This is a genomic window from Janibacter sp. CoH_79_TC_3, assembly GCF_058197955.1.
In genome coordinates this window covers 1-57,671 of sequence record NZ_JBXWIV010000008.1, presented here as the reverse complement: position 1 = coordinate 57,671, position 57,671 = coordinate 1, and the positions used below count along the sequence as shown (strand labels likewise).

Genomic DNA, 57,671 nt, shown 5'->3' with positions numbered 1-57,671 from the left:
CAAAGTAGGTGTCAGCCTGACTTGCTCAAAGTTGGGATCTTTTTCCCATTCGATAGTATCTTTGGCATGAATAGTACGATTATCAAAATCAACATAATCATCGATATTAGCAGTCGATTCGCCTTTAAGATATGTCAGCTGTAGACCGCGAAAGATATAGGCATTTCCCGTCACCACTAAGCCTAAGCTAATAATAATGAGTAGCGCTACAATAGGTAAAACGATCCATTTAAACAGGGTTTTTAACACAACCATTATAAAATCCTTTTTTATGGCTTGATGGCTTGATGGCTTGATGGCTTGATGGCTACTATAGTCTGATTAGTAGAAAGTCTCTTATATAACTACGATATTAGAAGTCTAAAGCTAAAAATATAACAGAGTATCTAGAGGCTACAATGCTATATTTATGTTCAGCTTTAAAACCATAGTATGAGGTTTTTAAAGTAAGTGCTAAGTACTGTATCAAAAAATAGCCAGCTTTAAGGGATGAGAATAACATGAAAAAATTAACCTTAGCCACGATAAGTATTGTAGGCATTTCCCTATTATCTACTCATACAAATGCGGCAAGTTTTGATTGTAATAAAGCCTCTACCTGGGTAGAAAAAACTATTTGTAAAAGTCCTGAGCTATCCAAGCTTGATGAAGCGATGGCAAAAAAATATAGAAAAGGTCTCACTAACGCAGCTAATGACAAAGACAGCAAGATCTATAAAAAAAATGCAATCATAGATCAGAAATTATGGTTAAATTTTCAACGGAATACTTGTAAGGATACCAAGTGCCTTATCCGTGAGTATGAAGAACATATCGGAGAAAAGACATATTCTGACTGGACCGATGAGTTAAGCTCTTCTGACTTGCCAGATAAAAATGCGTTTGGAGAATTTTCTAAAAACTTCCAAATTTCAGTCTATAACGTAGATGGTAAGCGCAAAAATACTTTGCAAGATGCAACGAATACTTTATCGATAAATAAGGTTGGTAATAAACCTTATCTTTCAATCATTGAAAGCATTTTTATTTTCAATAATGCGCATACCTGTGAGATTGAAACGAGCAAGGCAACATGGTCACAGAATCACTGGGTTATAAACGAGAGTCAGCAAGATAAAAACCTTGCGCTGCACTTGTATCCTGCATCTTATCAAGATAAGAATCAGTTACTATTAAGAGATATGGATAACAAATATAGAGAGTTACATTGTGGTATGCGAGGCTATTTTGACGGTATCGTCTTAGATCGAGAGTAGTAAATATTAATATCTTCATTGTCTCTTAGAAAATTAAGGCTAAACGTAACTCATTATTGGACATCAAAATTATAGATTTAATGGGTCACGCTTGAGCTAAAACATCTTATGCTTGCTAGAGATTTTGGCTAATTATTTATACTAAAAAAATGCTGCTATAAGATTTATTTAGTGAGGTACTTACACAGAGTTTCAATATCTACATTATCTAAAAATTCTACAATAATCATAAAAGAGTATGGCTATGAATAAGAAAAATGAATTTTATAAATGTATTGTCTGTGGTCAAAACTATACCGTAAAAAGCCTCACACCCATAGGAACAGTAAGGAAAACTATTACCGAAGAAATTTTACATGATTTTCCCGAATGCTTGCCTAAAGATTATATTTGCCAAACCGATTTAAGCAAATATCGAACGAAGTATGTCAAATCATCGCTAAGTTCTGAAAAAGGCGAGGTGACAGATCTTGAATCTGAATTGATTAAAAGTATGCAACAGCATGAACTTATTACCAAAAATGTTGATACGACCCTCGAGAAAGAATGGACATTTGGTGAACGATTGGCAGATAAAATTGCAACGTTTGGGGGTAGTTGGACCTTCCTCATTTGTTTTGCCATTTTTCTAGCCATTTGGATTATCGTCAATACCGTGGTGATGGTTGCTCGTCCTGCTGATCCCTACCCGTTTATTCTATTAAATTTAATACTGTCCTGTATCGCTGCTATTCAAGCACCTGTGATTATGATGAGTCAAAATAGACAGGAAACCAAAGACCGGTTGCGCTCAGAAAATGATTATCAAATTAACTTAAAAGCCGAGCTTGAAATCCAACACTTGCATGAAAAACTGGATCACCTTTTAATGCATCAATGGGATAGGTTAGCTGAAATACAAGAGATACAACTCGATTTATTATCTGAGATGAGTAAGAAGCATTAGCTCGATTATGAGTAAGTATAGGCTTGGTTTGGATGTTTGATGAACTCAAAATATAAAACTAGAGAATACTGGAATAAAGCTAAACTCTAAAAATCCATAGCCTACAAAGTAAAAAAAGCAGCAAGATAATCTACCTTGCTGCTCTCATAACTTTTGACCTAAATCTTAAATACTTGCTGCAACCTCTGCACCATCTCTTATAGCGCGTTTAGCATCCAGCTCAGCTGCAAGTTTTGCACCACCGATAAGATGGTATTGGGCGTCTGGCGCATCACCGACATTTGGCATTAGTTCGACCACCGACTCTTGACCGGCACAGACCACAACACTATCGACACGTAGCAACTGGCTTTGACCCTGATTATTAGTAATCCAAATACCTTCGTTGGTGATTTTATCGTACTGTGCACCTGATACTTGGATAACGCCATGCGATCTGACATGGGCGCGATGTACCCAACCTGAGGTTTTATTCAGACCACTGCCCAAGCGACCTTTGGTACGCTGCATCAGATAAACTTGACGGATAGGTTTAATCGCTTCAGGCTTAATTAAACCGCCCTCAGTTTCGTAGTCAGTAGCAGAAGTTACGCCCCACTCTTCACGCCACTCTTCGATAGACTGGGCTTTTGGACGGTAGCTTGGGTCTTTTAATAGCTCAGGACCTAGCTCATCAAGCGGCTGACCATGTTTGGCGGTCAAATATTCACTGACATCAAAACCAATACCACCCGCACCGATGACGGCGACCGTATCACCAACAGACTTTTCACCAGAGAGTAATTCAGCATAGCTCATCACTTGTGGCAAATCAGCACCTTCTAATTTACCTGCTAGGCTTCTAGGGACAACACCAGTCGCAACAATGACATGGTGGAATTTGGCTTTTTCTAGCATGGCTTTATCAACTTTGGTATTGAGTTTAATCTCAACACCTAGATGCTCAAGCTCATTGATATAGTAGCGAATGGTCTCAAAGAATTCTTCTTTACCAGGGATAACTTTGGCGTAATTAAACTGTCCACCCAAGATGTCTTTGGCTTCAAATAAGGTGACGTCATGACCACGTAGCGCGGCGACATGAGCGGCTGACATACCAGCGACACCACCACCGATTACGGCAACTTTCTGTGGTTTTTTGGTTTTCTTATAGACCAATTCTGTCTCGTAGCAAGCTTGTGGATTGACTAAACACGTCGAGCGTTTATTTTCAAAAGTATGATCGAGGCAGGCTTGGTTGCAGGCGATACAGGTATTGATGCGGTCGGCTTGACCATTTTTGGCTTTATTGACCCAATGGGCATCAGCTAAAAACGGACGTGCCATTTGAATCATATCTGCCTGACCACTGGCGACAATTTCTTCTGCTGTTTCTGGCATGTTGATACGGTTGGCTGCCATCATTGGGATACTGATGTGCTTTTTAATTTCAGCGGTAAAATCCACAAAGGCCGCACGCGGTACGCTCGTTACAATCGTCGGCACACGTGCTTCATGCCAGCCAATACCGGTATTCATGATGGTCACGCCCGCTTCTTCTAGCGCTTTAGCGACAGTGATGACTTCATCCATGACGTTGCCATCTTTGACCAAGTCAATCACTGATAAGCGAAATAAAATAATAAAATCTTCACCGGCGGCCTCACGTACGGCTTTGACCACATCGACTGCCAACTTCATACGATTTTGAATATCACCACCATATTCATCAGTACGCTTATTCACATGACGTGATAAAAACTGATTAAGCAAATAGCCTTCAGAGCCCATGATCTCTACACCGTCATAACCAGCTTGCTTGGCAAGTTTGGCTGAACGAGCATAGTCTTTTACCGTTTGCTCAATATTTTTGATGCTCATCTTACGCGGTTTGAAAGGCGAGATTGGCGATTTAATCGGGCTTGATGACACGACAAATGGATGATAACCATAGCGACCACTGTGCAAGATTTGCATGATAATTTTGCTGTCATACTTATGCGCGGCGCGGGTGACACGCTGATGGTTAATGACGTCAGCACGCGTATTCATGGTACCACCAGCAGGGAGCAACCAGCCTTCACGATTGGGCGAGATACCACCGGTAATCATCATCGCTACGCCACCCTTGGCACGTTCGGCGAAATACGCCGCCAGTTTACCGTAGTTATAAAAACGGTCTTCAAGCCCCGTATGCATCGAACCCATCACCATACGATTTTTAAGCGTGGTAAAGCCCAAATCTAACGGCTCAAATAAATGCGGGTAGTGTTCATTGGTGTTGGCAGTTTCAATGGTATTGGCAGTGCGGCTGGCGGACATATCATTTTCCTTATGAATGGTTTGCTGGGATTGCTTCGTTAGTATAGTTATGATGCAGGATTTAACGTTATGCTATCCTAACACACCGCTATTATTATCAGCTATGCAGACAAGCGACTGATGAGTGAACACTAATTAATAGCAGCGCTGAACGATTCTGTCTAATAGTAAGTTTTTTGCAGATAGTTAAATAAACCCCACAAAACCTGTCCAAATTTTGCCTGCGACTGTCTATAATAATCAGACCCCGATACAGTTGATTGGCGACAGCAGAGCACCATTACTGCGTCATCTACTATAAAAACATATGATAAAGGACTATCCAAATGACAGACTTCCATACCGGTCTTGGCAAAAATGCAGCCAACTATCAACCACTGACCCCTATCGATTTTATTATCCGTAGTGCACAGGTTTATCCCAACAAGACCGCGATCATCTATGATGATTTAGAACTCAATAATCTCACTCAAACGTGGCAACAGACTTATGATCGCTGTCGTCAATTGGCTGATGGTCTGCGTAAATTGGGTATTGATAAAAATGACACGGTGGCGGTGATGATGCCGAACACGCCAGCGATGGTCGAATGTGCCTTTGGGGTGCCTATGTCAGGCGGGGTACTTTGCACCCTTAATACTCGTCTTGATATCAACGCCCTAACCTTTTGTCTGCAACACTCAGAAGCCAAAGTATTAATCTTAGATAGCGAGTTTGCTGAGCATGCCGAGATTATCGATGAAGCCTTTCCCAATCTCATCGTGATTCATGCGACCGATGCAGCGCTTGATATCGAGCGTTTTGGCAGTATGAGTTATGAAGAATTAATCGCCAGCTCAGACAGTTTGGATAATTGGGAAAAGCCACTCGATGAATGGGATGCTATCGCCCTCAATTATACCTCTGGCACTACTGGCAAACCCAAAGGTGTGGTTTATCATCATCGCGGTGCGACGCTCAATGCCGTCTCCAATATTTTAGATTGGGATATGCCCAAGCACCCGATGTATTTATGGACGCTGCCTTTGTTCCATTGTAATGGTTGGTGTTTCCCATGGACGATTGCAGAGCGCGCGGGTGTCAACGTCTGCTTGCGTAAAATTGACGCTGATTTAATTTTGCAGCTGATAGCCAAATATAAAGTCAGCCATTATTGTTCAGCGCCTGTGGTGCACAATATGATTGCTAGCGGCAAACCGGAATATAAAAAAGCGATTAATCATGAAGTCAAAGGTTGGGTCGCTGGTGCGCCGCCATCTGAAACCATGCTTGCCGCCATGGAAGCAATGGGCTTTCATATCTCGCACGTTTATGGTTTGACCGAAGTCTATGGGCCGGTCACCGTCTGCGCTGAGCAAGAAGAGTGGGATGAGCTTGATGTTGCTGCGCGCGCGCAGAAAAAATCACGTCAAGGCGTGACCTCGCATTTGATGACTGGGTTTGAGGTATTTAAACAAGGTACCACTGAGCCAGTTGCTGCTGATGGCGAAGAAATGGGCGAGCTGGCTCTGCGCGGTAATATGGTGATGAAAGGCTATCTAAAAAGTCGCAAAGCTACTGAAGAGGCCTTTGCCGACGGCTGGTTCCGCACCGGTGATTTGGGCGTTAAATATCCTGATGGATATATCAAAATCATGGACAGGCTCAAAGATATCATCATCTCAGGTGGTGAAAACATCTCTAGTATCGAAGTCGAAAATGTCTTATATAAAATGCCTGAAATCCAAAGCTGTGCTGTAGTCGCTGCGCCGCATGATAAATGGGGCGAAGTGCCTGTCGCCTTTATCGAGATTCATGCTGGCAGCACCTTACAGCGCGATAACGTGATGGAGCATTGTAAGCAGCATTTAGCTGGCTTTAAAGTGCCAAAATATATTATCTTTGCTGAAATCCCAAAAACAAGCACCGGTAAAGTGCAGAAGTTTGAGCTGCGTCAGGCAGCTAAATCATTGGCGCACGAAACGCCAAAAGTAACGGCTAGCGCTAAATAATCCTCTAAAAGTTTGAATTATGATTTATAAAAAAGGGTCAGGCTAATTTAATTAGAATGACCCTTTTTAATTCAGCACTCACTTATTTTTGAACCTGCTATTAATCAATCTATCAACCAAGCCCATATTAATTAAGCTTAGGCTCAAGCCATTGATAGACCAGCATACCAATTATCATCGCTGGGATAAAGATATAGGCCTGCCATTGTCCCGTACCTAGCAGCACGATACCCGGTCCTGGGCAAATACCCACCAAGCCCCAGCCGATACCAAATAGCATCGCGCCGATTAGCAGTTTTTTATTGATGGTGGTTTTGGTTGGTATCTCAATTAAGGTACCAATCCAGCTAGTCTTTTGCCGCTTAGCCAATTGCACGCCAACTATCGCCATTACCAGACCGCCGCCCATTACTAGTGCCAGAGAAATATCCCACGCACCAAAGACATCCAAAAAGCCCTGTACTTTAGCAGGGTCGGTCATCCCTGATATCAGTAGTCCAAAGCCGAATAATAATCCTGCCAGTAATCCAATTATATTTTTTAGCATTGTCGTTTCTCGCTGTCTTTATTTTTTCATAATAGTACTAAAATCTGTCTTCGCAACCTGCTGCCCGGGACGCTATTTAAATCAAGCCCAAGACATGGCGACCAAGATAAACCGTCACAATACCAAACAACATAAAGGTCACCGTCGCCGCCATCGAGCGTGGTGACAGGCGCGCATTACCACAGATACCATGCCCGCTAGTACAGCCTGAACCTAGACGCGTGCCAAAACCAACAAGCAACCCTGCGCCGATCAATAGCGGTATAGAGGTGCTGACTTCTATCACTGGTAACGGATTGACCAAACGATATAATAATGGCGAAATAACAAGACCGGCGATAAATAATACCTGCCAAATCTCGACGCGCTTGGGTTTTAAGAGACTTGAAAAAATACCACTGATACCTGCAATACGACCAATGCCCAATAGCAGGATAACGGTCGCTACCCCTAGCATCAGCCCGCCTACCAAGGAGATCGGCGTAAATGCCTGCCAGTCTATTTGTATACTCATAATGTTTACCTAAGCCAATTTTTATCAAGAACAGGTTTAAAATTCGTTTTATATAAATACATTATATAATAAAATATAATAAATAGGTAAAAAAATACTGAACCCATTAAAAATAGGCTCAGTATTCTTTGTACGCTACAAATATCTTATACGATAAAGATACTATTTAGCCAACACTTCATCAAGCGCTTTTTCAAAACGTTGTACCGCACCGTCTACATCAGTCAATTTATCTAAACCAAATAAACCCAAGCGGAAAGTTTTAAAGTTATCAGGCTCGCCTACTTTTAAAGGTACACCAGCAGCGATTTGCATGCCAGCTTCAGCAAAAGCGCTACCTTTATGCATGTCATCGCGGTCGGTGTAAGCAACCACGACGCCCGGCGCTTCAAAACCTTTTGCTGCAACGCTTTCAATACCTTTGGCTGCTAGTACTTCACGAATACGCGTGCCAAGCTCCCACTGTGCCGCGCATAATGTTTCAAAACCAACTTCTTTGGCCTCGTTAACGGTATCGCGGAACTGACGTAAGCTATCGGTTGGCATAGTCGCATGGTAGGCATGACCGCCACTTTCATAAGCGCGCATGATGTTTAACCACTGTTTTAAATCTAGGCTAAAGCTATCAGACTCGGTGCTGTCTACTTTTTGCACGGCAGCGTCGCTCAGCATAACCAGACCTGCGCCCGGTGTGCTGCTCCAGCCTTTTTGCGGCGCGCTGATAAGCACATCAATGCCCAAATCTTTCATATCGAGCCAGACGCAACCTGATGCGATACAGTCAATGATTAATAAGCCGCCAACACTATGAACGGCCTTGGCCAATGCTTTGATATAATCTTCTGATAAAATAATACCAGATGAGGTTTCAACGTGCGGGGCAAAAACGATGGCTGGTTTTTCAGCTTTGATCTTGGCAACCGCTTCATCGATAGCGACTGGAGAAAACGGCTTTGGCGTATCACCCTCTCCACGATTGGCAGTCAATACTGTAGAGGATTTGGCAATCTTGCCTTTTTCTAAAATTTGCGTCCAACGATAACTAAACCAACCGTTACGGATAATCAGGCAGTCTTCGTCATTAGCCAATTGGCGCGCCACTGCTTCCATTCCATAAGTACCAGAACCAGGAACGATAGCAACTGCATCAGCGTTATAGACGGATTTTAGGTCGCTAGATAAGTCTTTCATCACTTGCTGAAAGACTGTTGACATGTGGTTTAGGGCGCGGTCAGTATAGACCACTGAATATTCTAATAAGCCGTTTGGATCAATATCTTGACGTAATGCAGTCATAGGACGCTCCTAGTATAATAAGAGAAATTTGGTTACGAGGTTTTAGTTTTTAGGCAGGATTGAGATTTTGCCACGTAACTTACGTTTTTACTCTACCGATTATAGGGGGTAATTTAGCAAAAAACCAACCCATGTTTAGCAAATGGTTTAGCGACCTCGATGCGCCTCTTGTAATCCCGACACCACAAAATCCAGCAATTCATTGTCACCTTCACGTGCCGCTTTACGCATTAGCTTCGATGGTGCGTGGGTCAGCGTCTGGGTCAAACGTCGTGACAGCTCAGTAATAATATCTTCAGGGCTGGCCTTATCTTGTTGCAGCTTAGCAATGGATTCATGCAGCAGCTTATCCACTTGGTCATGGGTGCGCGCGCGATACTGCTGAATATCTTTGCCGACTTGGCGCACTTGAAAGCGCCGATCCATCTCAACGACCAATTGACTGACGAGCAGCTCCGCATCGACCGCCGCTTGCCTACGCTGCTCAATATTACCAGCAATCACGTGTTGCAAGTCATCGACAGAATACAGATAAACATCATCGATACGGCTAATAGTCGAGTCGATATCGCGCGGCACTGCCAAGTCAATCATCAGCATCGGTTGATAGCGACGGCTTTTGAGCGCGCGCAAAGTCATGGTTTTATCAATCAGCACATCCATGCTACCACTACAGCTACTGACAATATCAGCTTCTGCCAATACTTGCGGCAACTCTTGCAGGGCTCTCACCTCTACAATACGGTCAGGTCGACGCAGCTCAGCGGCCAACGCTTCAGCGCGCTCAGGATTGCGGTTACAAATAATAACTCGCCCGACCCCAAGCCCGGCAATATGCGTTGCCACTAAGCGATTCATCTCACCTGCGGCGACGACTAATAAGGTACGACTTGGCAAATCGTCAAATATCTGCGTGACCAATTTAGCAGCGGCATAGCTAAGCGATACCGCTTGAGCACCCACTTGGGTCTCGTTACGCACGCGTTTGGCAGCGGCAAATACCTGATCGACAATCCAGCCGAGCTGATTACTAAGGGCTTTTTGATCCTGCGCCAAATGCACAGAACGCTTGATTTGACCGAGTATCTGCGGCTCACCCAATATCATTGAGTCAAGACCAGCGGCAACTCTGAGCCAATGGGTCAAAGCATGAGTATCACGGTGCACATAAAGATAAGGGTCAATCTCGTCCAAAGACAACTGCTTAAAATCAGCTAACCATGTTTTGATTTTTAAAATATGAGCACTGATGACCGCCGAAGCAGTTTGCGCACCGATTGCAATATTGCTGGCAATAGTATCAGTAGCTTGTGGCTCTGCTAAATGCTTACCTGATTCTGGCGTTAATAAAATTTGCGGAACCAACGCATAAATCTCAGTACGGTTACAAGTAGAGACAATCACGCTACCATCGGTAAAGCGCTCTAGCTGTTTAAGGGCGATAGTAACATCGTCACCGACAAGCGCCAAGCGCTCTCGTAGAGCGACTGGTGCGGTTTTGTGATTGACCCCAATGACCACTAATCTCATTATTGATAGACCATAAATATAACGTTTACCTGCCAGCCAAACGCTCTTGGAAGGTTAAAAAACCCTATTCAAGCAGCAGTTTTAGAAAACAGTTTTTCACAGACAACGCTTGCTAAACTGTCTTTGAAAAAATGTCTTTAACCAATCATGCGCACGATAGGCCACAATAGACATAGTACAAACACTTAAAAAGCGTTTATTATATCATTATTGCCAGCTTTATTTAACAGGCAACGCTTGGCGATGTTATTTGTCTGTATCTGGGCGTAGCGACGATAAATCAACTGCTATGAAGGCTTTTAAAGTAAACGCTGTTAAATAGATAAATTTAAAAAACGCTAGTCGCATTTACCTTGTCTATTAGCAATGATGATTAGCAATGACTGGCGGTGATGATTAGCAATGGCAGGTTATTCAATAATTGAGTGATTAAAGCCAACTTACGATAAATTTAGCAGTTACTTAATCCGCTAAATATTGCTAATATCTGAGTAACACTGACGCTATTGTTTATCCCCTCAATCTACTCTTATAATGCTAGTCACGGGTTTTCTTCGTAGCTGTTTTTAGAATAATAACAATAAGATCACCTTGTTATGCTGCAAACGATTTGACGGGTAAATAATAGGTAAACACTGCTAGCTATGATTTTTTTTGGCTCATCCTTTAGATTGCAACCTATGCATCATGATCAGTCTTGCCTGCGCGCTTTATTGCACGCTATTATTGAGCGGCTATACCAGCGCCATCAGCTAACTTTATCGTTGGCCGTTTGCTTATGCCTAGGATTACCTGCCCACGCTAAATATGTCAGCCCCTCATTACATATCAGCTCTTATAATATCTCTTCCGTCGTCGCCAATGATGCCAATACTAATAATGTAAATATTAATGATGCTAGCAGCGAAAACTCTATTGCTACGCCTGCTCATAAAACGCTTGCTAAGCAATCATTATCTCAAGAGCCATCTATTCAGCAACCATCAACTCATCAGCCCCAAACAACTGAAAATATTGCTGATGATGTGAGCAATCTAGCACCGACAACCAGCGGGCAAGCGACGCTTGATGAGCCAAGTTTGTATGCGCTTTTAGATGCCGAATTTGCCGCGGATCGTGATGATACCGAGCGCGCGGTGACCATCTATAAGCAGCAGTCTTTTAAGCAAGATGCGACGGTGGTATTTGAGCGAGCGCTAAGTTTATCTTTACGCAATGAGAGCGTTGAGGATTCTCTGCGCTTTGCCAAAACGTGGCAAGACCAAAACCCCGACCACGTGCCTGCTTGGTTTTATGTGGCGCATTTAGCATTGCGCGCTCATGATTATGAGTTGGCAGGCGAAAGCCTTAATCGTATTTTAAGTTACGACCCGCGTGCCGATCTTAGCGAAATCCTGATAGGCATTTATCCCAATACTGATGAAGATAAACGCGAACTGCTCGCTGCCTTGCAACCTATTGATAGTGAGCAGAACGCTTCGCTATCGGTATTAAAAGCTGGTTTGCTATATCAGTTTAATGAGCCTGAAATTGCCATTGTCCATATCGATCGTGCCTTAGCGCGTCAGCCCGATTACGTACCCTTTATCACTTTAAAAGCCGATATATTACGCAAGACTGAGCCGTCAGAGGCAGTCATCAATTATGTCAGCCAAGCTCGCCTACGTAACCCTGATAGCAAAAGCTTATACTTATATGAGATTCGCTACTTACTTGATTTGCGGCAAAGCGAGCAGGCTTGGCAGCTGTTACTTGACTCCCATGAGCGCTTCGCTGATGACGACGAAATTACCTTACTAGCCGCACTGGTCAGCTTAGACGTTGAAGAGTATGCCACTGCCGACCAGTTGCTTAATATGCTGGCTAAAAATCCCTCTTATCTTGATCAAGCTTATTATTATTTGGGTATCAGTGCCGAGCGCCAGCAGCGCTTTGAGCAAGCAAAATACTATCTCAATGGCGTCATGCAAGAGGACTTGGTATTAGAAGCGCGCCGAAAAGTGGTGTCGTTTGAGCTGCTGAATGATGACGTCGAGGCTGCCATCGCTACCCTAGAAAAGCTGCGTAAAGACTTTAGTATCTTCGCCCCTGACAGTTTTGTCATGCAAGCAGATATCTTGTGGCAGCAAAATGAGTCCGATGAAGCGCTAAGGTTATTAACACGCGCCAGTCGTAAATATCCTAATAATGAGATACTGCTGTTTGCCCGCGCTCAACTGCTTGATGATAAAGAAGACTATATCGTTAAGCGCACCTTATTGAACCATTTGCAAACGCTTGACCCAACCAACCTCTCCTATCAGCTTAGCTACGCGCAGTTATTGCTAGCCAATGAGCGCAGCTCTGAGCAAGGTTTGGCGCTAGCAACTTCTATTATCCAAATCCGCTATGATGACCCGCGCTATGACAATGATCTGCATCTGCAAGCATTGAATATACTGGCAGCGGATGCCTTAGCAGCTGAGAACTACCAGCAAGTCATCGACTATCTACAAACGCCATATGACGTTTTCCCGACCCTACGTTCAGGTACGCTGCTACTACGCGCTTATCAAGGTTTGGGTAATAATGAAAAAGTCGAAGCATTACTGGCAGACTTACAACAGCGCTTCTCATTTGGACAGCGCAATATCAACGACCGTATACAGCTTTATTAATGCGCTTTTTGCTTAAAGCTTATTTAATACTGACAATAAAAAACGGCTAGAAATAAAAAATGCTTGCCATAAAAACTACAACTTAGTTATAAGAAATGAACAGCTGCGCATCAGCGAGTAACAAATAACGCTTAAGCTAATCTCTTTTCGAAACAGTTTTTTTGAAATATCTAATTATCGAAACTTTTAAATATATAAGCTTCTGAACATCAAAACATTGATTTTGTAAATTTGTCACTTTTGAGGAACAACCATGTCAACATCAAAAAAACACCAGCCAACTAAACTGGCGCTATTTACCGCTTTAACCACCGCACTCGTTATTACTTCTGGCTGCCAATCATTAAAAACCGCCAATGCTACCAACCAGCCTATCGGCACAGTACAAGGTCAGAATGCTGAACAGCCTAAGAAGCTTGAGAACTTTAATATCACGGGCAAAATCGGGGTCACAACGCCTGGTAAGGACAATACAGGAAACCAAGGCGGTAGTGCTTTCTATGCATGGGGGCAACAAGATGACCGCTTTGCCATCGAATTGATTGGCGCGCTCGGCATTGGCAAAACCAATATCGAATATAATGGTCAATCAGCGACTTTAATCAGCGAAAAGACTGGCACTTTAACCGCTACTGACCCTGAAACCTTGCTCAAAAAAGCCACAGGCTGGCAAGCGCCGATTTCACAAATGCCGTATTGGATATCGGGTCGCCCAGCGCCTTCGGACAGCGCGCCACAGCTTGATGCTCAAAACCGTTTGATTAGCGCAGTGAATGGTGAATGGCAAGCCAGCTTTACTTATAAAGGTAATGATAAGCTGCCAAATAAAATCAGCGCGGTGCAATCACAAGGCAATAAAGTAGTGATGACCATCGATCATCAAAAATAATAACAATACGTAGAAAGCAAAACACATTGTTATCTTTACGAACAATTCATAAAGACGCATATTTATGACTGAACACACCATGCCAACATCGGTTATCACCCGCTTATCACCTGCAAAAATCAATTTATTTCTGCATATTACCGGTAAGCGCGCTGATGGTTATCATAATTTGCAGACTGTTTTTCGTCTGCTCGATTGGGGTGATTATCTACATTTTTCGATAGCAGATAAATTAATATCTACTATTGATAACCCAGTAAATAACAGTCGAGTAGATATTAATAGCCTGTGTGGTCAGCTAATCACGTTGAATGGTGCCGATACCATAACCAGCAGTATAGAAGATAATTTAATTTTTAAAGCAGCACTCGCTTTATTGGGAGCTGCTATAGACTCAAATAAGCTGCCTGCCCAACTACCGCTGATGCAAGTGACTTTAGATAAGCACTTGCCAATGGGCGCAGGATTAGGCGGTGGTTCATCCAATGCCGCAACGACATTGATGACACTTAATGAGATTTGGCAGCTTAATTTTACTCAAAGCGAGCTGATAAAAATTGGCGCAAGCATTGGCGCCGATGTGCCAATATTTATCTTTGGTCAAGATGCCATTGCCATGGGTATTGGCGAAGAGTTAACCGCCATTGATTTACCCGAGCAGCAATATTTATTATTGACGCCGAACGCCCACGTTAACACTGCTAAGCTGTTTGCGCATCCGCAACTACAACGAGATATCACCGTTTTATCGATTGAAACCATTCAAAACCAGACCAATGATTATGTGCAATATTTAAACACGCCTTATCAAAACGTGTTTAGCCCTGTAGTCACCAGCCTTGCTCCTACCGTCGATGAAGCGCTACGATATTTGCAAGGATTAGAGTCACAAGCATTGGGCACAGCACGGATGACCGGCTCTGGTAGTGCCGTATTCTTGCCATTGGATTCAAGTGTTACGATTGATAAAGCGCTGTTGTCAAAGTGGATTGCGGATGCGCCTTGTGCAGGATATATGGTTGGGAATTTGTAAGTTTAGATGGAATTGATAACGCAACTTTTTTAGCCTAAAGGTTATTCATAATGAAAATAATTTTTTTTACGCTATCAACAAGTATTTTGGCACTTTCAATAGCCGTGACAGGCTGCACCAACAATTCTGATACTCAAAACGTCACGTTACCTAAGCCAAAAGTATCTATCGATAATAGGGCTAGTGATGTCAGCATTAATGTCTCTGAAAATAAGCCATATGCTAAGTTTTTTACCTATCCATATGAGCATGGTGCGGAAATAGAACCAGCTATGGGCGGTACTTTAGTTATGAAAGATGGATGTTTGCTTATCCAAAACGGTGATAGGCTTAACGTTCCTGTTTTTCCTCATGGTATAACCACTTGGAATGAAGAGACACAGACTCTGACAGCCAATGGCGTTGATATACCTTTGAACACTGAGCTATTTACTAATGGACCTTTAGACGGCGGAAAATACGATCCCAACTACGATTACGATTTTGAGCAACAAGCAGACCCTAAATGTTTGGAAAATAGATATATCCAATTTTTGGGTTCACAGTTCATGGATGTCAAAGATTTGCCAAATAATTAGCCTATACAAGCTAAAAATTCAACCAAACACTGCCTATAGCGTGTAAATAAAATTATTATAAAGACAGTGTATAAATTTTCATTAACTCAACATCCGTTTTATTTTCAACCTATTTAGAATAAAAGACATTAAAAGCCTCAAATGACTTGCAAAAGCTGAATATTTATTTATAATAGGTCGCCTCAATAGGGGTATAGCCAAGTTGGTAAGGCATCAGGTTTTGATCCTGACATCCGTTGGTTCGAGTCCAGCTACCCCTGCCATTTTTAAGCGCAAAGCGTTTGATATGTATAATAAGCGATTTAAGATAGCTGCTTATTGACATTGACAACGTTATCTCAGTTTCGGTATAGTTCGCAATGAACACCGTTAGGGAAAAGTTATGTTGTAGACGGTTTATCTGTTTATAAGATAACGAACAGGTCGTGACGCTATTCTAAGCGTAATTTTATTAAAAGTTGCTATTAGATATCGACGTACACAGCCTAGACATTACAGGGGTATAGCCAAGTTGGTAAGGCATCAGGTTTTGATCCTGACATCCGTTGGTTCGAGTCCAGCTACCCCTGCCATTTTTTACTGTAATAGTAGTCATCAATAGTTTTCCATACTCTTTTCTGAATTTGAGCAGTTTGACACTGCTTAGCGGTCGCTGCTTGAGTCAATCAATAGGACTTCTGTCATGCCTTATTTGGCGATTTTTACGGGTAATGCCCACCCAGAATTAGCAAAAACCGTAGCCGACCATCTCCATATACCTCTTGGTAAAGCTGACATCACGCGTTTTTCTGATGGCGAAATTGCCGTAGAAATCAAAGAACACGTGCGCGGTAAAGACGTGTTTATCATGCAGCCGACTTGTGCACCAACCAATGACAACTTGATGGAAATCATGATGATGGCTGACGCCTTGCGTCGCTCTAGTGCTGGCCGTATCACAGCAGTCATGCCGTATTTTGGTTATGCCCGTCAAGACCGTCGTCCGCGCTCAGCTCGTGTGCCTATTTCTGCTAAAGTCGTCGCTGATATGTTAAACATCGTCAGTATCGATCGCGTGATGACCGTTGATTTGCACTCAGACCAGATTCAGGGCTTCTTTGATATCCCAGTCGATAACATCTACGGTACTCCTGTATTATTGAACGACCTTAAAAAACAAGATTATGACAACATCATGGTGGTTTCACCTGACGTTGGCGGTGTGGTACGTGCGCGCGCGATGGCGAAGCAATTGGGCGATACTGATATGGCGATTATTGATAAACGCCGTGCCCGTGCCAATGAGTCACAAGTGATGCACATTATTGGTGATGTTCGTGACCGTGATTGCGTCATCGTTGATGATATGGTCGATACCGCTGGTACGTTATGTAAAGCCGCTGAAGCACTAAAAGCAAACGGCGCACGCCGTGTATTGGCTTATATTACCCACCCTGTTCTATCGGGTAATGCGCTAAAAAACATCAGCGAGTCGGCACTCGATGAGATTGTGGTCACCGATACCATTCCACTATCTGACGCTGCTAAAGCCTGTAGCAAAATTCGTCAAGTAAGTATCGCACCGATGCTGGCTGAAAGCTTACGCCGTATCAATAACGAAGAATCTATCAGCGCAATGTTTGATGCTTAGGTAACGCTTAAGATTTTTTGCTACTAAAAAATCTGTTAAAAAAACGCCAAGTTTTATGACTTGGCGTTTTTTTTAATCACTTTTCGTGGTTTATTGTATATTCACTTTAAATAGCTATTTCACGTAGGTCTTTATTATTGTTAAAGAATCACGTATAATGCGCGCCTGTATTCATCATTAGCTAAGCTCTATTATTTTTATAGTTAGCGACATGATTGATACTTTCTAAAGTATTGATTATCCAGTGATAGACTGGTCGCAAGTCTATTATTGCTGGTAGATACTTCACATACTCTCTATAGGATTATATCCATGGCTATTGATCATTTTGCAATCAATGCGGTTGACCGCTCTGCTGAACAACAAGGTAAAGGTGCGAGCCGCCGCCTACGTAAGCAGAATCTAGTTCCTGCTATCATTTATGGTGGTGGTGAAGAACCAACCACTATCTCAATCAAAATCAACGAGCTAGTAAAGTCGCTTGAATATGAAGCCTTCTTTTCACAAATCTTGACCATCACGACCGATAAAGGCGATGAGCATCAAGTTGTTATCAAAGCCTTGCAACGCCATCCTGCTAAAGGTTTCCCAATGCATGCTGACTTCCAGCGTATTGTGAAAGGTCAGAAAATCAACATGAACATTCCTTTGCATTTCGCTGGTGCTGAAAATGCTCCAGGTACGAAAGCGGGTGGCATTCTATCTACAGTAGTAACTGATGTTGAAATCGTTTGCCTACCATCACAATTACCTGAATACCTAGAAGTTGACGTATCAGGCATGGAAATCGGTGATCTATTCCGTCTATCAGACATCAAACTGCCTGAAGGCGTTATCATCTTTGATCTTGACATGGAAGATGCTCACGACCGTACTATCGTTAACATGCAGCCACCAACGGTTGAAGAAGTTGACGCAGACGCTGAAGTTGATGCGGCTGACGTACCTGCGACTGCACAAAGTGCTGAAGCTGAAGACAAAGACGCTGAATAATAAGCCCGCGTTACATAGAGACTGCGATCTAGTGTCTGCTATGTGATAACAGGTTTGTTTAGTCAAAAAACAGCAGGTGATAAATATCTCCTGCTGTTTTTGTAAGTAAGGTTTGAAAAGTAGGCTAACTAGTATGTCAGACAAATATTACAGAACCGTCTTATATTATAGAGTTGTCTTACTTTTCAAACCTTATCACTCATTTATTAAATTTAAGCAGGGTGTTTTTATGGCCATAAAGCTTATTGTCGGTCTTGGCAATCCTGGTCAGCAGTATATGTTTACGCGTCATAATGCAGGGTTTTGGTTCGTCCATCATTTGGCGCAGCAGTTTAATATTGCCCTCGCCCCTGACAAAAAATTCCATGGGGTGACGGGACGCGGACAAATCTATGGTCATGATGTGCGTCTGCTCATGCCACTGACCTTTATGAATAAATCGGGTCAATCGGTGGTGCCGATGGTCAATTTTTATGGCATTAAAAATGACGAGTTACTGATTGCCCATGATGAGCTCGATATCCCAGCTGGCAGCATCAAGCTCAAAACCAATGGCGGACACGGCGGTCATAACGGTCTGCGTGATATCACGCCGCATATCGGCAACGACTTTCATCGTCTGCGTATCGGTATTGGTCATCCGGGTCACAAGTCTAAAGTCAGCGGTCATGTATTGTCTAAAGCGGCGCCCGATGAACAAATTGCCATTGATAGCGCCTTAAGCGCCTCTTTTGAAGCTTTGCCATTGCTATTAGATGGCGATATTGAAAAAGCGCGCTCGCAGATTAATGGCTTTAAATTACCGGAATAATCTGCCGTTAATTACATATTTCTAAGTCATTTGAATGGCTAAAGCGTAAATTTAACCGTGACTTTTAGACCAATAACTTTTATTCTACCTACCTGTCCCCATTAAGCTTTTGATTTAACTCATTTATATCAGTTACACTAAGGAAGCAACCTATGCTACTTAATATGCTTAAATGCAAATTACATCGCGCCCGTGTTACCCATGCTGAGCTGCACTACGAAGGCTCATGCGGTATTGACGGTGACTTACTAGACCTTGCTGGTCTGCGTGAAAACGAATCTATCGATATCTACAACGTCACCAATGGCAAACGCTTTCGCACCTATGCGATTCGCGCTGAAGCGGGCTCTGGCATTATCTCATTAAACGGTGCTGCCGCGCATATGGCGGACTTAGGCGATATCGTCATCATCTGTGCTTATGCGCATTTTGATGAAGTGGAAGCCGCAACTTATCAGCCAAAACTGGTTTATTGCAACGAAGACAATACCGTGAAAGACACGGCCAATATCATTCCGGTACAAGTGGCTTAATAAGTTTTACCATTAAAGCTTTTGCTAAGTTTGATGCATTTTTCTTTTTAAGTAATAAACATTGAGCTAATTGGTTTGTATATTTGAATAAAAAAGCTGAATCTATTTAAGATTCAGCTTTTTTTATAGCGATAAATGCGTTTAAAACCTCTTTCCTTTAAACTTATAGTCTTTTGAGCCTTGAACTTATTAACTTTAAAGCTGTTTTGTTCACCTATAAGGAAGCTTGTTGATGTGGTTGGCAGTCATTGCAGTGCTGATTGGACTGGCTATTTTAGTCTGGAGTGCCGATATCTTTATCGATGGGGCGACGACCTTAGCGAATAGTCTAGGCGTGCCAAGCTTCCTCATTGGCGTCGTTATTTTAGGACTGGGCACGTCAGCGCCAGAAATGGTGGTATCGGTACTGGCAGCATTAGAAGGCAGCCCTGAGCTGGCGCTTGGCAACGCCTATGGCTCAAATATCATGAACATCGCCCTAGTTTTAGGTACCACAGCACTTATTAGCCCTATTATTATCCACAAAAGCATCGTTAAGCGCAACTTACCACTATTACTAGTCATTACCCTACTGGCAGCGTGGCAGCTGCGTGATGGGCAACTGAGCCAATCAGACGGCATAATATTATTGCTAGGGTTGGGCGCAGTATTGATTTTTCAAATTGTGATGAGTTTGCGCAGTAGTAGGCAAGAAGACAAGAAAATAGCCAGCAAAAATAATGAGCACAATGAGGAGCACAGTGAGAACAAGGATAGACAATCAGCAGGAATTTTTCGTGGCTTAGCAAGCTTAATAATAGGTATGTCGATATTGATATTAAGCTCACGTGCCGTCGTTTGGGGCGCGGTTGAATTGGCAACGTTTTGGGGATTGAGTAAGCTTATTATCGGCTTAACCGTTGTCGCGGTTGGTACCTCACTACCTGAATTGGTTGCCAGTCTATCCGCAGCGCGTAAAGGCGAACATGATATGGCGCTTGGCAATATTATTGGTTCTAATATTTTTAATACGCTCGGCGTTGTAGGGTTGGCAGCACTCATTGCGCCTATTAGCGCTGACCCGATTATTTTGTCACGCGATGTGTTAGTGATGGGACTGCTGACGCTATTGTTGGTGGTGCTTTGTGTGTTTGCTTATATCAAAAAACGCTCGTTTGGACGTACCTCTGGCGCGATATTATTACTGTTTTTTATCGGTTATAGCATTTTACTGACGCAAACTTTTAACCTGTAGTTTGAGATTAGTGTTATCTGTGCTGTTACCTTGCTATTTACCTTTTTTATTCACCCTTTTTACGGTTTCTAATCACCCGCCACAGCCCTTCATTTTCTGTTTTAGGCATCTTTAAGGTGATAGTATTTGATAGCATGTCTTGCACCGCCAAACCACGACGATTAAATAAACAAAAGGCATAGTTAAAGACAAAACCCAAAAAGGCACTAGTCAATAAGATAGCCCGTGAGCCGCCGATGACACTACCAATAAAGCCAAATATCAGCGGCATCAGGCTCGCCGCTAAAATACGTTTAAACGACTGCCCCCACGTTAGCAGGTGACCACTATTATTGACCGTTTTTAAGCGCCATGTTTGCATGCCCAATGTTTGCCCACCGCGGCGCCAAAACATCCCATAGAAGCCCACTAGCGTCAGGATAAAAGACGGGGTCATAATAAAGTTTTGATACCATGTCGGCAGCGATCTGGCTTCTTGTGACTGCGTGCCCGTCTGCATCGTCAATAGCGTGCCAATCACCGTCAGTACCGTACCAACCAAAAACAGTAAGGCCAGAATCAACATGCCATCATAAAGAATAGCCGCCATGCGTGTACCAGGTTTGGCAATCACCGTTTCTTCGACAGCGGAGGCTTGAGGCGCTGAGTTTTTGCGTGGCGATTTTGCTTTAGTAGCAGCTTTTGGTGACGATTTTGACATGATACCAGCCCATAACAAGCGAAAAATAGAGCGCTCATTGTACCGTAATTCAAGCGCTTAGCGTACAGTCTGATAAGACAAGATTTCTGATGTAAAAAACTGTTGATTGAAAGTTAGAAGGAAGAAAAAAATTGAGATAGAGGCTCATTAAAATAGAAACTCTACAAAAATGACAGACATAAAGAAATCGCCAAATTGTCATAAGACAGGCGATTAATTTAGTTTTAGCTTAATGGTTATATGAACAAATAAGCCAGTATGCAAATGGTGCGCTTGGAGAGATTCGAACTCCCGACCCCTTAGTTCGTAGCCAAGTGCTCTATCCAACTGAGCTACAAGCGCGTACTTTGCACATTATCTACTGCGTTGTTAAAAACAATTGCAGCAAATTAGGTTGGTTATTATATAGATAATCTCGCTTGTGTCAACTTATTTCTCAGTTAAATTCAAATTACTTTTGAATGATAAACTAAAAAATTATTAACGCCAATTTCTGCGTTATTACTCTTATAACAACTGAATAAATGGCGGTGAAGGAGGGATTCGAACCCTCGATACGCTTACACGTATGGTTCCTTAGCAGGGAACTGGTTTCAGCCACTCACCCACTTCACCGAACGATTTAAGACACTTATCGAAATATTTTTATAAAAAACACTTCTTTAAACACAGTATCGATGCTAATGATACGTCTTATGCCGTGGGCGGTATTATAGCAAAGCCAAAACGAATTGCAAGCGTTGTCTACAGATTTAACGCAGCTTTTGCCATAATTATCGATTTAAATGGCTTTATTATTTTTTAAGGCTAAAAATCACCTGATTTAGCTATGAAAATCCAGATTAGTTTTCGGTTTTACTACTAGTGAGTTTTTATCAGTAATTGACCAAAATCTAATGACTATGGCTTTTTGGGCAATCGATAGCTATAGTATTTATGATTCATTATAGAATAAATAAAAGGAAGGGTTATGCGACCAGTGGTACTGTGTTTTTCAGGATTGGATCCGTCGGGCGGTGCTGGATTACAAGCAGATATCGAGGCTGTCGGTCAAGCAGGCGCTTATGCCGCAATCGCTTGTACGGCGATTACCATACAAAACTCGCAGCAGGTATTCGGTTTTGAGGCTTGTGCAGCAGCACTGGTAGAAGCGCAGGCGACCACAGTGCTCGATGATTTACCTGTTGCGGTAATTAAGTCAGGTATGCTTGGCACCACTGACAATATCGCGATGCTGACGCGTCTATTTGCTGAGCAAATTATCGCCGCTGACACGCCATTTGTACTCGACCCGGTATTGGTTGCCAATAGTGGTGGCAGCTTAGGCGATGAGCAAACACTGGTGACGGCGTTTAGAGAACTGCTTCCCTATGCGACTTTAATCACCCCAAATACGCATGAGCTGCGTGCTTTAAGCGGAGAGCAAGATTTGCATATCGGTGCGCGAAAATTATGCACCCAAGGTACTCATGCGGTACTGGTCAAAACCTCACACGATTTTGATAGCGGTGATATTAAGCAGTATTTATATATCAAAGGTGAGATGGTACATAAAAGTGTCTTACCACGCTTAGCCGGTGAATTTCATGGCTCTGGCTGCTCATTAGCGAGCTTTATTGCTGGACGCTTGGCAATGGGTGACGCGCTTATTGAGGCGGTAAAGGCTGCAGATAGTTGGATTACCCAAACGCTGCGTGCCGCTGATGCGCCGCACCCTGATAATGCCAATGCCCAATTGATACCCAATCGTTTTGTAGAATTTTAGAATAATCTATAGATGGTAAATAAAAAAAGGCGCTCTATATTTTATAAAGCGCCTTTTTATTCAGTGTTCGATTTTATACTAACTTTTACTTAATACTTTTTACTTAATGAATTTAACTTAGCCCAACATCGGCATAAAGCTTGATGCCAATCCACCGATAAATATCTCAAGCAGATAAAAGGCAAAAAAGGCAACCATTGGTGATAAATCAATCATACCTAAGTTTGGCGTGATTCGACGGAATGGTGCCAAGATCGGCTCCGCTAAATTAACAATGATACCAATGATCGGATGCTGAGACTGGGTAAACACCACAATCCAGCTCACAATGATAGAGCCGATAACCAGATAGCGGCACATACGCAAAAAGTCTAATACCAAGCTGACAGTACCAGTAAAAAATAGTGGTACAGGCGCAATGCCTTTATGGGTTAACGCCGCCTTACCAGAGATATCAATCAAGCGGATTAAAAACATCAAGACAATGGCAGCAATACTAATACGGCCTTGACCAACAGTTGGGAAAATACGCCCAAACACATCGACGATATGGGTGGCTTTATAAGCAGGGGCAATCATAGGACTGCTGGCATCCATCCCCGCAAACTGTAGCATAAAGCGGATAAACACCAACATCATGGCGAAGGTGGTGACCAAATCAAAAATTTGCAATAACAGGTTGTTCATGAAGTGCTACTCAATGTGACATTATTAACGGGATTTAGGATGACGAATGTCATTATCAGGCATTTTTATGACTTTACATTTTTTATGATTATTAATAGGGCATCTCATAAATCATGACATACCCTATCAGTAAAGCACTAACCATTAAAGGCTATTTACTCATCTCTTCACTTAACGCTTGGCTACGATCATAACAGGCCTGCATTGCTTCAACAATTTGACGACTGATGTCATTGGCTTGCATGGACTCAATGGCCGCTTGGGTCGTACCGTTTGGTGAAGTGACTTTACGACGTAGCTCGCTTGGTGCGTCTTCACTACCTAGCGCCATTTTTGCCGCGCCCAGCATGGTTTGCATCGCCAGTGCTGACGCTTGTTCTTTATCCAATCCTAACGCGACTGCCCCATCGACCATCGCTTCGATAAAGTAAAACATATAAGCTGGCGCTGAGCCTGATACGGCGGTGACCGCATGCATGTGCTCTTCATTGTCGACCCACATGACCAGACCTGATGCTTCCATCACTGCGGTTGCTAATTGCTTTTGTTCAACAGAAATATCATCCGTACCGTACAGACCTGTTGCGCCCATTTGAATCATCGCTGGGGTATTTGGCATCGCACGGACGATGTTGCTATATCCGCCGAGCATATTTGATAACAGCGCAGTCGATAATCCTGCTGCCACTGAAATCACCAGCTGCTTGTCTAAAACATCAGCAAAACCATTGACCACTGCTTTCATGACTTGTGGTTTGACTGCCAATACCACGATGTCAGCACCGATAACTGTCGCTTTTGCATCGGCAGTTGGATCAACCGTATTTAATCCTTTCGCAGCCAATTGCTCGCGCGCTTCATTGCTTGGATCAGCCACTGTAATCAGACTCGGTTTGACACCGCAGCTGACTAGCCCGCTAATCAAGGCCTGCGCCATATTGCCGCCACCGATAAAGCTGATTTTTTTATTATCTAATACTGACATACGTGTCTCCTATTCAAAAAATGCAAAGGCATTCAAACTAACATAATGATAGGTAAAATGACACTCAGTTTACCATACTGCTACTGGCGTCGTTTGATAAATTCAAAGGCTCAATAATGGACTTACCGTTTAAATAATCATCACTATATAACGCAGCATATTTATCATTTAACACGTTTGACGCAAAATTAAATGGCTTTCAATAAGTGCGGCAAGCTCTTTTACATCTACATTAATACTCGACTGTTCAACAGCCAACACCCAGCTTTCAAAAGGCGATAATAATAAAATAGGCAATTCTATACGGCGCTCATTGTCTAAATGCTCATTTTCAATGTTTCTTTCATTTATAGAAGCCACACTAACTACCACCAAACTCTCACGCATCCATAAGGGAATACCCAAAGTTTGATACAGCTTTTTGCCCGCTTGTGGACGAGACGCCAGTGGAGTTTGCACACGCTGATTGCGTTCTAATGGCGCAAAGGTAACCTTCAACTTATCTTCATAGCTTTCTAATAGCCGAATTATTTCATTTTGTGTAATCTGTAATTGCCAAATAAATTTATTATCATTACGTAAGGTCATGGAAACGGACTTACTGTCAGTTGTATGAATAACAGTAAGATTAGACTCAGTATGACTAGATAAGGTCTGCGTCTGCTCGGTAAAGGTTAACTCTAACCATTTGAGCCAGTCACTGCTGAGACGATAAAGCTGCTGACGGTAGCGGCGAACAGTATACGACTGCTTGCGACCTTTCCAAAATAGCACCGTTTGGTGATCATTATCATCACGTTGGCTTAGGCGTAAGACATCATCAACGAGCTGCTTTGCAGGCGGCAATGGCTCATCTTGACCGAGCCAATGGTGCAATAATTGTCGCTGACGATAGGATGGTAAGGTTTGTAGTTTATCTATATTTAGTACGCGCTGTGCATATTGAAGTTGTAACGGTGCAACCTCTATCTGTTGCAAATCATCGACTGCTTGGGCATTGATTATTAATTGCGCATCACTTAACAACTGCGTACTACGGGCAATGTTATCAATAACGTTTGGGTTATAAGTTGCTAATATCGGCATGATGTCTCGACGTAAGCCACTACGCACATTATCGCCAGCCTCATTGGTTGGGTCATCGATATAGGGTAGCTTTATAAGCTGTGCATAGGCGCTGATATCGGCGCGTTTCACCGTTAGCCAAGGTCGCCATAACGCTATGCGATGTGCGCCTTGCATCTGTACACGCCACGGCTGCATACCTGATAGACCATTTACCCCAGCGCCTTGAATCAAGCGCATTAATACGGTTTCCGCTTGGTCATCGGCATGATGCGCTAGGAGTAATACATCATCTTGATTAAGTTGCGCACGCATCACATCATAACGTGCTTGGCGTGCGGCTTGTTCATCATGACCGTCCACTTGGGCGCGTAAAATCCGACAAGCTATATTTTGCACCTTTGCCCAATCGGCAACATGCACCGCCCAAGCGCCACTATCCGCTTGTAGACCATGGTTAACATGCAACAATTGCGGTAAAAATGTCAATTTACCTTGCTGATAGAGCTGCACACACAGCGCTGCCAGTGCTAACGAATCACGCCCACCACTACAGGCCAGCCAAACTCGCCGTCCATGCAGTTGCTCGCCATACTCAGCTAAACTGCTTAATAATGCTTCTGCCAGAGCATTATCGATAGGCAGAGTAGCTATCGGTTTAATAGGATATGGGAGGATTGCACTATTCGTCATTATTAACCTTATTAATCTTTAACTTATTAACAGCCGAACCACTTTAACGCCAATGCAGATTTGCTAGGATAAATGAAGCCGTACAAAAAAACGCGCCATAAAATGACACGTTTTTATTTTAACATTAAGCGTAAATCGATATCGTTAAAAGCTAAGTTTAAGCACCCTAGCAATATAAAATCTTAGCAAGGCAACATCACTTCTGAGTTAAAGGATTTTAATTTCTCATAACGCAGCTCGCAACGCTCATGCGCATCCATGTCTTTAAGCTCATCTAATTGCTCAACGATTAATGCTTTTAGCGCTATCATCACTGGCTGCGGCTGGATATGTGCGCCCTCGCCTTCGTCGATAACCGCATCAATTAAGCCCATTTGATAGAGATTAATCGCATTCAACTTCAAGGCCTCACTGGCATCTTGGGCTTTTTCAGCAGTTTTCCATAAAATAGACGCACAGCCTTCAGGAGAGATAACCGAGTAAATACTGTTTTGTAGCATATTTACCTTATCGCCAACACCAATTGCCAACGCGCCACCTGAACCACCTTCACCGATAATGGTAACGATGATAGGGACTTTTAGGCTAGAAAACACAGCGATGCTTTCAGCGATGGCTTGCGCTTGTCCGCGCTCTTCAGCACCGATACCGGGATAAGCGCCTTGGGTATCGACAAAGGTCATCACCGGAATGTTAAAACGCTCAGCCATTTTCACCAAACGAATGACCTTACGATAGCCTTCGGGGTTTGCCATACCAAAATTGTGGGCGATACGTTCGCGCGTACTACGACCACGATGTTGGCCAATCACCATCACAGGCTGGCCGTCTAGGCGCGCAAGACCGCCAAGGATAGCCTTGTCATCCGCATAAGCACGGTCACCATGCAACTCATCAAATTCAGTAAACAGCTGATTCACATAGTCCATAAATAATGGACGTTTGGCATGCCGTGCAAGCTGAACGCTATCCCAGACGGTACTCATAGACGCTTCCCTTTCGTAATTCTACATAATGTGGTGATGTTTAATAATGACACTGTTAGTTGGTACTGTTATCGGCTTTTGGATAACCGACAATCAAAGTACAGTTGTAAACTCAATAGAAGCTATAGTAGCACATCTTAAATAGCATGACATTACTGACAACGGCGCTTTTGTTACGTTAATCTGTAGCGCAATTATTACAATAGTAACGAGCCAGTGTTAAGAGTCAGTATTAGCGTTCAGTGCTTGTGCTTCAACCACGCTCAGTTTCACACCCCATTTAGCAAACTGCTCAATCTCAGTATGCAAATCTGATAATAAGAAAGCATAGTGCTCACTACTTTCTCCAACCGTAATTTGCCAGCGATTATCCTCCAGCACTTTTAGCGCTAGCTTTGGTAATTCATGATCGCTGCGACTGTGGTGCGCCAGTACCGCTAAGCGTAGCAGCAAACACAAATAAACGAGCTGTTCACCACCGATGGTACAAGTCTGCTCTAACATATCAGCCTTGAGCTTACGGCGATGATTCAGCATCAATTGCGCCATACGCTTTTGATCCACTTGCGAAAATCCTGGAATATCAGAGTATTCAATCAAGTAAGCACTGTGCTTATGATAGCTGCTATGAGCAATCGCTAAGCCTATTTCGTGTAAGGACGCCGCCCGTCTGAGCAAATCACCATCTTCACTATTGAGGCTAAGCTGACTTTTTACCTGCTCAAATAGATTAAGACTGGTTTTAACCACTTGTTTGGCTTGTTTTTTATCGCCTGAATAACGCTTAATCAGCGCCAAGACACTGCGGTCACGCACGTCTTCGCTAGCAAAGCGGCCGAGCATGTCGTACATGACGCCTTCGCGTAGCGCGCCATCTGAATAAACCATGGTCTCGATGGCCAATACTTTCATGATCGCACGTAATACTGCCACACCTGCGGGAAAGACCGCTTTACGATGCTCTTTCACGCCTTCTAAATCAATGTCATCGACGTTGCCAATTTTTAGCAATAACTTCTCTAACTTTTTAACGCCTTTATAAGTAATGCGCTCTTGCTCATCCGCCCAGCCTTTTGAGACAAGGACGTTGCGCACCGCTTTAATCGTGCCACTCGAGCCAACGACACTACTCCAGCCTACTTTTTGGTAACGTCCATTAATCGCTAACACCTCTTTACGCGCGCTCGAGATGGCATTATTAAAGGCTTCTTTGGTAATCAATCCATCCGAAAAATACTTTTGAGTAAAGGCCACACAGCCCATCTGCAAGCTCTCGGTCAATAGTGGATCGAATTCTTGACCAATAATAAACTCTGTCGAACCGCCACCAATATCAATGACCAAACGCTTATCACTACTGGCATTGGTATGTGAGACGCCCAAATAAATCAAACGCGCCTCTTCTCGTCCGGCGATAATCTCAATGGGTTTGGGCAAAATTTTATTGGCACGGGTGATGAAGTCATTGGCGTTTTTGGCTTGGCGCAAGGCGTTGGTCGCGACGACGCGAATACGCTCAGGCGGCACCGAATCTAAACGCGCAACAAATCGGCTTAAGCATTCTAAACCGCGCTTTTCAGCAGCAGCGCCCAAGATATTATTCTCATCGAGTCCGGCAGCGAGCTGCACCTTTTCAGACATAGACACTACTTTTCGCACCTCACCATGATCGAGGCGAGCAATCGCTAAATGAAAGCTGTTGGAGCCAATATCAATGGCTGCCATCATCTCATCATCAGCAAGTGGTGGGTTTTTCAGGTAATCTTTAGGCATAAGAGAGATCGTTACCGTGTCAGATAAAAAAGATATTCAAAAGCGCCAAGGCTTTTAAAATAGAGGATACATGCAATGAAACTGAAGGTTTTTATATAACTAAGGGCTTTTATATAAAGTTTAGATATATTAGAACTGTCATTATGATGAGGATTATAGCAAGTTTTGCTATTAAAATATTTATGCAAAACGCTGGTGAGTCAGAGACTTGCACCGCTACCTATAGATTAAGCGAGAAACAAATATGCTTTAATCCTGAAAACTAGCAGCCAAAATCTCGGGCGCACTTTAACATAGCCTATTTTAACAATAACGGCTTGCTACAACTGCAATCCTCTATATTATAATAAAGAACAAGCACTTACTCATGGCGATAAATGCTCTATCTATACCATTCGATATATATAATAAGCACTAGCTTTCACCATTTAAGCCCATCACGGAATGATGATGCTCAATCAATCACACCCTGCAAGGAAGCAAAAGTTATGAAGCAGACAACCGCCCAAGCCGCAAAAACAAAATTGTCTACTGACACTGAAAAAACTAATCATGGCAATCTTATTCACGTAAAACGTTTAGTTAAGCTAAAATTTTACGATTTTTATTTAAATGAGCATCAAAACATGGCTTGCCGCCGCTTGCATTTTGCCGGTAGTAGCTTTGGTCTTTTGGGATTGGCAAAATCTGTTAAAAATCGCTCGGCAAAGCCACTACTGAAAGGTATTGCAGCAGGATATGCCTGCGCGTGGGTTGGACATTTTTTCTTTGAGAAGAACAAACCGGCCTCTTTTAAATTCCCTCTACAGAGCTTTGTCAGTGACTTTCGCATGTATAGCGATGTGCTACGCGGCAGACTCAGCTTAAAAGACCGTAAGTTTGATAAAATTTAATAAGCATCATTTAATAGATTCAATTTAATAAAAATAAAAAAGCCAGCATGATGAATCATGTTGGCTTTTTATCTTTACTATTAAGATTCAAATACTCTTAACGTATTTAAATAGTGCTTAAACAGTTTTGAAACAGTTTTGAAACTAAGCTTTTACCATTTCAGCAAAAATCTCATCAGCGGCTTTAATAGACGCTTCAATGTCTGCATGACTATGCTTGATGGACATAAAGCCCGCTTCATAAGCAGACGGCGCAAGGTAGATACCGCGATCTAGCATGCCATGGAAGAAGGTATTAAATACGTCCATATCGCACTCGGTGACGTCATCGAAATTCTGCGGTACGTTTGTTGCCTTGTCTTTAACAAAGAACATGCCAAACATACCGCCCAATTTATTGGTACGCATATTAATGCCATGTTTGTCTGCAGCAGCTTGGAAGCCATCAACGAGCTGATCTACTTTCGCTGACAATTCAGCATAAAAACCATCGACGGTTAAGTCTTCAAACATCGCGATACCAGCACGCATCGCCAATGGGTTCCCTGATAACGTACCCGCTTGATAGACGCCGCCAAGTGGCGCGATACATGACATCACTTCTTTTTTACCACCAAAAGCACCAACCGGTAAACCGGCGCCGATGATTTTACCAAAGCAGGTTAAATCAGGGTCAATGCCAAAATGCGCTTGGGCGCCGCCAAGTCCGACGCGAAAACCGGTCATCACTTCGTCAAAAATCAATACTGCGCCATTGGCGGTACATTCTGCGCGCAAAGTATCGTGGAATTCTTGGGTCGGAATGACCATATTCATATTGCCAGCGATTGGTTCAACAATCACGCAAGCAATCTCACTACCCCATTTCTCAAAGCAATCTTTAATCGCTTGTGGGTCATTATAAGGAATGGTAATCGTATGCTTAGCAAAATCTGCTGGCACGCCTTTTGACGTTGGTTCACCAATATCGAGCATGCCCGAGCCCGCTTTTACCAATAAGCTGTCTGAATGACCATGGTAGCAACCTTCAAATTTGACGATTTTATCACGCTCAGTAAAGCCGCGTGCTAAGCGAATCGCGCTCATGGTCGCTTCTGTACCAGAGCTGGTCATACGAATCATCTCAACGCTCGGGACAATTTCGCAAATTTTATCGGCAACCGTGGTTTCAAATGGTGTTGGCGTACCAAAGCTCAAACCATCATCCGCGGCTTTTTTAACGGCATCAATGACTTTTGGATGCGCATGACCCAAAATCATGGGACCCCAAGAGCCGACATAATCGATATAAGCGTTGTCTTCGGTGTCATAGATTTTGCTACCGTTAGCACGGTGCATAAAGATAGGCGTGCCACCGACACCGGCAAAGGCGCGAACCGGTGAGTTTACGCCGCCAGGAATATGCTTACGTGCTTGCGCAAAAAGTTGTTCATTTTTAGTACTCATAATTATTCTCTACTTATTCATTCGGTCTTATTTTATTAACAATACATTAGGCTTTTTTAACCACCGACGATTTCAGCTTCATTGGTCCATAACCATCGAGTTTACAGTCGATATCATGACCATCAGACGCATCGGGCAGTAGGCGGATACCTTTCGCTCTGGTGCCGACTTTGATAATGGTTGATGAGCCTTTGACCTTTAAGTCTTTAATCACGGTGACGGTATCACCATCTTGCAGCTCATTACCGACCGCATCACGGATGACCGCATCTTGCTCTTCAGCTTGCGCCGCATCAGTGTCAGCCGCGGTCCATTCATGAGCACACATGGGACATACCAGTAACGAACCATCTTCGTACGTATATTCAGCATCGCATTTTGGGCAATTGGGTAAGCTCATAATTTCCTCGTCAGCCGTGATAAATTGGGTGTATTCTACAGCTAACATTGTACCGTAACTCGCCAGCTTTAACCAATCGCTTAGATTGTAAACGCCGTACGGTGATTAATGGATACATTCGTTTATCTCTTAAAACAGGCGTTTTTTATCACATGGTTTTTTATGGTACTCTGCTTTAACCAAGTTTGATTTGATAGCCATTTGCCTTTAGATGGTAAAAAACCTCAAACACCATTTCTCAAACATTATTTTAACAACTACTTTAATAACTCAGTATTAACCCTAATATCTGAGGCTATAGCGACTGATAAATAGGACAACAATAATGACTCAATCAACACTGCCACAATTTGCTCAACTAACCATTCAAGGTGAAGACGCGGAAAAATTCTTACAAGGGCAATTGACCTCTGATGTCACCAAGCTCGGACTTAGCTATCAAGCAACGGCGCTTAGCAATTTAAAAGGTCGCATCGATTTTGGACTTTGGATAAAAAAACAAGACGAAAAACACTATGATGTGGTTATCAGTGCCGATTGCGTTGAGGCTTTCCAAGCCCATTTAAAAAAGTTTGGCGCCTTTTCAAAATTTGATACCAGTGCGCCAGCGCCGATTTATCCTTGCGTACTCGATGAGTTGCCGACCTTTAGCCATAAAGAGGAACATAATACGCCAGCAGATACTCAAGCATGGATGCAAGCGAGTCTAGTAGCGGGTAACTACTGGATAGCGGCAGCTACGCAAGGACTGTTTCAGCCACAAGAGCTACGGCTGCATCAGCGCGGCGGTATGGATTACGATAAAGGCTGCTACCTTGGTCAAGAAGTCATTGCCCGTATTTACTTTAAAGCGGCGCCAAAAGCTTTTTTACATTATGTTAGCGGCACAGGCGACGTACCAGCAGCAGGTGACAAGCTCGATAAAATCCAAGTGGTCAATGCGATTGCAGATGAGAGTGGTTTTAAGGCATTGGTCGTCGCCCGTCCAGAACATATAGCGGATAGCGAGCTTACGATATTAGACTTACCGCCAGCACTGCAAGCGGATGTTGCCCGCCAAAAATAACGTGAAGTAATCAATAACACGAAGCATCAAGCATCAAGTACCAAGCATCTTTTAGAGCACTTTTACTAAGAACCCAGCAGAGCAATTTATGAGTCATATTGCGGTACTCGGAGCGGGTGTGGTGGGCGTGACCACCGCATGGTATCTTCGCCAAGCAGGCTACGATGTAACCGTCATTGAACGTGAGTCAGCTGCGGGTATGCAAACTTCATTTGCTAATGGTGGGCAGATATCTGTCTCGCATGCGACGCCTTGGGCAAATCCTGCTGCCCCAATGAAAGCCCTTAAATGGCTGTTTCGCGAGGATGCGCCGCTGCTATATCGCTTGCGTGCTGATAAGGCGCAGCTTAAGTGGGCGATGCAGTTTTTAAAAGAATGCCGCGCAGAACGAGCCGATGCCAATTTGGTACAAATGGTACGCTTAGGCTTGTATTCACGAGACGCACTACAACAGCTGCGTGCTGATATTGGTATTGATTATGAGCAGCAAACGCGCGGCATCATGCATTTCTATACTAACCAAGCTGAGTTTGATGCCGCCATTGCACCAACCAAGCGCATGCAAGAGTTAGGCTGTGAGCGCCATATCATTGATATCAATAATGCCGTCAGCCTCGAGCCCGCGCTCTACCCTATTGCGCATAAACTCAAAGGTGCGACTTATACCAGCCGTGATGAATCAGGTAATGCCCATTTATTTACTCAACGCTTAGCTCAGCGCTGCGTCGAAGCTGGCGTGCAGTTCTTATATGATACCGAGATTTTGGCGTTAAATGCAGACACCAACTCTACTAGCCCGCATATCCATAGTATTACTATTCGACCCAAGGGTGAAAACGCGCAGACTTTTAGTGCGGACAGCCATATGCTAGCGCTCGGTAGCTATAGCGTAGCGCTGATGAAGCCACTGAATATGCATCTGCCTATTTTTCCCGCTAAAGGCTACTCGGCTACTTATCAAATCAATCCCCACGTGCCGCATCTGGCACCCTTCGTCAGTCTCATTGATGATGAGTTCAAATTGGTAACATCACGCCTTGGTGACAAATTACGGGTTGCTGGAACGGCAGAATTTAACGGCTATAATTTGGATTTAAATACCATACGCTGTGAAGCCATCACTCGCCGTGTGCAGCAGCTATTTCCCAAAGGCATTATTGCTAATTCTGTCCAATATTGGACAGGGCTGCGACCGATGACCCCCTCTAATGTGCCGTTAATAGGACGCGCGCATACAGGTCAAGTCCGTCATGGTAGTCAAAATACAGACGCCACATTTGATAATTTATGGCTCAATACGGGTCATGGTACGCTTGGCTGGACGCATGCTTGTGGTTCGGCAAAGGCGATCAGTTTATTAATACAGGGTGAGACACCGCCAGTCGATTTTGATTTTGTTGGTGTAGAAATGCCAAAAAAGGCGCTGATATAAGCGCCTTTCTTATTTGTAAAAAAATTTTATGCTAAAACTATTTTATGCAGCGCTCCCTGATTCAATATCAGAATTAACATCAGAGTCAGCCATCTCCAAGTCAGTCGTCTCCAAATCAATCACTTCTGGCTTAATCGCTTGCAATTGTACTGGTACGCCATTGACTGCCGCATTACCACTGAGCTGATCGATTAAGGTATCGTCCGTCAAATCATTGACACTGACACCCGCATGCGCTTGAGCAATCTTTTGTTTTACCCCTTTACGGCCGTGTCCCCAGCCATGTGGAATACTTACCACTCTTGGCATCAGCTCGTTCGTGACTTCTGCAACTATCATTACACTACCAACGCGCGAGGTAACTTTTACATTTTGACCATCTTCGATACCGTATTCTTTGGCAGTTTCAGGATGCAGCATAAGCGTGCAGCGCGGTTTGCCTTTTACCAACCGATAGCTATTATGCAGCCACGAGTTATTACTACGTACATGACGACGACCGATTAATAAAATCTGCTTGCTATCATAGTCCTGCATCATTGCCTGTACGCGCTCTAAATCTGCTTGATAAAAATCAACGTTAAGATGAATCTGCTTGTCTTTATGCTTTAAAGCATGTGGCAACATCTTTTTGAGAGGTCCTAAATCGATACCATGCGGATTTTTCTTAAGTTTATTAAGCGTCATACCTGCATAAGGTCCGCGTCTTAACCCTTGATCAAGCATAAACTTCGGGCCCAATGTCCTGACCAATCGGCGCTCAATTTTGGTCGCAAGTGGAGCTTTTTTATCCAGACGTTTTGCCAACTCTAAGTAGATTTGCCAATCATGTTTTGCATTTTTTTTCTTAGCAAACAATGCTTTTGAATATTTAGCGACATTATGCACGGCAAAGTTATTAAAGGTAACATCATGATGGTCACGCTCTAGAGGCGATACGGGTGGCAAAATGATATGAGCATGACGACTGGTTTCTGTAACGAAATAATCAATCGCGACCATAAAGTCCAAGTTGGCAAAGGCTTTATCCAACTTTTCACCATTCGGCGTGCTTAGGACAGGATTGCCAGCCACCGTCATAAAGCCTTTTAGTTGACCCTCACCTTCTACCAACATTTCATCACCCATCGCTACCACTGGATAATCGCCGTTAAAATCAGGCAAGTTACTTACTCGGCTATGACGTTTGCCTAAATAACCTGGGCCAGAGTTATTGACCACATCAACCGCAGGATTGGGGAACATTAGGCCGCCCACTTCATCTAAACGTCCGGTGACAATATTAATCACCATAATGAGATACTGACTTAATAGGCCAAACTCTTGCACCGATACGCCCATGCGCCCGTAACAGACGGCGCTTTTAGCTTCGCAAAATTCTTTGACCAGTTGTTTAATCTCATCTTCATTAATGCCAGTAATATCAGCAACTGACTCTGCGCTATAGTCTTTAGCAAAATCTGCTAAGCGCGCAAGCTCTGGCGTCAGTGCTGCGGCTCTATTATTAGCCTGTGCTTTGTCCGCGTAACCTTGTGCATAGATTTCATTGAGCATGGCGAGCAAAAATAAAACATCCGTTGCTGGACGAATAAAATGATGCTCGCTCGCAATGTCTGCCGTTTCGGTACGCCTTGGATCAATCACTACTACTTTGCCATCACGGGCTTTGATATCTTTTAGCTTTTGGCGCATATTTGGTGCGGTCATAATACTGCCATTAGACGCCAATGGATTACCACCAATGATGAGCATATATTGGGTACGATTGACGTCAGGCACAGGGATGCGCAGCATATGCCCGAAAAGATGCATGCTAACGATGTGATGGGGCAACTGGTCAATGGAAGTCGCAGAAAAGCGACTGCGCGTCTTGATACTGGTTAATAGATGCTTAATGGTTAACATGCCGCCTAGATTATGGACATTAGGATTGCCTAGATAAATACCGAAGGCGTTTTGACCGTACTTTTTCTGTACCGACTGAACACCCGCTGCTACCTTATCCAAAGCATCAGCCCAGCTAATCTCTTTCCAACCGTTAGCGGTTCTCTCAACGGGATGACGCAGGCGATCGCTGTCTTCATGCAAGTCTTGCAAAGCAGTCGCTTTTGGGCAAATATAACCTTTAGAAAATGGATCGTTTTTATCGCCTTTGATCGATAACACCTTCTTACCATCATGCTTGATGACAATACCGCACATCGCTTCACATAAGTTACAGGTTCTAAAATGTGTTTGTGCATCCGTTTCAATTTGTTCACTACTCATGGTCGCGCTCCCTGTTGTTTTTTACTATCGCTTTTACTATATAAATTCCGTTTTATAAGTTTAATATGGTTACTAAATTTGCTCATCTTAAAACTATTGAGCATTAGTTAAAGCTAAGCATTACTAAAAATTGATAAGCTAAATAACTAGCCATCTACTCTATGCCTGTCTTTGGTGAAAAAACCACTAAAAAGTCCATCAAAGTTTTTGCATAATATCTCAATTGCCTGCTGCCGTGAATAACGCTGTTGATGACAACCTAATATCAGCTCATGTACTTGGGCGGAAGCGATATCGACACAAAGATGAACGTCAGATTCTTCAAAACCACACTCGGCTGACTGCAACCCCTGCATAAATATCTTGGTCCACTCCTCTCGTATTTCTGTGATCAAGCTTCCCAAACCTTGACGTTCTATTTTTGAATCAAAACGCAGACTGTCTTCGATTAAACGTTGAAATAAGGCGATATTCTGAAATGCCGCATCAAAAATCATGGTCAAGCAGTGTTGGCAGCGCTTATTGAACTCTTCTTTAGATAGCGTTGGATAGTCTTTAAGCATATCTACCCACGCCATACGCATCGGCGATAAATAGTTGTCTTTAAGCTGCTCGCTCATCACCTGCTGCAACGTATCTAAACTGTCAAAGTGATTATAAAAACTTGGCTGGGCAATATTTGCCCCTTTCGCGATTTTATTCATACTCATGCTACAGCTGCCTTCTAAGCTATACAACTGCAAGGCACTTTTTAGCAATTTATGACGGGTTTTTGCTTTTGCCTGCTCACGCTTCGATTCTGTTTTCGTATCATTTATTACTGTATTAAATGAATTCATTGTCAATTTGCCCTAGCTTGGTCAAACCTATAAAACCACCGTTAATTCAACTATAAGGCTATAGTCATTTAAACAGTAAGTCTATATTTAAATACTCAAAGGATGGATTATTCATGGCCAATCTTTACGGATCATACTGAAAAAATGCCTAATCTCTTACACAACTATGCTGCTCCTAACATAGAGGCAGTTTTTATCATAATTGAGTAACACTACAAACATTGCCCCTACAGACAAGTATCGCAGAACTTCCTATATTGATAGTACAAGTTAGCCACTGGCTAGTTGTAAAGTACTGAAAAGTAGCACTGAACAAGCAATAAGAATCATAAATAATAACTTGCATATTAAAGCGTCGTATAAACAGTTGATGTAGTTTCTAATCACAGGGTTATAGAGGCGCAATAACGAGAATAAGGAATATCACAATGAACGAACATACCCTAAAAGGTGAGTGGAAACAGCTGAAAGGCTCAGTAAAGCAAAAATGGGCTGATCTTACTGATGATGACTTACTACATATCGAAGGTAGCCGTGACAAGCTAGTTGGTAAAGTCCAAGAGCGTTATGGTCATAGTAAAGATGACGCTGAGCGCGAAGTTGATGCGTGGCGTACCGAAAACAAATACTAATTCATAAAATTTCTTATAAAATATTGTCATAAGATAAGTACACATTTTTATCATTTATTTAGTAAATAAAAACCGCATCGATTGTAATGCGGTTTTTTTGTTTGCCTTTTTCATGCTTCACTAATAATTACCGATTTACCTTGACGATCATCGTAATCAATATGTAGAAAGGTTGGGCCGGGAGAAATACCATTGATAGCTATTACGATAAATAGATGCTGGGGAATACAGGCAGAGGAATATCTAATACCCAGACACAATAAAACCGCATAACAATTAATTATTATGCGGTTTTATTGTCAACTATCCTTGTTGCCCATCACCACTCTAATCACTGCATCCTTGCAGGTTATTGAGTATATTGTGATAGCTGGGCATCCTGCCCATTCTTTCTGACTACTACTGGCATTATCTGCCTGCAGCACGGGTAATGTGTCCTTATTCCAATTGCTATTATCATCCTGATGCTAGCGATTGAACTATTATCCTTAATACGGTCAACTCAATCCTTGAGTCACATTCCCTTATGCCGTGTGTGTATAGTGTCAAATTATGAGGCACCTGTTAAGTCGCGTAAGCGTCATTGCGTGTAAGCATATGCTTACATAGTCTCTTGTTAAAACAGCCATGATTAAATAAGTCATTGATAAAGCTATTATTATTGAAAATGAATGAATTATAAAGCACTGTACTATTTATTTAAACGCAAAAAGAGTTAGCGATGTTTAATAAGCTTAGCAACAGCTTAGTCACCTAAAGCGCCAAATGCTTACGCAAATATTTGCAAAATTTACAACTTCTTAACACCAAAGACATGTATTAATGATTTTTAAGTCTTACTATGTGTATGTAAGAAAATATTTCAAGATTAAAAAACAAATATCGATTATTAATAATCATCACTTAATAATCCTTTATAAAATATTTAACCTTTTATACCAATCACTATTAAAAATTCAAATCTCATCAACAACAGTCCTTTACTCAGATACGCTATACCAAAGGAGATTTTATCGTGAAAATTCTACCTGCTTTCTCATTGAAGACAGCAATATCCGCTGGTCTGGCGCTAACTATGTTAGGGACAGTTGCCGGTTGTGCCGTTGTTGGTCCAGCTTACGAAGACTACCCAATATATGGTGGTAACAGCGATTATGGTAATGCTGACTATAAGCGTGTGAGTCAAACTTTACGCAATAACCTGAGCCGCCAAGGCTATCAAGTCATGGAAATTCGCTCTGACAACTATCGTGGCAATCGAGCACTCACCGCTATTGCTAGAAAGAACAATCAAACTTATGAGCTCAAATATACCTATCCTGATTTAAGACTCATTAGCTCAAACAAAACAGCCTCTTCTAATATTTGGCAAGATGACAGATACGATAAAGACCGTTACGACAAAGACGATTATAAAAAAGATAAGTACAAGAATAATGGCAAATATAAAAACGATAAGCGTTATAAAAATAATACTGAAGGCAGCATTAAGAGAGAATCCCGTTATCCAGCGATTAAGCAAGGTGCGGTCAACAAGGTAAGATCAATGGGTTACCAAGTTAAAGATATCGAGCTCGAGGAGAAGAACGGGCGCGGCGTGTTTGAGATTGAAGCCAAACGTGGTTCGCAACAATATGAGATTTTACTTGGCTATCCAAACTTGAATGTTATCAAAGTTGAGAAAGATTAATCCTTAACAACAAATCTTTGCTCATAGTCATTTACATAGCATCTGAATGGGATTTTTGCGTCACTGGTAAGTTGACGCCTTTAGTCAGATAAGCTAGTTTGGGATAATTAATCTTTAAACAGTCCAGTTTTAGGTCAATTTAGCATTTTTATGCGCTAGCTTTTCTTATGCAACGTTATTGTGGTCATGCAACATTAAGATCAGTAATCAAACACCAGTAATCGCCAAATTATTAATGAGATAATAGGAATATTTATTATGAAGATATTAAGCTTCTCAACTTTAAAAACTGCTTTCTCTGCTGGTATTGTGATTGCTTTGTTCGGCACCACCGTTGGTTGTACCGTCACGCCAAGTCATGATGGTCAAAGAGTTTATTACCCAAACGGTCAGCATCAGGGTAATGGTAAGTATAACAATAATGGTCGTTATAATAATGGCGGCTATAAAACTAATAATGCTCACCATGATACTAAAAAAGGTAAGCATAAGAATAAAAACGATCATCACAAGAATAAAAAAGCTAAACATAAAAAAGATAATGGCCGTTACAACAATAATGGTCGCTACAATAATAACCATTATCGCTATAAGTAAATCGACAGCCTTTAATAACTCATAAAAAAGAGAGCTGCAGTTTATCGACTATGCGTGTAGACAGTAGCTATGGTTGTAATTTCTACTCACAGCATACTCCATTTAGTTTCTTAGACTTAATGAAACTTGCTAGTACTTAATATTTGCTTAAATTCCCTTTTAGTACGTACAGATAAGATTTTCGGCATCGTTGATTACTTGATGCCTATGGTCAAATACGCCAGCCCTTGGTTTATTTGACCATTTTTTATAGCACGATTTTGTATGGCATAGTTGCCGATGCTTTTAACATCATAAGAGGATATTATGAAAAAAACATACTTTCTTAAAGACCATCGCTGCGACCAGCGTCATTGCAGCGTTACTGACCATAACGACTGGCTGTGTCACCGCACCTGGCTATAATGCATACGGCGACCTTTACGAAGACATTTATAAAGATACCAAGGTCTACAAGAAACATAAGAAGACTATCAAGTCTATTGATAAAGAGCCTTATCAGCCTGCTATCGAACAACGCGCCGCTAATAAAGTCAATAATATGGGTTATCGGGTCAAAGACGTCAAATATAAAAAAGGCGACAGTAAAATAAAAGTAAAAGCCCGACGCGGTAGTAAAGACTACAAAATCGAGCTTGGCTATCCGAGCTATAACGTGATTAAAATCAAAGAAGATTGATAGTTTCTGATAACAAATTCAAGATATTAAAAATCTAGTACTTCAATCACGTCATAGGCGGGCGTCTCATAAGGATGCGCCTGCTTTAATGCTTCAATCACCTGCTTAATGTGAGCGGTAGCCACCACCATTTCTACCCGCCATTCTTCAACGCTTTCGAGCGTATCCTGCGCCCCAATATTTGGCTGACTGCCTGCCAGTGGCATAAACTGACCGCTGCCCTGCACTTGCCAGCAGCATTGTTCATAGTTACCAATCGTTCCTGCACCTGCCGCAAATAAAGCGCTCTTTACCTGCTCTAACGCTGCATCTGGAATAAAAACTGTCAATTTATACATGAATTAATCCTATCAAGCCTATTTAAGAAAATTGCTATAAAGTATAGATTTACTATTTTTTGGATAATGAAGGGTGGTTGGTCCAGATATAGCGTAACAACCAATCTTTGGCTTCGCCCGCATAATCAATGCCAATACGTGGACGTAGTGATACTGGCGGCTGACAGCCATCGTCTTCAATCCAAACTCCTGAGGCAGGCGAAATGGGTTTGCCGTATAACTCACGGTCGATTTTCAAATTTTTGGTCAACTTACCAGGGCCGGCAAACTGCTTGGAATGGTTAAGCTGCTTATCTGTGCTAAGTAACTGCTCATCGATTAAACGCTCGCTATCGTCTGTTAAAAATCCTGCTCGTATCAATACCGCTTCTGGCGACTCTGCCGATCCGCTCACCAAATTGAGCATATGATGGATACCATAGGTCAAATAGACATAAAACACCCCGCCTTGGCTATACATAACCTCAGTACGAGCAGTTCGAGTACCGGCATGAGCATGACAAGCGGCATCACCTTCGCCAATATAAGCTTCGGTTTCTGAGATACGCATGCGCAGAGTTTTTTGCTTACCGTCGCTATCAGTTAGCTGTCGGCATAAAATTTTGCCAATTAAATCAGCCGCGACCACGCAAGTTGGACGGCTAAACCATACTGGTTCTAAAATGGTGGATGGGCGCTCGGGTAGTTTAGGCGTTAACATCAATGATGACCTTTTTATTTTATTTATAACGACATCTTTATATGCAGTATATAAAGTTAACATAAAAGTCTATCTAATGATGTCTAGCGATAGACGCTATTACCTATTGCAACTGATGCTATACAGACAGTTAACTTATTCTAATAGTAAGCTTAAATCTGGCTATTCAATATTAAAAACATCTAATATTAAAATACTAAAATGCATAATCAAAAGGATATAACAATGAGTAACTCTAATGCGAATAACAACAAGCAGCACAATAACGATAGCAATAAGAATGAAAAGGACTCGGATCAAAACGCAGCAGTAAAAGATAATGACAAGAATGCTACTGATGATTCAAAAGCTAATAACGCTAAAACAGACGATAATAGCAAAAACGATAAGCAGAATAATCAGTCACAAAGTAAAGATAGCAAAGACGACAAATCATCTAGTAATGACAATACTAATCACAGCAAAGATGATAAAACGTCAGATAAAGATAGTAATAAAGACAATAAATCATCTGACAAAGAAAATAGTAAAGACAAAGACGACTCTGACAAGAAAAATAAAAACAGTAAAGATGATGACTCTAAATCTAAAGACGACAAGGAATCCTCTTTAAAAGACACTGCGACGACTAAAGCTAAAGAAGTGGTCGGCTCATTAGCTGATAAAGCCGCAGATGCAATGGAGCTGGCAGCGAAAAAAATTAAAGAAGCGCGTAAAGATAAATAATATGTTTATCGACAATAAAAAACTGAGCTCAGGGCTCAGTTTTTTATTGTATTAAATATTCGATATGTCTAGCTTAATGGTACACCAATACGTTTTGCCACTTCTTCATACCCTTCAATCACATCACCCAATGACTGACGGAAACGGTCTTTATCGAGCTTTTTCTTGGTAGCTTTGTCCCAGATACGGCAACCATCAGGCGAGAACTCATCGCCTAAGACGATACGGTCATGGAATACGCCGAACTCAAGTTTAAAATCTACCAGTATCAAATCCCCTGCATCAAACAGGGTTTTTAATACTTCATTTACTTGATGGCTCAACTCTTTCATTTTCGCCAATTGTGCTTCATTAGCCCAATCAAGAGAGATAGAGATTGATTCATTAACCATCGGATCACCCAAAGCATCGTCTTTGTAGAACAGCTCATAGGTAGGCGGCGTTAATGTTTGCCCCTCTTCTAAGCCTAGACGACGTACCAAACTGCCTGCGGCGAAATTACGTACCACACATTCGACTGGAATCATCTCTAAGCGCTTAACCAGTACTTCGTCATCTGACAATTGCTTTTCAAAATGGGTTTCGATACCAGCGTCAGCCAGCTTTTGCATGATAAAGGCGTTAAAGCGGTTGTTAACCACACCTTTACGGGCGAGCTGTTCGATACGCTTGCCATCAAGCGCTGAGGTATCATCACGGAAGTGTAAAATCAGCAGATCATTGTCTTCTGTTTCATAAACAGATTTGGCTTTGCCTTTATACAGCAGTTGTTGCTTTTGCATGAGGAGAGTTCCTGTTCGTTCAAGCTTATGTGGTAAAAACGCGCAGTGACCGCTAAGCGCTTTGTATTAAGGTATCAATAAAATATATTTGACCATAATACAAAACCAGCGGTACAGATAGGGATAAAAAAGGCTTTATTCTGCTACTTGGGTGACCGCAACAGCACGCTGAGGTTTAGGTAATTGATATTGCTTACCCGACTCATTCTCTAACTTCAAGGTATTTGCACCTGCATTAGGCGTTGGATATAACGGCACAAATGGCGCTGTCTCTTGCGCCGCTGGCAACTCTAATGGCGCCAGTTTTTTGCTTTGCTGATATTCAAGACTACCGTTATCGCGCTTACCAAAAACGCCTTTTGTCGCTTGGCAACCACTCAATACCAACGTACTACCCAAAACTACCGTTAGTAGCGTTGGAAATATCTTTGCAGGGCTTGATGATACTGTCATCATATTATCTCTCTGAGTTAGCAGTTATTGCTTATTTGGTGCGTATGTAAGCAATGCGCTTATAGCTTTACCATGTCTAAAGCTTTTCACTTAATAGCCAAAAACCTATATAGCGGCTATAAGCGGCATTTTTATTAAATTTAAAAAAATCTAAAGTAAGTTTGCACGAATCAAGGCTTCATCAATCGTTGCATGATGCTTTTCAGCCAACCATACCAATGGCAGACGAATACCTGTGTCTATCATGCCCATTTTATGTAGCGCATATTTGGCAGGGATAGGACTTGATTCGATAAATAAGTCACGGTGTAAGTGCTTTACCACATCATGGACTTTATTAGCGGCGTCAAAATCACCACGCAGCCCAGCACTAAAGGTTTCGCTCATGGCTTTTGGGGCAACATTAGCAGTCACTGAAATATTGCCTCTACCACCCAGTTTCATCAATTCAAGGGCGCTACCATCATCACCAGATAGCACAACCATTCTGTCACCGACCGCTTTGATGAGTTGCTCGCCGCGAATCGTAGAACCGGTGGCGTCTTTAATAGCAACAATATTATTAATATCAGCGAGGCGTTCAACCGTTTCTTGAGCGATATCAACAACGGTACGACCCGGTACGTTATAAAGCATTTGCGGTATTTTTACCGCTTCAGCGATGGCTTTATAATGCTGAAATAAGCCTTCTTGTGGCGGCTTATTATAATAAGGGGCAACCAATAGCGCACAGTCTGCACCCGCATCCGCCGCATCTTGAGTCAGCTTAATAGCTTCCATCGTGTTATTGGCGCCAGTACCTGCAATCACAGGCACGCGACCTTTGACATGCTGGACAAAATAGCGAATCACATCGCTGTGCTCTTGCATTGACAAAGTCGCTGACTCGCCAGTGGTGCCGACCGCGACGAGGCAATGTGTGCCCTGCTCAATCTGCCAATCTATGAGGTCTGCCAGACGTTTATAATCGACCGTGCCGTCAGGATGCATGGGCGTTACCAAGGCTACCATTGAGCCTTGTAGTCGGGTTTTAATCTCGTCGTATGCTGTGCTCATAACCGTGCCTTACTGTATTATCCTAGCTTTTATTAAAGCTATCACATGATAAGTCGTGTGCAAGTGTGCCTAAAAGCTTAACGTTTAATAAAAATAACGTAAAGGGCAATACCTTGCTTGATGTTAGTCTTTGTTAATTATCATAACGTCTTAAACGCTATTTTTGCTTACTATCAATCTGATGATAGTAAGCCATAAAAACGCCTGTTAGTGTAGCATATTTTGGCTTCATCGCTATCAATCAATTAACCCATAATTCCTTTATACAGCAAAAAATCGTCCATCGAATTGCTATCATAAACGCTACTTTATTTAACCTTACGACCTAGCCGAAAAACTAAACAGTTAGTGTAGCGTAATTACGGATTACCGCTAAAACCTTTTCTAAATTTTTAACGAATCGTCAATACATCAGTTGTTGGACGCTACAAGCAGATTATCATTCTATTATGAATAGCCTCGATTTTCTATTGTCTACTTACTACTCAATCCGCAAACCAATAATACCCGGAATACCTTGACGCATCATCTCTAGCGTCACTACCCCTTTTTTGGGTAATAATGAAACGGCACTAGAAAAATCGTTGACTGTTTTAATAGGCTTTTGATGTAGATTGGTGATAACGTCGCCAGCCAGTATACCTGAGCGTGCCGCTAGTCCTGTTGGCTCAATAGCAGTGACTAATACACCCGTCTTATTATCAGACGCCAGCTCTATTTGCTCCTCGGGCGTTAAGTTACGCAGCGCGAGCCCTAAGCTCATGCCACTACCCTGCTGAGCAGAATTTTGCGACTGCATATCGTTAGAGGCGTTACTGAGCTTGCCGCTTACGATAGATTGCTTACCATCGCGTTGAATTTGGACGCGAAAGGTATCATTGGGGCGTGCCCGATTAATGAGGTTTAATAAATCTGAGGCTTCCATAATTTGGATATCATTGTATTTTAAAATGATGTCACCTGATTTTAGCCCTGCTTTTTGCGCGGGTGAATCTGGTGAAACGCGCGTTAATAACGCCCCTTGTGGTCGCGCTAAGTTATAAGCTTCGGCTAAATTACGGTCGATATCTTGTGGAAAAATACCCAAATAGGCGCGCGCAACCTCACCATTATTTTTCAGCTGCTCATAAATATCCATCGCCGCATCAATCGGGATGGAGAATGACAGCCCCATATAGCCGCCCGTACCACTAAAAATACGCGAGTTAATACCAATCACTTCGCCGCGCTGATTAAATAACGGACCACCTGAGTTTCCAGGGTTCAATGCCACGTCGGTTTGGATAAAGGGCACGCTGGTTTCACGCGAAAAATTACGCGACTTGGCACTAACAATACCCGCTGATGCGGAATAATCAAAACCAAACGGTGAGCCAATTGCTAGTACGGGTTCGCCTACTTTTAACGCATTAGAGTCGCCTATTGGCAGCGCTGGGAACTGACGACCCGTAACTTTTAATACTGCCACATCTGAGCGCTCATCACTGCCCACTAAAGTCGCATCAAGCTCCGTTCTATCATTAAGTGTCACAGTAATTTTGTCCGCACCCGCCACCACATGATGGTTGGTCAGCATATAACCATCAGACGTGACAAAAAATGCGGTGCCATAAGCATGCTCAATCGCTGGTGTCGCCGCTTGGTCAGGAATGCGCAAGCGATCGCCAAAGAATTTACGCAACAGCTCAGCGGTTTGCGCTTTGGCAAGCTCGGCCTCACTGACGGTTTTGGTGACGTTTACCCGCGCTACCGCTGGGGTGACTTGTTGAACCAGACCAGAAAAATCTGCAGTAGTAACGGCCGCTTCAGCGCTTGGTACGGCCGCTATATTGATACCAGCAACCATAGCCGTCGCAACGGCAATTGCCAACGTGCTCTGTTTTAACCAACGGCTCAAATTGCGTGTATTCGGTTTAGACATATTGATAGGCATATTTTTAGGCATGTTATCCTCCATATAATGGGTCTTATAGTCGTTATAAACTAATTGTTATCAACGGTTAAGATAAGATCGTTATTAAGCATAATTTTGGCGTATGTTATCAATTTATTTTATTTCACTAAAAAAATAAACTCTAATTACTGTTGCGCAGTTTGCTGATTCGATGAGCTCTAAAAAAATCGTCTTTAGATTTTTGGAATACAAATTTACTGCCTGCTTTTATCACAAGCTTTATCATGAGTTTTTAATAATACAAACTTGCAAAGAATAATGCTTGTTAGTTTACAGTCGATTTTGGACTTATGGTGTAAAACTTTATCTTTTCTATTATTTACGACAAAATGCTATCCATTCAACCGGCTCTTTGAATACTGCTATTAGCTAGCAATTTTTATATAGTCAATAAATCTGCTCTCTTATTGTACTGTTTATACAATGCTAACAAATAACGCAAGCTCACCTTATTGACACTATATTTCCCCAGCTTCTTTGACAAACTCTATAATCAAATAGTAAAGCCGCTCAGAGCGCTCAGAAAAAGAGCCTCGAAATACATAAAATAAAACCGTGTTATGATAACAAGCCAAATCATTTATATCACAAACAAAAGTTAATTTTTGTAGGTCGTTATTTTATCAGACTGGCGATCATCACCTTATTTTTCATCTTTTGCGTTTTAGATCATGCTTATGGGTCTAGGAAAGCTTTTGTCTTTACTACGATATCGTATATATCATATCTCAATTTATTTTGAGCAATGCTATGGCTCATACTTTGTGTGATGCTGTGATTGATGTGATTGATGTTATTGATGTTATTAATAAATATTTAATAATAGCAGCAGCATCTTTAGCATGTGGCGCGCACCTTTATAGATATAAAATATAACAAGATTTTAAAAGGATTAATTTATGGATACCGCCCTATTGTTATCCGGCGTGGTTGGGCTTGGTATTGCCGCCCAATGGTTGGCTTGGTATTTAAAGCAACCGTCCATTTTGTTTTTATTACTGATTGGCATTATTGTTGGCCCGATATTGGGAGTTTTTGACCCAGACTTGGTACTTGGCGAGCTGATGTTCCCTTTTATCTCGCTTGGCGTGGCGATTATTTTATTTGAAGGCTCGTTGACTTTAGAGTTTGATGAGATTAAGCAACACGGCTCTGTGGTACAGATGCTGGTATCGGTCGGCGTGCTTATCACCATTGCCATTGTGGCGCTATCAACTTACCTGTTGTTTGATGTCGACCCTTTGATTGCTTTGCTATTCGGTGCCTTGGTCTGTGTGACTGGGCCTACAGTCATTATGCCGTTACTGCGCAGCGTGCGTCCCAATAAAACCATTTCTAACATTTTGAAATGGGAAGGCATTATCATCGACCCTATCGGCGCTATTGCGGTGGTATTGGTCTATGAATATATCATCTCAGGCGGTGAAGCCAGTAGTATCTTGCTGTTTGCCAAAATTGTAGTATTGGCAGTAGCAATGGGCTTAGCGGGCGCATGGGCTTTAGCGTTTTTAATGCGCCGCCATATGATTCCTGAGTTTTTACGCAATGTCTTTACCCTTGCTTTTGTGCTGCTGCTGTTTTCTATCTCAAACCATTTAGAGCACGAGTCTGGCTTATTAACCGTTACTGTACTTGGAGTAGCATTGGCTAATTGGCCAAAATTCCCGCGTGAGACGATTTTAGAGTTTAATGAATCACTGACTATTTTATTGGTATCGGTATTATTTATCATTCTTGCTGCACGTGTTGAGCTGGAAAGCTTGTTAAGTGTGGGCTTTGCAGGACTGGTGCTATTGGCAATCGTAATGTTTGTCGCGCGGCCTTTATCAGTATGGGCATCGTCTATTGGCTCCAATCTAAAAACCAATGAAAAGCTGATGATTAGCTGGATTGGCCCGCGCGGTATCGTTGCTGCTGCTATCTCGTCCTTATTTGCTATTCGTTTGCAAGAATATGATATTCAAGGCGTTGAGCTACTAGTACCCTTGGTCTTCCTCGTCATTATTGGGACGGTAATGATTCAAGGCTTGGGTGCAAAAATGGTTGGTAATTTCTTGGGCGTACGTGAGCCTGAAACCAACGGTATCTTGGTCGTTGGCTCCAATCCAATCGCTTTATTGTTGGCGACATCCTTGAAAGATCAAGGTTTCGATGTCATCGTCGCGCACAATAACTATACCAATATCGCCAAAGCTCGTATGAGCGGTCTGCGCACCTACTTTGGCAACCCCATCTCAGATCATGCTGACCATCACTTAGACCTTATCGGTATCGGGCGTCTGTTTGCCATGAGTATGGACAAAGAGATGAACACCTTGTCCGAGATTCATTATCGTCATGAGTTCGGCGAGCGCAAACTTTATCGCCTTAAGTTCAGCGATGAAAAAGTCAAAAGTGAGCGCGATGATAAACAAGGCAACTTCCATTCGCAGTGGTTATTTGGCAAAGATGTCACTTATACCAAGCTTGCCAGTATGCTGTCGAAAAAAGCGCGTATCAAAATTACCAACATCACCGACAGCTATAGCTTTGAGCAATATAAAGCCGATAATAAGCAATTCGTGCCGCTTTATACCGTTGATAAAGAAGGCAAGCTACATGTCATTACCGATAAGTTTGATGGCACGGTACCGCGTGATCGTAAGCTGATTTCATTGGTCGTCGATGATGAAGTACAGCCAAAACCGGTCGATGTAACGCCAAAACAAGAGCAGGCGCGCGCGGCAGCAGATGCGAGCTTTGAGTCTAGCTCGAAAGCACCTGAAAAGCGTAAAGAAATAGAGCTTACGGATGCTAGTAATGACACTGCTATGCCAGAGGCTGCATTAACTAATGCTCAAGAGGCCGATGTAGCAAAGGTCACTGATGCAAAAACTGCGCAAGAAAATCAGTCCGATACCGTTACTGATACGCTTAATAAAACCGAGGTTTCAGACACTACTACTGAAAAAGTAAATATTCAAACGGCAGATTCTGACTCTACTGGTGCTGATAATTCTACTAATGATATGAATAAAGGGGTGATGTCGGATAATTCGACGGCAACTTCGAAAATCAAGACCTCTAGCAGTACCAATGGTAATGGCAGCGCACCGAAAACCAAAAAAGGCGCGCTTGACCCCAACCGTCTACCTGACTCTAGCGGCGATAGCATTGATATAGATAAAGAGTAGAGTTATCTTTTTAAAATTTGTTTCATAAACAATAAAAGCCCCAACTGCTCAGTTGGAGCTTTTTGCTTAATTGCTTTAAGGTAATAGTGAAAGTGCTAAATAGCATTAATCTGTTCGCTTTAAAACAGCATTAGCTTAGCGCAAATTTTTCCTGAACGGTTTGCCAGATACGTTCACTGACTTCTTCAGCGCTACCTGACGCATCAATACGCTGGATGCGCTCAGGCTGCTCACTGGCAAGAACGCTGAACCCTTGATGAACTCGAGTAAAAAAATCCGTTGCCTGCTGCTCAAAACGGTCAGCGGCGCTGCGTTTATTGGCACGTACCATTCCCTCTAATACCGGTAAATCCAACCATAAGGTCAGCTCTGGTAACTGTTCAACAAATTGCTCGATAAGCATATCGATTTTAGCACGTACAGTACTATCACCATGGGCACGCCCAAAACCTTGGTAGGCAACGGTCGAATCAGTAAAGCGGTCACATATTACCCAAGTACCCCGTTGTAGCGCTGGCAAAATCACTTGCTGCATATGATCACAGCGCGCCGCAAACATTAATAACAGCTCAGTATCATCATTAATCGTGGTATCAGGGTCTAGCAATATCTCTCGCAAACACTCAGCAAATGGACTACCACCCGGCTCACGGGTACGTAGATAATCAATGCCAGTTGCCTGCAAACGTGCACATAATTGCTCGATAGCCGTGGTTTTGCCGACGCCTTCGGTACCTTCAAAGCTAATAAAGCGCCCTTGATTGGACACTGTATTAATCGAATGCTTAGGCGATTTTATTTGCGCTGATTTTTCTTGCGCTGAGTTTTCTGGTAGGGATGCTGACATGATATGACCTTATGTCATTGATGAGTGTTATGCAGTTATATGGATATTGATATAAATAGCTATATAACTGCATAACGCTCAGTACACGATAGGTTTTAAGAAAATATAGAGGATTAAATTACGGCGGCGAGGTTTGAGATTTTTTCTCACGCATAACACTTAGGTATTCTTTTACCGCTTGATTGTGTTCATTCAAACTGCTGGTAAATTTGTGCCCGCCATTGCCGGTCGCCACAAAGTATAAGGCTTCGCTATCGGCAGGATGCAAGGTCGCTTCGATAGAGGCTGCTGACGGCAAGGCTATAGGCGTCGGTGGTAAACCATCGATTTGATAAGTATTATAAGACGTCTTTTCATCGATGTCTTTACGGCGAATATTGCCTTCATAACGGCTGCCCATACCATAGATGATGGTCGGATCAGTTTGCAAACGCATACCCTTATTCAAGCGATTATTAAATACCGCAGATACCAAAGGACGCTCTTCTGCCACGCTGGTTTCTTTTTCGATAATTGACGCCATTACCAGCGCCTCATAAGGGGTCTTATAAGGCAAATTCGGGGCGCGATTCTCCCATGCTTTGGTTAACGCTTGCTGCTGGCGTTTATACAAGTCGGTTAGTACCTGTTTATCCGTGCTTCCTTCGCCATAATAATAGGTATCAGGCGCAAACCAGCCTTCAAGATTGTGATTGACGATAGCATTATTACTATTCACCACCGCATCCGGCAATATGCCAACCAAATCTAACGCTTGCGCGATACTGGCATTGGTACTGTCCGCGGTCAGCACTTCTTTCTTAATATCTTTATTATCACGTAATGATTGATACAAGTCTTTTGAGGTTTTACCTTCGATAATTTGCACCTTTACCATCGACGCTTTTACCCCTTGCCCAAGTATGTGTAGCGTTTCAGCAAAGGTGGGGTTTTCTGGTAATTGATAAATACCAGCGTGCAATGGACCATCGACTTGCGTTTTCATATAAAGCTTGGCAATGGTGGCAGAAAACAGCGGTATCTGCTGCTGCCACTGCGGCAATAGCCCATAATAGGTCTGACCCGACTCAATTGTCACCATTTGCTTTGGCTGCTCAATCCGACCAAACAAGGTCTGATAAACCATCACCAAAAAGAACGCCGCAATCAGCCCAAGCACCAATAATACCTGATAGCCACGCTGCATAAAGAACGAGGGGTTATCGGCTTTATAGTGGCGTGGTTTGTTGTTACCGCTAATGAGCGAGATATCCGTCGCCGGCACTTCCTCTGCGCTAACGTCGTTAATAACAGGTTTTTTGTCCAGCGATTTCGTATCGACAGGCTGCTCCGACGCGCCGTCATGGTCGATTTCTGGCGACTCATCAGGGCGTTCAGGCGGTATTTCAGGTGTTGGGGTGCTCATGTTCACTCGCGAAGGAGAAGTTTGCTAGAATTTAGCACTGAACTGGGCGATTTTCAATGGTATTTGCTTAGCTTATCTATTAACTTGGTGTTTAGAGTAAATTATATGGCTTAATACTCATATTGCTTATTTATCGCTTTAAATCTTTCCTTTAATAAGAAAACGGGCTATGAACCTTAATTTCAATTAAAGTCTTGCCAAAAACTATCAGTCACAAAGTCAAATCATTAGAGTATTAAGTGAGAATTGGGTCGCTAAGCAAAGCTATTGCCCTAATTGCAATGCCGAATCGTTGGTTGAATTTGCTAATAATCAGCCTGTCGCTGATTTTTATTGCGCACATTGTAGCGAAGAATATGAGCTAAAAAGTAAGAAAGCGAAATTAAGCAATATTATCAATGATGGCGCTTATGACACTATGATTGAGCGCGTTAATAGTGACAATAATCCTAACTTTTTCTTTTTAACTTACTCCCAAGCATTGAGCGTTAATAATTTTTTAATCATTCCCAAACAGTTCTTTAAACCGGACATGATTATAAAACGTAAGCCTTTATCAGCCACTGCTAAACGCGCCGGCTGGGTTGGCTGTAATATTGATTTGCGTAAAGTGCCCGAATTGGGAAAAGTATTTTTGGTCAAAGACCAACAAGTCATACCACGCGAAAATGTCACTGAGCAATTCAAAAAAACCTTATTTTTACGCACGCAATCCATAACTTCACGCGGCTGGACATTAGATGTTTGGCAGTGTATCGACAAACTAGATACTAATTTCTCTCTCAATCAAGTTTATGCGTTTGCTGACTTGTTAAAGCTTAAACATCCCGAAAACAACCATGTTAAAGATAAAATTCGTCAGCAATTACAAGTGTTGCGCGATAGAGGCATTATTGAATTTATCGGTCGTGGGCATTATCGAAAGTTATACTAAGATTGATTGTTATCCCAAAGAGGTAAATCTGCGCTTGATAACAAAACCTCATAAAATCTATGAGGAAGATAGTCTTTCTGTAACTCGCCATGTAGTAGAAATAAAGAACTTAAGTCATCTTCAAATGAGTTGCTGACTTTATTCTGTACATATTTATTCCAATCTGTCAGTAATCCTAATGGTGTACGAGCAGGTTTAGTAAAGGGCTGTCCTTTGACAGTAATGGCACACATTGGATAATCACTATGTATAGGAATATCAAAATCATATTTAATACCTTCATCTAATATATACGAATATTCAAAAACTCCGCCGTAAGCTACATATTTTTTACTGTCCTTAAAGTACATAACGCTAAATGCTAGTTGGGATTTAGTATTTAAATAGATATTTTCATGAGGGCATTTTTTTGCCTTAAGACAAATTTCACTAAATATTATTAATCGACGTACTTGTAGTGCAATTCGTTTATTTTCATAGATTGGGCGCATGCGATTTTATCCTTTTTCAAAAACAGGATCATTGATCGATTTTACTTAGCGCACAAGTCCACTTAACAAAAGACGATCACTTCTTTTAAGCGCCTTTGCTAACCTAGCGGATATAAATCCTAAAGACACTTTGATAGGTGTGTATTGAGAATAGTGATGATAAAAATAGATAAGAAAATAGAGAGAATATTTCAGATAGAAATTATTGAGACGCTAAGTAACATCGTGGAAGTGTTGGCAGAGAACGAGCAAGAAGCACTATTAAAAGCGCGAGATATTTATCGCAATGAAGATATTATTTTGTACCCTGACGACTTAATTGACACCAAATTTAATATTTTTAAATACGGTTAAATCGCTTCAAAACCCACCACTTCACCTGACAATAAAGTCAGACTGGTCATTGGTATGATACCGCGCAGTGCATTGCAAAAGAACAGCTGGCTTAAATGGGGCAAATCCTCATCTTGTAACGACCTAATGATAACGGGATTTTTGCTAATCGATAAGTCATCGATAATTACTAGCCTCATTACCCCTGCAACGCCTGATTGCGCCATAGATGGCGTATACCATTGACCAGCGCTCAGATAGTTGCTGTTACTTTGAGCATGTGGACGATTGGACGATTTTGCGACTGGCGATTGTGATAATTGATAAAACACATTACTCATCGTCCCCTCAACCCATTGTCCGCTCATATCGCGTAGCAGACCTTCGCCGAAGCTTGGTTTGATATTGTCTTCCAATGCTTTGGCTTTGATAGCTTGCAGCTCGCCACTTGCCAGTACATTATCCAGACGATTTAAGCTTTTCAGTCCAGCAAGCGGCAGCGGCAAGCAAGCAATCTGAGAGGACAAACAAATGGCGCTAGCAGCTGGTTGTAGCGGGATGAATTGCCCATCAAGAAGAGGCAGCGATTGTGCAGTGGTAATACTCATTGGCGAGGATTTAAGCCAAATCTCGCAAATACTGCCGCAAGTATTTGGTGTATAACCATAACCACGAACTTCTTGCACAGCGCGCGTTACGATAAGTTTTAGCATGCCTTGCTGTAATTGCTTGGCATGCATTTTTAACATTGTTAGTAGTGAGTTGCTGTCTAGCTGCAATTGTAAGGCTGTCGCATGCGAGTTCAGGCGCTGCTGATGATAGTCTAACCACAGTATCTGCCCATCAATGACGCCCATGGTGGTAAAAAAACCATCACCGTATGCCAGCCCGCGATTGTCTAACGACATGGCAATATTTGCAGCATCTGTCGTAGCATTTGGCGGATGCAAGCATATCCAGTAATTGGGCGACATCAAGGCTAGCCCCGCTTATTTATCAGCGGCTTGAGAAGCGGATTTATTAATCACCAGCATACAGCTATAAAACTCGCATTTTGCCAGCTCTACTTTTTGACCGCCGATGGTTTTATTTTTGATAATTTGACCACCGAGCATATCAGCGACCAGCTTACCGCCTTCATCACCCATCAGTTGGCGCGCCAGCTGATAAGATTTTTTAGCATGGTTTTGACTGAGCTCTTTTTCTTTATCAGAGTCAGTCGGATTGGCAAAATACCAGCCAAGCTCAAGATATTTTTCAGAATCAATCAAGTCTAAATACGGTGCATCATTCTGCATAAAGCGATATTTGGACGCCGGATTACTGGCATAATCCAAGCTGTTTTCATCAGTGCTGACCACTTTACCGAATGCTGACTTTATCGCGCTAAGCTCATCAACGTTGAGGGTTTTTACTTTACCCTTGCTCCATGAAGCAACATCGTATTTTACCGGTGTCCCTTGCGCCGCAGTGGCACCATCGAGGTCAGCATTTGCCTTGGTATTTTCTGGTTTGGAAGTTTCAGCGACGGTCTGCTCGCTACTCTCAGCGCTGACGTCTTCAGCTCCTGTATCGCTTTCTTTGTTGCTATTACAGGCGCTCAAAGACACGCCAACTGCCATTATCGTACCGACCATCAGGGTCTGTAGGCTATTCTTCAACATAGGCAATTTACTCACACTTTTATAAAGGTCTGAAAATAGTATCAACGAGCGGACAGCTATGCCGCTGGTAATAAACAATATTTTTTATATTTATATACTCTGTTATCGACTGGTCTTTTCTTTTCTTTTTATACTGTAGTAGTTATTAAAACACAAAGCCAATAGAAATTTTGATGCTCCCTAGTTTACCCAACTGCTTAACACTTGACTAGCCTTTACGTTACGGATAACACTCCCACAGAGTACAGATTTGTTAAAGACCTCACGAGGAAAAATATCATCTATTAAAGCATTAATTGAACGATTAATTGACCCAGTACAAATTTGTGCAAGATAGCGTTATCCCCTATGATGAACGGGAGAAGTGCGATTGATTGGAATAATTGGATTATCAGATTTTTATTGATAAATTCTTACCTGTTAATTTTGCCTCTATTTTAACCCTTATAGCCAGCGGACCCTTTATGACCCAGCATTTTATCGTTATTGGCAATCCGATTGCCCACAGTAAATCTCCTGAAATCCATACGCAATTTGCAGCGCAGGTGGGTATAAATATTAGCTATCAACGCCAGTATTGCCCCGATGATGCAGCCAGTTTTACTGCGGTAATTGAGGCCTTTTTCCAGGGCAGCGGCGTTGGTGCCAATGTGACCGTGCCCTTTAAGCAAGTGGCTTATGATTGCTGCGCGGCGCGTGGCGGCTTGTCTGAGCACGCCAAGGTCGCTGGCGCAGTCAATACCTTGCTGCTAAATAAAGCGCTGCTAAAAAATGGCACGCCGATAGCCGAGGCGATATATGGTGATAATACCGATGGTCAAGGTTTGGTCAATCACATCAAAAGCTTAGGCTGGCCGCTAAAGGATGCGCGCGTGGCAATTATCGGTGCAGGCGGCGCGGCACGTGGGGTGATATTGCCATTGATTGAAGCCGGTATCGCCGAGCTAACTCTTGCCAATCGTACATTAAATAAAGTGACAAATTTAGTTACTGAGCTAAGCGCAGCGAGTGAAACCATTAATGACCAGCAGATTAAAACTTGTAGCACTGAAGCGCTAAGCGGTAATTTTGATATCATCATCAATGCCACCTCGATTGGTTTATCGGGCGATACGCTACCACTTAGCGACGAGCTCAGCGGCCATTATGCCTACGATATGATGTATGGACGTGAGCTGCCATTTTTACAGCATTTTGCCGAGCGCGGCGCGCAAACATCTGATGGTTATGGCATGCTTATCGGGCAAGCGGCGTTAAGCTTTGAGTGTTGGACGGGACATACGATTGATGTGGTAAAAGTCACTAAAACCTTACAAGCGCATTGATTGCTATTTTTAAACGTCTTTAAAGTATTGAAGGTATTGAACGTGACGATTAAAAAAGGCCGTATAAATATTACTTATTGAACTGACCCCCAAATATTGGACGGTTTAGTTTACCCCAAGGACTGAGTTCTGTATTGCACAGGACTCAGTCCTTT

Annotated in this window: 53 protein-coding genes, 4 tRNA genes and 1 pseudogene (1 of these 58 running past the window's edge); 29 read left to right on the top strand and 29 right to left on the bottom strand. The window is 42.5% G+C overall.

The window, feature by feature from the left end:
- Positions 1–255 carry the 5' end (the start) of a serine hydrolase domain-containing protein gene (locus AC2FA3_RS08720; RefSeq protein ID WP_490509226.1) on the bottom strand. It extends 951 nt beyond the left edge of the window, so the window shows 255 of its 1,206 coding nt (coding positions 1–255); it begins with the start codon at positions 253–255; its stop codon lies off the left edge, out of view.
- Positions 256–500: 245 nt separating this feature from the next.
- On the opposite strand from AC2FA3_RS08720, the gene AC2FA3_RS08715 reads away from it, so the two are divergent.
- Positions 501–1,256, top strand: a complete 756-nt coding sequence (locus AC2FA3_RS08715) for a lysozyme inhibitor LprI family protein (protein ID WP_490509225.1) — start codon at positions 501–503, stop codon at positions 1,254–1,256.
- Positions 1,257–1,500: 244 nt separating this feature from the next.
- On the top strand, positions 1,501–2,202 hold the full coding sequence (locus tag AC2FA3_RS08710; RefSeq protein ID WP_490509224.1) for a DUF1003 domain-containing protein: 702 nt from the start codon (positions 1,501–1,503) through the stop codon (positions 2,200–2,202).
- 165 nt (positions 2,203–2,367) lie between these two features.
- Here AC2FA3_RS08710 and AC2FA3_RS08705 read toward each other — a convergent pair whose 3' ends face one another.
- Entirely contained in the window at positions 2,368–4,503 is a 2,136-nt protein-coding gene (locus AC2FA3_RS08705) for a 2,4-dienoyl-CoA reductase FMN-binding domain-containing protein (protein WP_490509223.1), read from the bottom strand.
- Between the two features lie 326 nt (positions 4,504–4,829).
- On the opposite strand from AC2FA3_RS08705, the gene AC2FA3_RS08700 reads away from it, so the two are divergent.
- Positions 4,830–6,494 carry an AMP-binding protein gene (locus AC2FA3_RS08700; protein ID WP_490509222.1) on the top strand — a complete coding sequence of 555 codons (1,665 nt, stop codon included), beginning with the start codon at positions 4,830–4,832 and terminating at the stop codon, positions 6,492–6,494.
- 127 nt (positions 6,495–6,621) lie between these two features.
- On the opposite strand, the gene AC2FA3_RS08695 is transcribed toward AC2FA3_RS08700, so the two are convergent.
- The 4 genes from AC2FA3_RS08695 to hemA form a co-directional block, all read right to left on the bottom strand.
- Positions 6,622–7,041, bottom strand: a complete 420-nt coding sequence (locus AC2FA3_RS08695; RefSeq protein WP_490509221.1) for a DUF6691 family protein — start codon at positions 7,039–7,041, stop codon at positions 6,622–6,624.
- Positions 7,042–7,117: 76 nt separating this feature from the next.
- Positions 7,118–7,555 (bottom strand): YeeE/YedE family protein, encoded by a 438-nt coding sequence (locus AC2FA3_RS08690; protein WP_490509220.1) that lies wholly within the window; start codon positions 7,553–7,555, stop codon positions 7,118–7,120.
- A 162-nt stretch (positions 7,556–7,717) separates the two neighbouring features.
- The gene (locus AC2FA3_RS08685) at positions 7,718–8,851 is read right to left on the bottom strand and encodes an aminotransferase class V-fold PLP-dependent enzyme (RefSeq protein WP_490509219.1); all 1,134 of its coding nucleotides are present in this window, start codon (positions 8,849–8,851) and stop codon (positions 7,718–7,720) included.
- Positions 8,852–8,998: 147 nt separating this feature from the next.
- On the bottom strand, positions 8,999–10,381 hold the full coding sequence (gene hemA, locus AC2FA3_RS08680) for a glutamyl-tRNA reductase (RefSeq protein WP_490509218.1): 1,383 nt from the start codon (positions 10,379–10,381) through the stop codon (positions 8,999–9,001).
- A 680-nt stretch (positions 10,382–11,061) separates the two neighbouring features.
- Here hemA and AC2FA3_RS08675 point away from each other — a divergent pair.
- The 11 genes from AC2FA3_RS08675 (at position 11,062) to AC2FA3_RS08625 (ending at position 20,739) form a co-directional block, all read left to right on the top strand.
- Positions 11,062–13,038 (top strand): tetratricopeptide repeat protein, encoded by a 1,977-nt coding sequence (locus tag AC2FA3_RS08675; protein WP_490509217.1) that lies wholly within the window; start codon positions 11,062–11,064, stop codon positions 13,036–13,038.
- A gap of 253 nt (positions 13,039–13,291) precedes the next feature.
- Positions 13,292–13,927, top strand: coding sequence for a lipoprotein insertase outer membrane protein LolB (gene lolB, locus AC2FA3_RS08670; protein ID WP_201545414.1), 636 nt, complete (start codon positions 13,292–13,294; stop codon positions 13,925–13,927).
- 64 nt (positions 13,928–13,991) lie between these two features.
- On the top strand, positions 13,992–14,960 hold the full coding sequence (gene ispE, locus AC2FA3_RS08665; protein WP_490509216.1) for a 4-(cytidine 5'-diphospho)-2-C-methyl-D-erythritol kinase: 969 nt from the start codon (positions 13,992–13,994) through the stop codon (positions 14,958–14,960).
- Between the two features lie 50 nt (positions 14,961–15,010).
- The gene (locus tag AC2FA3_RS08660; RefSeq protein WP_490509215.1) at positions 15,011–15,538 is read left to right on the top strand and encodes a hypothetical protein; all 528 of its coding nucleotides are present in this window, start codon (positions 15,011–15,013) and stop codon (positions 15,536–15,538) included.
- 187 nt (positions 15,539–15,725) lie between these two features.
- Positions 15,726–15,801: transfer RNA gene (locus AC2FA3_RS08655), tRNA-Gln, on the top strand.
- 233 nt (positions 15,802–16,034) lie between these two features.
- Positions 16,035–16,110, top strand: a tRNA-Gln gene (locus AC2FA3_RS08650).
- Between the two features lie 110 nt (positions 16,111–16,220).
- Positions 16,221–17,168 (top strand): ribose-phosphate pyrophosphokinase, encoded by a 948-nt coding sequence (locus AC2FA3_RS08645; RefSeq protein ID WP_149490452.1) that lies wholly within the window; start codon positions 16,221–16,223, stop codon positions 17,166–17,168.
- Positions 17,169–17,480: 312 nt separating this feature from the next.
- Complete coding sequence (locus AC2FA3_RS08640; RefSeq protein WP_201612291.1) at positions 17,481–18,161, top strand: 50S ribosomal protein L25/general stress protein Ctc; 681 nt, start codon at positions 17,481–17,483, stop codon at positions 18,159–18,161.
- Positions 18,162–18,390: 229 nt separating this feature from the next.
- Positions 18,391–18,972 carry an aminoacyl-tRNA hydrolase gene (pth, locus tag AC2FA3_RS08635; RefSeq protein WP_201545400.1) on the top strand — a complete coding sequence of 194 codons (582 nt, stop codon included), beginning with the start codon at positions 18,391–18,393 and terminating at the stop codon, positions 18,970–18,972.
- A gap of 152 nt (positions 18,973–19,124) precedes the next feature.
- Positions 19,125–19,505: an aspartate 1-decarboxylase gene (gene panD, locus AC2FA3_RS08630; protein WP_045443274.1), complete on the top strand. Its 381-nt coding sequence runs from the start codon at positions 19,125–19,127 to the stop codon at positions 19,503–19,505.
- A 232-nt stretch (positions 19,506–19,737) separates the two neighbouring features.
- Positions 19,738–20,739 (top strand): calcium/sodium antiporter, encoded by a 1,002-nt coding sequence (locus AC2FA3_RS08625; RefSeq protein ID WP_490509214.1) that lies wholly within the window; start codon positions 19,738–19,740, stop codon positions 20,737–20,739.
- Positions 20,740–20,785: 46 nt separating this feature from the next.
- On the opposite strand, the gene AC2FA3_RS08620 is transcribed toward AC2FA3_RS08625, so the two are convergent.
- From AC2FA3_RS08620 to AC2FA3_RS08610, 3 genes are all read right to left on the bottom strand, one after another.
- The gene (locus tag AC2FA3_RS08620) at positions 20,786–21,439 is read right to left on the bottom strand and encodes an RDD family protein (RefSeq protein WP_490509213.1); all 654 of its coding nucleotides are present in this window, start codon (positions 21,437–21,439) and stop codon (positions 20,786–20,788) included.
- Between the two features lie 265 nt (positions 21,440–21,704).
- Positions 21,705–21,781: transfer RNA gene (locus AC2FA3_RS08615), tRNA-Arg, on the bottom strand.
- A gap of 183 nt (positions 21,782–21,964) precedes the next feature.
- Positions 21,965–22,054: transfer RNA gene (locus AC2FA3_RS08610), tRNA-Ser, on the bottom strand.
- 355 nt (positions 22,055–22,409) lie between these two features.
- On the opposite strand from AC2FA3_RS08610, the gene AC2FA3_RS08605 reads away from it, so the two are divergent.
- The gene (locus AC2FA3_RS08605; RefSeq protein ID WP_490509212.1) at positions 22,410–23,204 is read left to right on the top strand and encodes a hydroxymethylpyrimidine/phosphomethylpyrimidine kinase; all 795 of its coding nucleotides are present in this window, start codon (positions 22,410–22,412) and stop codon (positions 23,202–23,204) included.
- 117 nt (positions 23,205–23,321) lie between these two features.
- On the opposite strand, the gene AC2FA3_RS08600 is transcribed toward AC2FA3_RS08605, so the two are convergent.
- The 5 genes from AC2FA3_RS08600 to ppx all read right to left on the bottom strand — a co-directional run bounded on the left by AC2FA3_RS08600 (position 23,322) and on the right by ppx (position 29,393).
- Positions 23,322–23,891, bottom strand: coding sequence for a YggT family protein (locus AC2FA3_RS08600; protein WP_490509211.1), 570 nt, complete (start codon positions 23,889–23,891; stop codon positions 23,322–23,324).
- A gap of 151 nt (positions 23,892–24,042) precedes the next feature.
- Positions 24,043–24,876, bottom strand: coding sequence for a pyrroline-5-carboxylate reductase (gene proC, locus AC2FA3_RS08595; protein ID WP_490509210.1), 834 nt, complete (start codon positions 24,874–24,876; stop codon positions 24,043–24,045).
- Between the two features lie 168 nt (positions 24,877–25,044).
- Positions 25,045–26,634, bottom strand: a complete 1,590-nt coding sequence (gene tilS / locus AC2FA3_RS08590) for a tRNA lysidine(34) synthetase TilS (RefSeq protein WP_490509209.1) — start codon at positions 26,632–26,634, stop codon at positions 25,045–25,047.
- 182 nt (positions 26,635–26,816) lie between these two features.
- Complete coding sequence (locus AC2FA3_RS08585; RefSeq protein WP_490509208.1) at positions 26,817–27,620, bottom strand: acetyl-CoA carboxylase carboxyltransferase subunit alpha; 804 nt, start codon at positions 27,618–27,620, stop codon at positions 26,817–26,819.
- A 219-nt stretch (positions 27,621–27,839) separates the two neighbouring features.
- On the bottom strand, positions 27,840–29,393 hold the full coding sequence (gene ppx / locus AC2FA3_RS08580) for an exopolyphosphatase (RefSeq protein ID WP_490509207.1): 1,554 nt from the start codon (positions 29,391–29,393) through the stop codon (positions 27,840–27,842).
- A gap of 488 nt (positions 29,394–29,881) precedes the next feature.
- Between ppx and AC2FA3_RS08575 the strand changes: the two genes are divergently transcribed.
- Positions 29,882–30,286 (top strand): Mpo1-like protein, encoded by a 405-nt coding sequence (locus AC2FA3_RS08575; protein ID WP_490509206.1) that lies wholly within the window; start codon positions 29,882–29,884, stop codon positions 30,284–30,286.
- A 144-nt stretch (positions 30,287–30,430) separates the two neighbouring features.
- Here the strand turns inward: AC2FA3_RS08575 and hemL are convergent, their stop codons facing one another.
- Together hemL and AC2FA3_RS08565 are read right to left on the bottom strand one after the other, a co-directional pair.
- The gene (hemL, locus tag AC2FA3_RS08570) at positions 30,431–31,732 is read right to left on the bottom strand and encodes a glutamate-1-semialdehyde 2,1-aminomutase (protein ID WP_490509205.1); all 1,302 of its coding nucleotides are present in this window, start codon (positions 31,730–31,732) and stop codon (positions 30,431–30,433) included.
- A 46-nt stretch (positions 31,733–31,778) separates the two neighbouring features.
- Positions 31,779–32,132, bottom strand: coding sequence for a zinc ribbon domain-containing protein YjdM (locus tag AC2FA3_RS08565; protein WP_320157915.1), 354 nt, complete (start codon positions 32,130–32,132; stop codon positions 31,779–31,781).
- Positions 32,133–32,457: 325 nt separating this feature from the next.
- Between AC2FA3_RS08565 and ygfZ the strand changes: the two genes are divergently transcribed.
- Both ygfZ and AC2FA3_RS08555 read left to right on the top strand, forming a co-directional pair.
- Positions 32,458–33,198: a CAF17-like 4Fe-4S cluster assembly/insertion protein YgfZ gene (gene ygfZ / locus AC2FA3_RS08560; RefSeq protein ID WP_490509204.1), complete on the top strand. Its 741-nt coding sequence runs from the start codon at positions 32,458–32,460 to the stop codon at positions 33,196–33,198.
- A gap of 88 nt (positions 33,199–33,286) precedes the next feature.
- The gene (locus tag AC2FA3_RS08555) at positions 33,287–34,630 is read left to right on the top strand and encodes a D-amino acid dehydrogenase (RefSeq protein WP_490509203.1); all 1,344 of its coding nucleotides are present in this window, start codon (positions 33,287–33,289) and stop codon (positions 34,628–34,630) included.
- Between the two features lie 42 nt (positions 34,631–34,672).
- On the opposite strand, the gene AC2FA3_RS08550 is transcribed toward AC2FA3_RS08555, so the two are convergent.
- Positions 34,673–36,898 carry a molybdopterin oxidoreductase family protein gene (locus tag AC2FA3_RS08550; protein WP_490509202.1) on the bottom strand — a complete coding sequence of 742 codons (2,226 nt, stop codon included), beginning with the start codon at positions 36,896–36,898 and terminating at the stop codon, positions 34,673–34,675.
- Positions 36,899–37,044: 146 nt separating this feature from the next.
- A complete protein-coding gene (locus AC2FA3_RS08545) occupies positions 37,045–37,737 on the bottom strand; it encodes a TetR/AcrR family transcriptional regulator (protein WP_490509201.1) in 693 nt (230 codons plus the stop codon).
- A 428-nt stretch (positions 37,738–38,165) separates the two neighbouring features.
- Between AC2FA3_RS08545 and AC2FA3_RS08540 the strand changes: the two genes are divergently transcribed.
- The 4 genes from AC2FA3_RS08540 (at position 38,166) to AC2FA3_RS08525 (ending at position 41,335) form a co-directional block, all read left to right on the top strand.
- Positions 38,166–38,369 (top strand): CsbD family protein, encoded by a 204-nt coding sequence (locus AC2FA3_RS08540; protein WP_490509200.1) that lies wholly within the window; start codon positions 38,166–38,168, stop codon positions 38,367–38,369.
- Positions 38,370–39,384: 1,015 nt separating this feature from the next.
- A complete protein-coding gene (locus AC2FA3_RS08535; protein ID WP_490509199.1) occupies positions 39,385–40,059 on the top strand; it encodes a hypothetical protein in 675 nt (224 codons plus the stop codon).
- Between the two features lie 258 nt (positions 40,060–40,317).
- Positions 40,318–40,656 carry a hypothetical protein gene (locus AC2FA3_RS08530; RefSeq protein WP_201545356.1) on the top strand — a complete coding sequence of 113 codons (339 nt, stop codon included), beginning with the start codon at positions 40,318–40,320 and terminating at the stop codon, positions 40,654–40,656.
- Positions 40,657–41,197: 541 nt separating this feature from the next.
- Positions 41,198–41,335, top strand: coding sequence for a hypothetical protein (locus tag AC2FA3_RS08525; protein WP_490509198.1), 138 nt, complete (start codon positions 41,198–41,200; stop codon positions 41,333–41,335).
- A gap of 26 nt (positions 41,336–41,361) precedes the next feature.
- On the opposite strand, the gene AC2FA3_RS08520 is transcribed toward AC2FA3_RS08525, so the two are convergent.
- Positions 41,362–41,673: a hypothetical protein gene (locus tag AC2FA3_RS08520; protein ID WP_490509197.1), complete on the bottom strand. Its 312-nt coding sequence runs from the start codon at positions 41,671–41,673 to the stop codon at positions 41,362–41,364.
- A 52-nt stretch (positions 41,674–41,725) separates the two neighbouring features.
- A complete protein-coding gene (locus tag AC2FA3_RS08515) occupies positions 41,726–42,373 on the bottom strand; it encodes a DNA-3-methyladenine glycosylase (protein WP_490509196.1) in 648 nt (215 codons plus the stop codon).
- Between the two features lie 225 nt (positions 42,374–42,598).
- On the opposite strand from AC2FA3_RS08515, the gene AC2FA3_RS08510 reads away from it, so the two are divergent.
- Positions 42,599–43,099, top strand: a complete 501-nt coding sequence (locus AC2FA3_RS08510; RefSeq protein WP_490509195.1) for a hypothetical protein — start codon at positions 42,599–42,601, stop codon at positions 43,097–43,099.
- 68 nt (positions 43,100–43,167) lie between these two features.
- On the opposite strand, the gene purC is transcribed toward AC2FA3_RS08510, so the two are convergent.
- The 4 genes from purC to AC2FA3_RS08490 all read right to left on the bottom strand — a co-directional run bounded on the left by purC (position 43,168) and on the right by AC2FA3_RS08490 (position 47,335).
- Complete coding sequence (purC, locus tag AC2FA3_RS08505; protein WP_490509194.1) at positions 43,168–43,881, bottom strand: phosphoribosylaminoimidazolesuccinocarboxamide synthase; 714 nt, start codon at positions 43,879–43,881, stop codon at positions 43,168–43,170.
- A gap of 135 nt (positions 43,882–44,016) precedes the next feature.
- Positions 44,017–44,337 (bottom strand): hypothetical protein, encoded by a 321-nt coding sequence (locus tag AC2FA3_RS08500; protein WP_490509193.1) that lies wholly within the window; start codon positions 44,335–44,337, stop codon positions 44,017–44,019.
- A 147-nt stretch (positions 44,338–44,484) separates the two neighbouring features.
- A complete protein-coding gene (dapA, locus tag AC2FA3_RS08495) occupies positions 44,485–45,390 on the bottom strand; it encodes a 4-hydroxy-tetrahydrodipicolinate synthase (RefSeq protein ID WP_490509192.1) in 906 nt (301 codons plus the stop codon).
- A gap of 481 nt (positions 45,391–45,871) precedes the next feature.
- Positions 45,872–47,335, bottom strand: coding sequence for a Do family serine endopeptidase (locus tag AC2FA3_RS08490; protein WP_490509191.1), 1,464 nt, complete (start codon positions 47,333–47,335; stop codon positions 45,872–45,874).
- A gap of 759 nt (positions 47,336–48,094) precedes the next feature.
- Here AC2FA3_RS08490 and AC2FA3_RS08485 point away from each other — a divergent pair.
- Together AC2FA3_RS08485 and AC2FA3_RS08480 are read left to right on the top strand one after the other, a co-directional pair.
- Positions 48,095–48,220: a hypothetical protein gene (locus AC2FA3_RS08485; protein WP_490509190.1), complete on the top strand. Its 126-nt coding sequence runs from the start codon at positions 48,095–48,097 to the stop codon at positions 48,218–48,220.
- A gap of 23 nt (positions 48,221–48,243) precedes the next feature.
- Complete coding sequence (locus AC2FA3_RS08480) at positions 48,244–50,517, top strand: cation:proton antiporter (RefSeq protein WP_490509189.1); 2,274 nt, start codon at positions 48,244–48,246, stop codon at positions 50,515–50,517.
- A 130-nt stretch (positions 50,518–50,647) separates the two neighbouring features.
- Here AC2FA3_RS08480 and tmk read toward each other — a convergent pair whose 3' ends face one another.
- Together tmk and mltG are read right to left on the bottom strand one after the other, a co-directional pair.
- Complete coding sequence (gene tmk / locus AC2FA3_RS08475) at positions 50,648–51,364, bottom strand: dTMP kinase (protein WP_490509188.1); 717 nt, start codon at positions 51,362–51,364, stop codon at positions 50,648–50,650.
- Positions 51,365–51,482: 118 nt separating this feature from the next.
- Entirely contained in the window at positions 51,483–52,769 is a 1,287-nt protein-coding gene (gene mltG, locus AC2FA3_RS08470; RefSeq protein ID WP_490509187.1) for an endolytic transglycosylase MltG, read from the bottom strand.
- A gap of 205 nt (positions 52,770–52,974) precedes the next feature.
- On the opposite strand from mltG, the pseudogene AC2FA3_RS08465 reads away from it, so the two are divergent.
- Both AC2FA3_RS08465 and AC2FA3_RS08460 read left to right on the top strand, forming a co-directional pair.
- Positions 52,975–53,469, top strand: a pseudogene (locus tag AC2FA3_RS08465) (DpnI domain-containing protein); the annotation flags it as partial.
- 15 nt (positions 53,470–53,484) lie between these two features.
- The gene (locus AC2FA3_RS08460) at positions 53,485–53,703 is read left to right on the top strand and encodes a hypothetical protein (RefSeq protein ID WP_490509278.1); all 219 of its coding nucleotides are present in this window, start codon (positions 53,485–53,487) and stop codon (positions 53,701–53,703) included.
- On the opposite strand, the gene AC2FA3_RS08455 is transcribed toward AC2FA3_RS08460, so the two are convergent.
- On the bottom strand, positions 53,700–54,194 hold the full coding sequence (locus AC2FA3_RS08455; RefSeq protein WP_490509186.1) for a hypothetical protein: 495 nt from the start codon (positions 54,192–54,194) through the stop codon (positions 53,700–53,702). The two genes, AC2FA3_RS08460 and AC2FA3_RS08455, sit on opposite strands and share 4 nt — an antisense overlap.
- Before the next feature lie 156 nt (positions 54,195–54,350).
- Here AC2FA3_RS08455 and AC2FA3_RS08450 point away from each other — a divergent pair, with 156 nt between their 5' ends.
- A complete protein-coding gene (locus AC2FA3_RS08450; protein ID WP_490509185.1) occupies positions 54,351–54,548 on the top strand; it encodes a DpnD/PcfM family protein in 198 nt (65 codons plus the stop codon).
- Here AC2FA3_RS08450 and AC2FA3_RS08445 read toward each other — a convergent pair.
- Positions 54,545–55,501 carry an aminotransferase class IV gene (locus AC2FA3_RS08445; protein WP_490509184.1) on the bottom strand — a complete coding sequence of 319 codons (957 nt, stop codon included), beginning with the start codon at positions 55,499–55,501 and terminating at the stop codon, positions 54,545–54,547. The two genes, AC2FA3_RS08450 and AC2FA3_RS08445, sit on opposite strands and share 4 nt — an antisense overlap.
- Before the next feature lie 15 nt (positions 55,502–55,516).
- A complete protein-coding gene (locus AC2FA3_RS08440) occupies positions 55,517–56,191 on the bottom strand; it encodes a hypothetical protein (RefSeq protein WP_490509183.1) in 675 nt (224 codons plus the stop codon).
- A 464-nt stretch (positions 56,192–56,655) separates the two neighbouring features.
- On the opposite strand from AC2FA3_RS08440, the gene aroE reads away from it, so the two are divergent.
- Positions 56,656–57,516 (top strand): shikimate dehydrogenase, encoded by an 861-nt coding sequence (gene aroE / locus AC2FA3_RS08435; protein WP_490509182.1) that lies wholly within the window; start codon positions 56,656–56,658, stop codon positions 57,514–57,516.
- Positions 57,517–57,671: the final 155 nt, after the last annotated feature.

Bases quoted from the DNA above. Each gene is read 5' to 3' on its own strand.
- AC2FA3_RS08715 (WP_490509225.1), top strand. From the start codon at position 501: ATGAAAAAATTAACCTTAGCCACGATAAGTATTGTAGGCATTTCCCTA.
- AC2FA3_RS08710 (WP_490509224.1), top strand. From the start codon at position 1,501: ATGAATAAGAAAAATGAATTTTATAAATGTATTGTCTGTGGTCAAAAC.
- AC2FA3_RS08705 (WP_490509223.1), bottom strand. From the start codon at position 4,503: ATGTCCGCCAGCCGCACTGCCAATACCATTGAAACTGCCAACACCAAT.
- AC2FA3_RS08700 (WP_490509222.1), top strand. From the start codon at position 4,830: ATGACAGACTTCCATACCGGTCTTGGCAAAAATGCAGCCAACTATCAA.
- AC2FA3_RS08695 (WP_490509221.1), bottom strand. From the start codon at position 7,041: ATGCTAAAAAATATAATTGGATTACTGGCAGGATTATTATTCGGCTTT.
- AC2FA3_RS08690 (WP_490509220.1), bottom strand. From the start codon at position 7,555: ATGAGTATACAAATAGACTGGCAGGCATTTACGCCGATCTCCTTGGTA.
- AC2FA3_RS08685 (WP_490509219.1), bottom strand. From the start codon at position 8,851: ATGACTGCATTACGTCAAGATATTGATCCAAACGGCTTATTAGAATAT.
- hemA (WP_490509218.1), bottom strand. From the start codon at position 10,381: ATGAGATTAGTGGTCATTGGGGTCAATCACAAAACCGCACCAGTCGCT.
- AC2FA3_RS08675 (WP_490509217.1), top strand. From the start codon at position 11,062: ATGCATCATGATCAGTCTTGCCTGCGCGCTTTATTGCACGCTATTATT.
- lolB (WP_201545414.1), top strand. From the start codon at position 13,292: ATGTCAACATCAAAAAAACACCAGCCAACTAAACTGGCGCTATTTACC.
- ispE (WP_490509216.1), top strand. From the start codon at position 13,992: ATGACTGAACACACCATGCCAACATCGGTTATCACCCGCTTATCACCT.
- AC2FA3_RS08660 (WP_490509215.1), top strand. From the start codon at position 15,011: ATGAAAATAATTTTTTTTACGCTATCAACAAGTATTTTGGCACTTTCA.
- AC2FA3_RS08645 (WP_149490452.1), top strand. From the start codon at position 16,221: ATGCCTTATTTGGCGATTTTTACGGGTAATGCCCACCCAGAATTAGCA.
- AC2FA3_RS08640 (WP_201612291.1), top strand. From the start codon at position 17,481: ATGGCTATTGATCATTTTGCAATCAATGCGGTTGACCGCTCTGCTGAA.
- pth (WP_201545400.1), top strand. From the start codon at position 18,391: ATGGCCATAAAGCTTATTGTCGGTCTTGGCAATCCTGGTCAGCAGTAT.
- panD (WP_045443274.1), top strand. From the start codon at position 19,125: ATGCTACTTAATATGCTTAAATGCAAATTACATCGCGCCCGTGTTACC.
- AC2FA3_RS08625 (WP_490509214.1), top strand. From the start codon at position 19,738: ATGTGGTTGGCAGTCATTGCAGTGCTGATTGGACTGGCTATTTTAGTC.
- AC2FA3_RS08620 (WP_490509213.1), bottom strand. From the start codon at position 21,439: ATGTCAAAATCGTCACCAAAAGCTGCTACTAAAGCAAAATCGCCACGC.
- AC2FA3_RS08605 (WP_490509212.1), top strand. From the start codon at position 22,410: ATGCGACCAGTGGTACTGTGTTTTTCAGGATTGGATCCGTCGGGCGGT.
- AC2FA3_RS08600 (WP_490509211.1), bottom strand. From the start codon at position 23,891: ATGAACAACCTGTTATTGCAAATTTTTGATTTGGTCACCACCTTCGCC.
- proC (WP_490509210.1), bottom strand. From the start codon at position 24,876: ATGTCAGTATTAGATAATAAAAAAATCAGCTTTATCGGTGGCGGCAAT.
- tilS (WP_490509209.1), bottom strand. From the start codon at position 26,634: ATGACGAATAGTGCAATCCTCCCATATCCTATTAAACCGATAGCTACT.
- AC2FA3_RS08585 (WP_490509208.1), bottom strand. From the start codon at position 27,620: ATGAGTACCGTCTGGGATAGCGTTCAGCTTGCACGGCATGCCAAACGT.
- ppx (WP_490509207.1), bottom strand. From the start codon at position 29,393: ATGCCTAAAGATTACCTGAAAAACCCACCACTTGCTGATGATGAGATG.
- AC2FA3_RS08575 (WP_490509206.1), top strand. From the start codon at position 29,882: ATGAAGCAGACAACCGCCCAAGCCGCAAAAACAAAATTGTCTACTGAC.
- hemL (WP_490509205.1), bottom strand. From the start codon at position 31,732: ATGAGTACTAAAAATGAACAACTTTTTGCGCAAGCACGTAAGCATATT.
- AC2FA3_RS08565 (WP_320157915.1), bottom strand. From the start codon at position 32,132: ATGAGCTTACCCAATTGCCCAAAATGCGATGCTGAATATACGTACGAA.
- ygfZ (WP_490509204.1), top strand. From the start codon at position 32,458: ATGACTCAATCAACACTGCCACAATTTGCTCAACTAACCATTCAAGGT.
- AC2FA3_RS08555 (WP_490509203.1), top strand. From the start codon at position 33,287: ATGAGTCATATTGCGGTACTCGGAGCGGGTGTGGTGGGCGTGACCACC.
- AC2FA3_RS08550 (WP_490509202.1), bottom strand. From the start codon at position 36,898: ATGAGTAGTGAACAAATTGAAACGGATGCACAAACACATTTTAGAACC.
- AC2FA3_RS08545 (WP_490509201.1), bottom strand. From the start codon at position 37,737: ATGAATTCATTTAATACAGTAATAAATGATACGAAAACAGAATCGAAG.
- AC2FA3_RS08540 (WP_490509200.1), top strand. From the start codon at position 38,166: ATGAACGAACATACCCTAAAAGGTGAGTGGAAACAGCTGAAAGGCTCA.
- AC2FA3_RS08530 (WP_201545356.1), top strand. From the start codon at position 40,318: ATGAAGATATTAAGCTTCTCAACTTTAAAAACTGCTTTCTCTGCTGGT.
- AC2FA3_RS08525 (WP_490509198.1), top strand. From the start codon at position 41,198: ATGGGTTATCGGGTCAAAGACGTCAAATATAAAAAAGGCGACAGTAAA.
- AC2FA3_RS08520 (WP_490509197.1), bottom strand. From the start codon at position 41,673: ATGTATAAATTGACAGTTTTTATTCCAGATGCAGCGTTAGAGCAGGTA.
- AC2FA3_RS08515 (WP_490509196.1), bottom strand. From the start codon at position 42,373: ATGTTAACGCCTAAACTACCCGAGCGCCCATCCACCATTTTAGAACCA.
- AC2FA3_RS08510 (WP_490509195.1), top strand. From the start codon at position 42,599: ATGAGTAACTCTAATGCGAATAACAACAAGCAGCACAATAACGATAGC.
- purC (WP_490509194.1), bottom strand. From the start codon at position 43,881: ATGCAAAAGCAACAACTGCTGTATAAAGGCAAAGCCAAATCTGTTTAT.
- AC2FA3_RS08500 (WP_490509193.1), bottom strand. From the start codon at position 44,337: ATGATGACAGTATCATCAAGCCCTGCAAAGATATTTCCAACGCTACTA.
- dapA (WP_490509192.1), bottom strand. From the start codon at position 45,390: ATGAGCACAGCATACGACGAGATTAAAACCCGACTACAAGGCTCAATG.
- AC2FA3_RS08490 (WP_490509191.1), bottom strand. From the start codon at position 47,335: ATGCCTAAAAATATGCCTATCAATATGTCTAAACCGAATACACGCAAT.
- AC2FA3_RS08485 (WP_490509190.1), top strand. From the start codon at position 48,095: ATGGCTCATACTTTGTGTGATGCTGTGATTGATGTGATTGATGTTATT.
- AC2FA3_RS08480 (WP_490509189.1), top strand. From the start codon at position 48,244: ATGGATACCGCCCTATTGTTATCCGGCGTGGTTGGGCTTGGTATTGCC.
- tmk (WP_490509188.1), bottom strand. From the start codon at position 51,364: ATGTCAGCATCCCTACCAGAAAACTCAGCGCAAGAAAAATCAGCGCAA.
- mltG (WP_490509187.1), bottom strand. From the start codon at position 52,769: ATGAGCACCCCAACACCTGAAATACCGCCTGAACGCCCTGATGAGTCG.
- AC2FA3_RS08455 (WP_490509186.1), bottom strand. From the start codon at position 54,194: ATGCGCCCAATCTATGAAAATAAACGAATTGCACTACAAGTACGTCGA.
- AC2FA3_RS08450 (WP_490509185.1), top strand. From the start codon at position 54,351: ATGATAAAAATAGATAAGAAAATAGAGAGAATATTTCAGATAGAAATT.
- AC2FA3_RS08445 (WP_490509184.1), bottom strand. From the start codon at position 55,501: ATGTCGCCCAATTACTGGATATGCTTGCATCCGCCAAATGCTACGACA.
- AC2FA3_RS08440 (WP_490509183.1), bottom strand. From the start codon at position 56,191: ATGTTGAAGAATAGCCTACAGACCCTGATGGTCGGTACGATAATGGCA.
- aroE (WP_490509182.1), top strand. From the start codon at position 56,656: ATGACCCAGCATTTTATCGTTATTGGCAATCCGATTGCCCACAGTAAA.